The organism is Paeniglutamicibacter antarcticus (assembly GCF_039544305.1).
GTDB lineage: Bacteria > Actinomycetota > Actinomycetes > Actinomycetales > Micrococcaceae > Paeniglutamicibacter > Paeniglutamicibacter antarcticus_C.
Map to the genome: position 1 here is coordinate 1 of NZ_BAABLK010000092.1, position 57,671 is coordinate 57,671.

A 57,671-nucleotide genomic window follows, 5' to 3' on the forward strand; every position below is an offset into this window, starting at 1 on the left:
TGGCGCCGTTCTCGCAGAACTCAAAGACCTTGCGGTGGTCGGGGTCCGGCCACGCGCAACTCATGCAGTCGAACCCGTCCTTGTGGTTCATTTTTAGCATCGTCTTGCGGGTGCGCTCCACACCCATGTCCTTGAGGGCAGGTCCCATGGAGTGCATGACCCCGGGTATGCCCGCCGCCCAGGTCTTTGGCTCCCCGACCTCGATCTCGGATTCGCTGGGCTCATTGACCTCGGGGGTGTTCTTGCGTGCCATGATGCGTTTCCTTGTCTTCCGCCATTACCTGTAACCACAACGACGTGCCGTTTACGACTCCGCGCGTCTACCTTAGGACTAACAGCTATTTATCGGCACCGCAAGGAAAATGATTGTTCCCGCATATCCGGAGGCTCGTTGCAATACCGTCCCGGGGCTTCTGTTTATGGCCCCTACAAAGACGGGCATGGACAAAGAACGCCACGCTTTGATGCTCCTGGTGTTCCGCCGGGGCACATCAAGGCCTCGAAAGAAGCCTTCAGGCAGAAGTCCCCGCGGTGCCATCGACGTGGGGCAGCGCGGGCACCAGACGTCGGTTGACGACGCCTTTGCTGTGGGGAACTATTTGGAAATGCTCTTGGATGTGTTGGCCGCGGCCCATGTCGCGGTGGGAATCTGCAACCGGTAGCTCTTCCTCTTGGACTGCTTGACGTTGATCGACGCCGCACCCCTTTTTAAGTTGATCGTTTTGATGGTCTTCCACTTCTTGCCCGACTTCACCTGGAACTTCGCGCCGACGCTGTTGTACTGGGCATAGCGATACTTCTCCGGTGAGTAGACCTGGGCCTTGGCCGTGAGGGTCACTTTCGAACCCTTGCGCTTAGCGCTCAGCGTGCTCTTGGTCTTTCCCCGGATCTGGAATTTCTTGCTGGTGTCGTCGATGTAGGAGCGATAGTCGCTCCAATAGTCCTCTAAGAAGCTGTCGTAGTAATCGAACTCGGCGAAAATGTCGGCCGGACCCACCTTGTAGGTTCCGAGACCGCTGAAGGACGGACAGATGAAGGCGCGGTCCGTGATCTGGCGGCCGTCGAGCCACAGGGCATCGATAACACCGCCGCCGCGGGTCACATCCACGGTTCCGGAGGAATCCACATACTCGCCCTTGATCTTCGTCGATGCCGATACCTTGAGGTTGCGACAATTCGAGTCCCCAACAGTGATGTCCGAAACCTTGTAACCGGTAATGTCGATGGGACGCTCGCTGGCATGGGCAGGAGCACCCATCGCAAGAAGGCCGGCGGTCAAGGTGATTGCGGCCCCAAGACCGGCACCCCGATGGAATACTGGTTTGTTCATTTTTCCCCCTGGAAAGAGCGCGTGACATGCACAAGGCGGCATGACCGAACGTCGAATCCTACGGGGAACCTCAATGGTTTGACATGTGATGTCGGCCAACGGCAGAAATAAGTCGCGCCGGCCAACGGTGGGCGCTTCGGGATGGCAACTGAGGTCACCATCCGGTTCGATGGGTCTTCGCCGTGAGTAGGCGAACCGCCATCGAAGCCGCTTGGTCTGGCTCCAGGAACCGGAGCCAAGCGGCCCCTGGTAGCCGTCCATGCTAGCGTCGGTGGTGTTTCGAACACCGAGCGTAGCCACCGGCTACTGAGGAGCCGACATGGGCAAGACGTTCTTGAGCGCATTCATCGCAATGGTCATCGCAGGGGTAGTGCTGATCCTGTCGATTCCACCCTTGTTCGAGGCGCATCAGCCACAACAAGAGCTGGTCGTCGGGTTATCGGGCGGGCTCGTCGTGGTTCTTGCGGTAGTCGTGTTGACCTTGCGGGCTGCCGGTCGGCGGACACCCAAAGAGGTCGACGTCGAATAATTCGATGAAGGCATTGAACCGTTCGGGGTTCAATGCAGCTTCGGAGCCGCCTTGGGGGAGGTTGGGCAGTTCCAATAATGCGCGGTCACATTGTGGTCAGCGTGTGGAAGGCATGGACGCGCCAAGCGCGTGTACTTGTTTATTGACGCTCGACCGGAAACCCCCGTCTGCTCGATGTCGGGGGCATTACCTGCAGTGCATCGATCTTCACCAACGCCCTGTAGGTTGCGGCGATGAGCAAGATGCTCCCCACGAAGCTGAGCAACGCCCCCAAGGCCCCTATCATCAGGAACAGCACGCCGAGTTCGGTGGAGGGATTGATGAAGGCCGCCCTGAGGCCGAATGTCCAAGCGATGGAAACGATGAGCGGACCGGCGACAATAAAGGTGATACCGGCTACGAAAAGCCCGGCCGCATTCTTGTACTTCATGGTTTCCCCTTTGTCTGGCACTGATGGTTTTTCGATTGAGTGGAATCGGCCGGTCGCTGATTCTGCGGATGCGTTGCGTTCCAGCTCTGGTCTTCTTCCACCTCGAGCCATTGGACGCGATGGCCCGCGCCGGCCGGCCGGGAGATCCTGCAGTGGTTGAAGTTCAAATTCGCGGTGCCTGATCGGCAGCCGTCCGCACGCCCGTTTGGTCATCACGACCCCTGAAGCGAAGTCCAGCTGCTCGGTGCCGTTCACGTTGGCACGGAGATTGCCGTTATTCATTGCGGATAGCGCGGACGCGCTGTACTTCCCGCCTGTCACTGGTCTCCGATTTGCCGGCCGGGGGAAGCGTCGCGGTAACCGTTTTCACGTCCGGGTTTGCGTCCATGATGTCACCGAGGACGGCCGTCGCAATCTCGGTCAGTTCCGATACTTCGCCGTATATGTCTACTGACTTGACCCGGTCCGAGTCGTCTTCGGCCACGACCACCAGTTCACCCGGTGCACCGGGTCCAAAGGATTCGATGAAGTAGGACGGGAAGGTTATTTGGTCCGGGCATTTAGCGCCATTCGATTCCAGGAATTCGGAGTTCAGCTTGTTGGCCCAGGCCTGTTCGTCGGTTCCGGCGATTGGCGTCTTCCAGACCTGGCACTCGATGTCGAAAGCGACGATGGGGCGCCCGTTGGTAATTGCGCGTGATTTGACCGTCTCAGGGTCCAACACCTTCACGGGTTTAACCTGAGGCGCGTCGGATGCTGATGGGCCCGCGCTGGCCGTCGGCACCGCTTCCGCGGTTCGTTTAACGGATTCAGGCGCCGCTGTTCCACCGGTGCACCCGGCTAGGCCGAGGGCGGCAACGAGTAGCAGCGTGGCTCGGGCACGGCTCTTCACGATCTTCCTTTGTTTGGTTGCTCTCGAGTCTATGCAGGTGGGAAGACGATTTGCTAGCTGACATCGGTGGCGGGGCTTTTCGAAGTCGCACCATGGGCCATCTCTGCAAGCCCACTGAAGCCGGGTAGCAGGCATTGTTCGTTGGATGTTCAGGGAAAAGCGCCTGAAATCGTTGGCAACCGGCACGGCAATCGGGCCGGGTTCCTTCGTCCAAGGCGCCGGGATCCCTGAATGGGGCAACGACGCAACCCTGCCGGACAAGTGCGCATATGTCCACGCGTCCAGGTTCCTAGAGGGTTGCCCATCTTGGCCGGGGTGACTGGGGGCCCTGTTCCCGCGCGCAATTTCCTCTGGGTCCGCGTCGTGGCGAAACGTGGGCGCTCCTACCGTCATCCCAGGAATCGTAAAACGGCAGGGGCACCTGATTCGGGCAGGTCTTGGTGACGTAATTTCCTTTCGAAACGCAGTTTCCGTCCGCCGGGACGTCGAGTGAAATGTGATGGTGATCTCACTTTTTCCGTGTTACCGTGATGGGACTTCGAGGTTCTTGACCCGGGTCCACCGGGTTTCGCTGCGTGGTTTCCGGTATAGCTACTGATTCATTCTGGCCGTTGCTGCCAGGGGGAGAAGGACAGTCATGAGCACCAGTATGAACACCGGATTGACGGACGCGCTGATCAAGACCCGAAGATTCTTTACGAACAAGGAGGTCGTATCCCCTGACGGGCGCACCCTGCTTAAGGTCGGTGGCCGTTCCGGTGATTCCTTCTACCGTGACCGCTGGAGCCACGACAAGGTTGTCCGCTCGACCCACGGCGTAAACTGCACCGGCTCGTGCTCCTGGAACGTGTATGTGAAGGACGGCATCATCACGTGGGAGACACAAGCCACCGACTACCCCACCACCGGCCCGGACAAGCCCGAATACGAACCGCGCGGCTGCCCCCGTGGTGCTTCCTTCTCCTGGTACACCTACTCGCCGACCCGTACTCGCTATCCCTACATCCGCGGGGTCCTGCTGGAGATGTACCGCGAGGCAAAGTCCCGGCTCAAGGACCCGGTGCTGGCTTGGGCGGATGTGACAGAGGATCCGGAGCGTGCCACACGCTACAAGCGGGCCCGCGGCAAGGGCGGACTGGTCCGTGCGACATGGGACGAAGCAATCGAGATCGTCGCGGCGGCGCATGTGCACACCATCCGCAAGTGGGGACCGGACCGGGTCGCCGGGTTCTCCCCGATCCCGGCGATGTCGATGGTCTCCCACGCCTCCGGTGCACGCTTCGTGAACCTCATCGGCGGATCGATGCTCAGCTTCTACGACTGGTATGCGGACATGCCCGTCGCCTCCCCCCAGGTCTTCGGCGACCAGACCGACGTCCCGGAATCGGGGGACTGGTGGGATGCCGGCTACCTGATCATGTGGGGCTCAAACGTCCCGGTGACCCGCACACCCGATGCGCACTGGATGATCGAGGCACGCTACCGCGGGCAAAAGGTGGTGGTGGTATCGCCGGACTTCGCTGATAACACCAAGTTTGCCGATGAATGGCTGCCCGCCGAGCCTGGCACCGACGGCGCCCTGGCCATGGCCATGGGGCACGTGATCCTCAAGGAATTCCACGTCGATCGCCAAACCCCGTATTTCAACCAATACGTGAAGAAGTACACCGACCTTCCATTCCTGGTCACCCTCGATGAGGCACGCGACGCGGCGGGCGAGCGCACTTTCACCGCCGGCAAGTTCCTCACCGCAGAGGACCTGACCGACGAGATTGTCCCCGAAGAGGAAAACGCCGCCTTCAAGACGGTGCTGATCGATTCGGCCACCAACAACTTGGTGGTTCCCCCAGGTACCCTGGGCCACCGCTATGGAGAGACCGGCAACGGCAAGTGGAACCTGGATCTGGGGGACGTCGATCCCAAGCTCTCGCTGATCGACGGGGCGGACGAGAACGTCACGGTGGACATGCCTCGCTTCGACTCGGGGCAGGGCAACATCGGGGTCATCCGACGCGGTGTCCCGGCGCGCCGGGTAGCCGGCAGGTTGGTGACCACGGTCTTTGACCTGTTGCTGGCCCAGTACGGCGTGGGACGTCCCGGACTTCCCGGGCAGTGGCCCACCGGCTACGACGACGCAGATTCCCCGTACACCCCTGCCTGGCAGGAGCGCATCACCGGGGTCAAGGCGGCCTCGGCGGAGAAGATCGGCCGGGAGTTCGCGCAGAACGCCGAGGACTCCAAGGGCCGATCGATGATCCTGATGGGGGCGGGAACCAACCACTGGTTCCACTCGGACACCATCTACCGCACCTTTTTGACCCTGACCACCGTCACCGGCTGCCAGGGAGTCAACGGCGGCGGCTGGGCGCACTACGTGGGCCAGGAGAAGGTCCGCCCGCTCACCGGGTACACCCAACTGGCCAACGGGTTGGACTGGATGCGTCCACCAAGGAACATGGTGCAGACTGCCTATTGGTACCTGCACACCGACCAGTTCCGCTATGACCAGTTCGGCGCCGACGCGTTGACCGCCCAGACCGGCAAGGGCCAACTGGCGGGCAAGACGATGGCCGATGTCATCGCCCAGTCCGCACGGCTGGGTTGGATGCCCTCCTACCCGACCTTTGACCGCAACCCGCTGGTGATCGGAGCCCAGGCACGCCAGAAGGGACAGTCGGCCAAGGACTACGTGGTCGAAGAGCTCAAGGCGGGCACGCTGAACTTTGCCGCCGAGGATCCCGATGCACCGGAGAACTTCCCCCGGGTGCTCTCGCTGTGGCGCTCGAACCTGATTGGTTCATCGGCCAAGGGCAACGAATACTTCCTGAACCACCTGCTGGGGGCCTCGCACACCATCACCGCGAAGGAGACCGCGGAACGTTTCCGTCCCAAGGACGTGAAATGGCACGAAGAGGCACCGATCGGCAAGCTTGACCTGCTGACCACCCTGGATTTTCGGATGACCAGTTCGACCCTGCACTCGGACATCGTGCTGCCGGCGGCCACTTGGTATGAGAAATACGATCTTTCCACCACGGACATGCACCCGTTCGTGAACTCCTTCAACCCGGCGATCTCCCCGCCGTGGCTGGCCCGGACGGACTGGGACGCCTGGCAGCAGATCTCCCAGGTCTTCAGCAAGCTGGCCGAACGCCACCTGGGCACGCAGACCGATGTGGTCGCGGTGCCGCTGACCCACGACACCCCCGACGCGCTGGCCGCCCCGCACGGAAAGGTGCGGGACTGGAAGTATGGGCAATGCGAGCCCGAACCCGGTGTCACCATGCCCAAGATCGTCGAGATCGAGAGGGACTACACCCAGATCGGGGCGAAGATGCGCTCTATCGGGCCCCTGCTGGACACCCTCGGGGCCACCACCAAGGGCATCACCTTTGAACTCGGCCCGGAGATCGAGGAGCTGAAGAAGAAGAACGGTACCGTGCGCGGCGGGGTGGCAGATGGCCGCCCGGACATCCTCAAGGACTTCCAGGCCTGCGAGATGATATTGATGCTCTCGGGAACCACCAACGGGCGCCTGGCAACCCAGGGCTTCAAGACCCTGGAGAAACGCACCGGCAAGAGGCTGCATGACCTGTCCCTGGAACACGAGGGCAAGCGCATCACCTTCGCCGACACCCAGCGCGGGCCGGTCCCGGTGATCACCTCACCGGAATGGTCGGGCTCCGAATCCGGGGGGCGGCGGTACTCCCCGTTCACCATCAACGTGGAGCGGCTCAAGCCCTGGCACACGCTTACCGGCCGGATGCACTTCTACCTGGACCACGACTGGATGACCGAGCTCGGCGAGTCTTTGCCGACCTTTAGGCCGCCGCTGGACATGACGGCGCTGTTCGATGAACCGAACATCGGTGCCGCGTCCCAGTCCGGGATCACGGTGCGGTACCTGACCCCGCACAACAAGTGGTCGATCCACTCCGAGTACCAGGACAACTTATTGATGCTCTCGCTGTTCCGCGGCGGCCCGGGAATCTGGATGAGCCCGTTGGACGCGGAAAAGATCGGGGTGAAGGACAACGAATGGATCGAGGCGGTGAATCGCAACGGCACCGTCACCGCCCGAGCCGTCGTCTCGCACCGGATGCCCGAGGGAACGGTCTATATGTACCACTCCCAGGACCGGCTGATCGACATGCCGGTCTCCGAGACCAGTGGCCAGCGCGGTGGAAACCACAACTCGTTGACCCGCCTAATGATCAAGCCGACGCACATGATCGGTGGCTACGCACAACAGACCTACGCCTTCAACTACATGGGGCCCACGGGAAACCAGCGCGACGAAGTCACCGTGATTCGCCGCCGCAGCCAGGAAGTGGAGTACTAAATGCGTGTCATGGCCCAAATGGCGATGGTGATGAACCTGGATAAGTGCATTGGCTGCCACACGTGCTCGGTCACGTGCAAGCAGGTCTGGACCAACAGGTCCGGTGCCGAGCACGTCTGGTTCAACAACGTGGAGACCCGTCCCGGGCAGGGCTACCCACGTACCTACGAGGACCAGGAAAAGTGGAAGGGCGGCTGGACGCTGACCAAGCGCGGCCGCCTCAAGCTCAAGGCCGGGGGACGGCTGAAGAACCTGCTGACGATCTTCGCCGCACCCAACCTGCCGGGCATCAAGGACTACTACGAGCCGTGGACCTACGACTACGACAACCTGACCACCGCCCCGGCCCAGGAGCACATACCGGTGGCACGGCCCAAGTCGCTGCTCACCGGTCAGGACACCAAGATCACCTGGTCCTCGAACTGGGACGATGACTTGGCCGGCTCGACGGAGAACACGCACAACGACCCGATCCTCAAAAAAATCGGCGACAAGATCAAGTTCGAGTACGAGCAGACCTTCATGTTCTACCTTCCGCGCATCTGCGAGCACTGCCTGAACCCCTCGTGCGTCTCATCGTGCCCCACCGGGGCGATCTACAAGCGCGAGGAAGACGGGATCGTGCTGGTGGACCAGGACCGCTGCCGCGGCTGGCGCCAGTGCGTGGGTGGCTGCCCCTACAAGAAGATGTACTTCAACCACAAGACCGGAAAGGTCGAGAAGTGCACGTTCTGCTACCCGCGCATCGAGATCGGGCAGCCCACCATCTGCTCGGAGACCTGCGTGGGGCGCCTGCGCTACCTCGGGCTGATGCTCTACGACGCGGACCGCGTGCTGGCGGCCGCATCGGTCACCGACGAGCACGACCTCTACGAAGCCCAGCGCAACGTGTTCCTGGACCCGCGCGATCCGGAGGTCATGGCCGAGGCGGCCCTGGCAGGGATCCCGGATGAATGGATAGAGGCGGCCCAGCGCTCGCCGATCTGGGCCCTGATCAACGAGTACAAGGTGGCGCTGCCGCTGCACCCCGAATACCGCACCATGCCGATGGTCTGGTACATCCCGCCGCTCTCACCGGTGGTGGACGCGGTCACCGAGACCGGCGAGGACGCGGAGAAGAAGGACAACCTCTTCGCCGCCATCGACCAGCTGCGGATCCCGATCGAGTACCTGGCGGAGCTGTTCACCGCGGGGGACACCGTGCCGGTGGATAAGGTCTTGCACAAGCTTGCCGCCATGCGCTCCTACATGCGCGACATCAACATGGGATGGGAACCCAACGAGGAAATCGCCGCATCGGTCGGGATGACCGGGCAGCAGATCCAGGACATGTACCGGCTGCTGGCGATCGCCAAGTACGAGGAACGCTACGTCATCCCCGCCGCCCACTACGAGGATGCGCACAAGCTGGAAAACACCGCCACCGACTGCTCGCTGGATGTCGACGGCGGGCCGGGCATGGGCGGGATGGATGATTCCTTCAGCGAATCCTCCTCCATCGGCGGACCGGATGTCCCGGGACGCCCCGAAGGCGTGCGCATCAACCTGCTGAACTGGGACGGCCGGGGTACCCCCGAGGGCATGTTCCCCGATACACCGACCCACGGAGCAACGACGTGAGCCCCCGGGTTCCGGCGCTGAAATTCTCGGGGCAAGACATCACCAGCGCGTGGCAATGCGCCTCGATCCTGCTGGACTACCCCGATGAGCTTTTGCTCTCGCGCCTGGACCTGCTCGGCGACGTGGCCTCGACGCTGCCGCCCAAGATCGGTTCGGGCCTGTTGGAGACCATCGAGTACCTGCGCCGGCCCACGGTCAGCGAGACGCAAAGCGAATACGTCGACACCTTCGACACCCGCCGGCGAGGATGCCTGTTCCTGACCTACTTCTCCAACGGAGAAACCCGCAAGAGGGGACTGGCGTTGCTGCGCATCAAGCAGGTCTACGCCAAGGCCGGGCTGATCCTGGCCGATGAGCAGTTGCCGGACCACCTCTGCGTGGTCCTGGAGTTCGGTGCGCTGACCGATGCCAAGGCGGGGTTGAAGATGATCCTGGACAACAGGGCGGGCCTGGAGCTGCTGCGGATCCACCTGCGCGAGGTGGGCTCCCCGTGGTCCGGGGCGATCGAATCGGTTTGTGCCACCCTTCCGCCGCTGAAGGGCAAGGACCACGAGGCCGTAGCGCGGCTCATTGCCGAAGGCCCCGAAGAGGAAATGGTCGGACTGGACACCTATGGAATGCCGGATTTGGCACCGATTCAAGGAGGCCCGTGATGAGCGGGATGGATACTTTTCTCTGGCTGATATTCCCCTACATCTGCCTGACGATCTTTGTCTTGGGACATATCTGGCGCTATCGCTATGACAAGTTCGGTTGGACCTCACGCTCAAGCCAGATGTACGAGAGCAGCATCCTTCGCTGGGCCAACCCGATGTTCCACTTCGGGATCCTGGCGGTCTTCCTCGGACACGTGATGGGTCTTGGCATCCCCAAGTCGTGGACGGACGCCATAGGCGTCTCGGATGCGCTGTACCACTTCATGGCCATCTCTGTCGGTGCTATCGCAGGGGTCTTCACCATCGTCGGGCTTATCGGCCTGCTCTACCGGCGCCGCTTCACCAAGGCGGTCCTCGGGGCAACCACCGTGATGGACAAGGTCATGTATCTCATGCTCTCGATCGTGATCCTGGGTGGACTGGTGAACACCGTCACCGGTGTGGCAGGGGAGTACAACTATCGTGAAGGTGTCTCGGTCTGGTTCCGCAGCATCTTCTACTTCAACCCGCAGCCCGAGTTGATGGTCGGCGCACCCTTCAGCTTCCAGTTCCATGCAATCGCCGCCATCGCGCTGTTCGCGGTGTGGCCCTTCACCCGCTTGGTGCACGTCTTCACAGCCCCGGTGGGCTACATCTTCCGCCCGTACGTGCTCTACCGCAGCCGCGACGCCCACGAGGGATCGCGCGAACATCGCCGCGGCTGGGACAAGGTCGACACGATCCCTAAGCGTCCAAAGTAGCAACCGCAAGGACCGGATTTCGGCTCTCTATTTAGAAGGTGGACGCTGCGACCGGGGGATGCCCCCGGTCGCAGCGTTTTCCGTGGTGTTGCTGTAGCCGTGAACAGCGCCTAATACCTGAAGGCGTCGACCTTCATGGGTTTGCGGCAGGGCATGTGGTTTGGGTCTCCATGCGCGACGCGGCGCCTTGAGGTTTGCTAGACTGATCTGCGGTGCCCGCTGCAGTCCGCGGTTGCGAGTGCACCTGCCGGTGACGGTGATATCGAAACGCGGTACAACTCTAGGAGTTATTGTGGCATTAGACGCCGCTGTCAAGCAGGAAATCATGAAGGCCTACGCCACCAGCGAAGGCGACACTGGTTCACCGGAGGTCCAGATCGCCGTGATGTCACGTCGTATCCTCGACCTGACCGAGCACCTGAAGATGCACAAGCATGATCACCACACCCGCCGCGGCCTGATGGCCCTGGTTGGTCGTCGTCGTCGTATGCTTGCGTACCTCAAGGGTACCGACATCCAGCGCTACCGTACGCTCATCGAGCGCCTCGGCCTGCGTCGCTAGGTTTGATTGGAAATTCCCCGGTTCCCTGATGGGAGCCGGGGAATTTTTTATTGTCGGCAGGTTGGTGCTTGAAGGGTTTCGGTGTGCTTCCCAAAGTCTTTTCAGAACACGGAACCTGCCAAATCACGCTATCACTAGGGTGCCCTTCCAAGCGTAGAGCACCTAGGTCAGACCGAGTTGGGATCGTCTCCCAGCTCTGTCCGGGCGGGGGATGGCTCAGGCGGTTCTGGAGCGCCCGCACCGAGTTGGGTGTTCTGCCCCACACCGTCTAATATGGCTGAGGCGTGCGCTGCGCCACAAGCGCGTCTCGCCTTCCCGCGTACTGCAACTCAGTCGACCATGAGGACCCCCATGAAGCTGCTTAAATCCATCCCACTGCTCGGCTGGGTAATCTTAGCCATCGTCCTAGGTATCTTGACCGGACCCGTGATGCCCGTGTGGCTTGGCGGGGCGTTCCTGACCTATAACTCGATCTTCTCGGGGTTTCTGGGCTTTATTGTTCCTTTGATCATTTTGGGCCTGGTCATGCCGGCGATCGCCGAACTGGGAAAGGGTGCCGGAAAATGGCTCGGGATCACCGCGGCTATCGCCTACAGTTCCACGATCCTGGCCGGGCTTCTCGCTTACTTCGTGAGCCGCTGGCTGTTTACCTCCTCCCTGGCCGGAGGCGGCCTTGACGCCCTCGGCGAGGATTCCGGATCGGGCTTCAGCCCGTACCTCACCGTGGTTGCCAGCGCCGGGGACTCGGCCACAGAGATCGTCCTGCCGCCGGTTATCGGCGTCATGAGTGCGCTCGTGCTCGCGTTTATCATCGGCATTGGTTTGACGGCGTTCCACAGCAAGGTGCTCTTCCGCGGGGCCGTAGAGTTCCGTTCGATCGTCGAGATGGTTATCCGGCGCATCATCGTGCCAGCACTGCCGCTGTTCATCTTCGGCATTTTCATGGACCTTTCAGCCAGCGGCTCCGCCGTCACCGTCGTGACGAAGTTCCTGCTTGTTGCCGTCGTCTCCTTCGCCCTGACGTTCGTCGTATTGCTTGCGCAGTACACGATAGCGGGCTCGATGTCCGGCGTTAACCCGTTCAAGGCACTGTGGAACATGCGCGATGCGTACTTCACTGCCCTGGGCACCTCATCCTCGGCCGCGACGATCCCTGTCACGCTTGCCTCGACCAAGAAGAACCGTGTTTCGGACTCCGTTGCCGGTTTCGTCGTCCCGCTATGCGCGACGATCCATCTCTCGGGCTCGATGGTGAAAATCACCTGCTTCTCGATCGCGGTGCTGCTGCTCACCGGTGGCGAGGTCTCCTTGGGCGCCTACCTGCCGTTCATCCTGATGTTGGGCGTCATGATGATCGCCGCCCCGGGCGTTCCCGGCGGTGCCATCGCAGCGGCTGCCGGCCTGCTCACGCAGATGCTCGGCTTCGGCGAGGCCGAGGTGGGACTCATGTTCGCCGCGTACATTGCCTTGGATAGCTTCGGCACGGCCACGAACGTGACCGGTGATGGTGCGATCGCCATGATCATGAACAAGCTCACCAGCGGTCGTCTGGGCTCCCAGGCGCAGGATCCGGCGGACGAGATGGTTGAAGCTGGAGAAGGCAGCGAGACCACCTCGTACCTCCTGGCCCCGTAACGCTGCTCCGCAGCCAGCTTTTCTAGAAGCCGGCGCGGGTATGAATCGAGCAGAGCCCCAGGCATCGCCGAGACGGATCGGTGAGGTCTGGGGCTTCGTGTTTCCCATCGGCGCCACTTTGTGGGCAGGGCCGGGAATAGAAGCTAAATCCCAAGAATTTTAAGATATATGAGACGTCGCGTACTCCCAGCTATCGGTAGTATGACGCACAGTGAAATCTGTTGAGCGCGGAAACCTGCCGTTGCACCGGTGATAAATGGCGCTGCGATGTGCAGTCGGCGTTGATCGAGAATTGAATGATAGGTTCCAAAAGTTATCCCATAAGACTGAATCCTCGCAGCGTGTTCCCATGGCTCCTCATTTAGAGTGCCTACCATGGTTGATTTTTTCAGAATATTGAATGAAGGAATTATTCGAAGAGGATTTTTTCCTTGAAAGTATACGAAACTTATACCCGTCTCGTGTGATCGGCGGAATAACCAACCTGAAGTGAAAGTGAGCAGGGGTCTTATAAACGCTTCCGAAAGAGCGGGGCAGATCAAGCCTGGGCAGTCTGAACGCCAAAGGGAACTGAGCCCGGTATTCGTGGAGTCGCTCTGCCGGATAAGGCTCTCCGCGAGCAAATAACATACCTCAGCGAAATTGTTGGGGGTCTGTTCTGGAATCACACCGAATTAGGACTTACTCATCTAGGAGCTAGTGTGGCACCGGACGCCGCTGTGAAGCAGGAAATCGTGAAGGTCTACGCCACCAACAAAGGCGACACCGGTTCACAGGAGATCCAGATCGCCGTGATGTCACATCGTATTTCGACCTGTCCGACCACCCGAAGTTGCACAAGCATGATCACCATACCCGTCGCGGCCTGACGGACCTGGTTGGTCGTCGTTTGATTGCGTACCTCGAAGCACCGCCATCGAGCGCTACCGTACCCTTATCAAGAGATCCGGCCTCCGTCGCTAGGCTTCCTTCGGATTCCCCAATTTCCTGACTGGAACCGGGGTTTTCTTCGTCGAGAATGCGCCGTTCTGTTTGAGCAATGCAAGCGAGAAGTAATTATGCAGACCGACTAGTGTCCTTCTGCCGCTATCAACTGCTGTTAGGCTGCATGGTTCTTGAGTGGAGATAGGCCTTGGCTCCGGAAAGCCCGTTCTTTAGCGAAGGTGAGTGACCTAGAGCCGCAGTGCGTCCAGTCCAGCCACGGCATCGGCGGGGAGCAGCGCCCGATAGCGATTGTAGATCGCCTCGCGGGCGAGCCTGCCGGCTGACAAAGAGTCGCGGGCCGCGATAGCTTCGAAGATGCCCCGATCCAGGGTGGCGGAATCTGCCTCCGTGCGCTCTGAGTCGGAGGATTCCTTGAGCTGTTGAGTGATGAGCTCGAAGATCGCACCGGATACCGCCTGGCCGCACAAAGAAACCAGCGCATTTCCGCTCGCCTCCCAGACTGCTTCATGGAATTCCACGTCGGCCCGGGCGAAGGCTTGGGCGTCGGTGCCCACCGCAGCTTCCATGCGCTCGATACCTGACTGCATGCGCTGGAGTTGCTCCGGGGTATGAAGGGCGGCGGCCAGTCGGCAGGCGGCGGAATCAAGCACGAGCCGAAAGGGCACCAGATCGTGCATCGACAGTGAGTCCATCCGCGCCATGGTGGTAAAGGACCGGGCCAGCGTTGCCGGGGATGGTTCAAGTACCTTGGGGCCGCCCCGGCCGCCGGGCTTGGATTCGACCAGCCCCATGGCCTGAAGCACCCGCAGTGCTTCGCGGATTGTGGGCCTGGAGACCGAGAACTGGACCATCAGCTCACGTTCGGAGGGCAGATGGTCCCCGGGTACCAGCGAACCCGAGGTGATGGCCTTTTCGATCTGCTCGACAACGCGCTCGTACGTCAGTGTTGCTACGGCCGGAGTGAATGAGAAGGTGTTCATTGGGGACCTGACCTTTGGAATGGTGTGCAGGCCGGAGCCTGCCTCTTGCCGGAAAGGGGTGACCCGGAATAACGAGCACAGTGAGAGTTTCCCCTGAGCATGGAATTCTCGGGTCCGTGCAAGCCCAAATCAGCGAACTTTCCGTGAGGGACCTCCGAATAGCTGACAGCGGGGGATGACTGATCAGCGGGGAGGGGCTTGGACCAACATGATCCTGTTGCACGAACACGTATTGAGGTCATAATATGCTCTTTCTCGCGCGGCGGTCCGGATTTTTCTTGTGGTCGTAACTAGTAGGCCTAAAGTGGAAATCGTGTGAATTTTCGGGGTGGATATGGATATTCCACCAATGCTGTGTGGGGTTGTTGCCAAGGATAAGCGGCCTTAGCGTAGTACGCCACATCATCTCACTGGTAAGACCATGCGTCTAGGTTGAAATATACAAGACCATCCTGTTAGATGAGTCACATGTAAGGGTCGAACCGACTACCGTCTCCTACCATCGGAGAGCACGACATGTCCCGCTCCAAGAAAATCAGTCTTTCGCTGGCCGCAGTGCTGGCCACGACGTTAGCCCTAACCTCTTGTTCTGCTGGCGCTGGTGAAAGTAGCGGGGAAAGCACGGATTCGGAAAAGACGGCGGTGACCGTCGCGCTCACCGGTCCTCCGGTCAACCTCGACTTCACCACCACGGCAGGTTCAGCCATTCCTCAGGCGCTCATGGCCAATGTCTATGAGGGACTCGTGCAGATCAACCAAGACGGCGAGCTGGAACCGCTTTTGGCGGAATCCTGGACCGTCAGCGATGACCGCAAGACCTACGACTTCAAGCTCCACCCGGATGTGAAATACTCCAACGGAGCAGACTTCACCGCCGACGACGTGAAGTTCAGCATCGACCGCGTAAAGTCCGATGCCTGGACCTCAAGTGTGAAGGACAAGATGGAAGTCGTGGACTCCGTCAACGTCGTCAGCGACACCGAGGTCCAGGTTGTTCTTGCACAGCCAAGCAACGCCTGGCTCTACGACATGGCGACCCGCGTCGGGGCGATGTTTGATGAAAGCGGCATCGACGACCTGGCCACCAAGGCCGTCGGCACCGGTCCCTTCACCGTAGAATCGTGGAAGCCGAACGAATCCATGGACATGGCGGCACGCGATAACTACTGGGGCGAGGCACCGAAGGTGAAGACCGCGACGCTGAAGTACTTCGCCGACGTCACCGCGACCACCAACGCCCTGCAGTCCGGAGACGTGGACGTCGTTTACAACATGCAGGCCCCCGATCTGCTTTCGACCTTCGAAGGCAACGACGAATACCAAATTCTTGACGGCACCTCCACGGGCGAGATCGTCCTTTCGATGAACAACAAAGCCGCTCCGTTCAATGACGTAAAGATGCGCAAGGCAGTCATGTACGCCATCGATCGCGAAGCGGTCATGAACGCGGCATGGAACGGGAAGGGAACGCTGGTTGGCGGACCCGTCCCTCCGACCGATCCTTACTACGAGGATCTCAACGATGTCTACCCATTCGATCCGGCCAAAGCCAAAGAGCTGCTGAAGGAAGCCGGTTCGGAGAACCTGGATATCAAGTTCACCGTGCCGACGCGCCCCTACGCAACGGCCATTTCGGAGATCGTCGTGGCTCAGCTCAAGGACGTGGGCATCAATGCGACCATAGAATCCTCTGAGTTCCCTGCTGTGTGGTTGGACGAGGTCTTCACGAAGCACGACTATCAGATGTCCATCATCTTGGCCGTCGAACCGCGTGACGTGCTGACCATTTTCAATGACCCGGACTACTACATCGGATACGACAACTCGAAGATCAAGGCCGAAGCCGCAGCAGCTGATAAGGCCGATGAAGCCGGCTACGTCGAAGGCATGAAGAAGGTCGTGCGCACGATCGTGGACGATGCCGCAGCAGACACCCTATTCGTGTTCCCCAACACCGTATTGGCCAAGGCGGATGTCACCGGAATCCCGGCCAACGCGGTCTCCGAAGGACTGGACCTCAGCGACATCGGCTGGAAGTAGCGGTCCAAGGCTCCGCACCACAGGAATCGGTCCCGTCGCCGCGTTGCGCGGGACCGATTCCGACACTCGAACGAACACCCAGATAGCAAGGAGGGCGCGGCATGGTCGTACGCATCCTGACCAATATTGCCCGGTTCGTGGCCAGCATCATTGCCGCCAGCATCCTGGTTTTCGTGGTGCTGCGACTGGTTCCCGGTGATCCCGCCCAAATCGCCCTCGGCGTCAATGCCAGCCCGGCGCTTCTCGAAGCCAAGCGTGCCGAGTTCGGCACCGACCGGCCGGTTCTGGTGCAGTACTTCGACTGGGCTTCCGGACTGCCGTTTGGCGACTTCGGCACCTCCTACCTGACCCGCCAAGACATCAGCCCTATGGTGCTGGACAAGGTCCAGGTTTCCTTGATCCTGGTGAGCCTTGCCATGATCGTGGCCCTGATCATCGCCATCCCGTTTGGCACCTTCGCCGCGGTGCGGCACAACAAGGTCTCCGGCGCGGTGGTCAGCGCCATCAGCCAGCTCGGCATCGCCATCCCGGGCTTCCTGGCCGGCTTGCTGCTGGTGATGTTCTTCGCGCTCAAGCTTGGGTGGTTCCCTTCCAACGGATGGACGGCGCCAGGGGTTGACTTTGGCGAGTTCCTCTCCCGGGTGGCGCTGCCGGTGGTGGCGTTGGCTTCGGTGCAAGCTGCCATCCTCACCCGCTATGTCCGCTCGGCGGTGCTGGAAGTGATGAGCGAGGACTACCTGCGCACGGCGCGGGCCAAGGGGCTGTCCCCGATGAAGGCGCTGTTCAAGCACGGGCTGCGCAATGCAGCGATCCCGGTCATCACCGTCACCTCGGTCCAACTGGCGGCACTGATCATCGGTGCAGTGGTCATCGAGCGGGTATTTGTGATCCCGGGGTTGGGCTCGATGTTGCTTGATGCCGTGGGCAACCGCGACATGCTGACCGTCCAGTCCTTGGTGATGGTCTTGGTCGGAATTACCTTGGTCATCAACCTCATTGTTGATCTGTTGTACACCGTCGTTGATCCGCGCATCCGGAAATCGGCTTAGGGGAGTAGATCATGAGCACCTCATCCATTCCGGCCATGCGCACTAAGCGTGCCCGGCGCAGGAACACGTCCTTGACGATCGGCGCGGTGCTGGTTGCCCTCGTCGTTGTTGCGGCCGTCCTGTCCTTCTTCTGGACGCCGTACGATCCCTACGAGCAGCTCTTTGCCAACAAGCACCAGGGCTCCAGCCTTGAGCACCTGATGGGCACCGACCGCTTGGGCCGCGACGTCTTTTCCAATATCCTTTACGGAGCCCGGATCACCTTGCTGGTGGGACTCGTGGCGGTAGGCATCGCCCTGCTGGTCGGCACCCCGCTGGGGATCCTGGCGGGCATGAAACGCGGCGCCACCGAGGAAGTCACCATGCGTTTTGCCGACATCCTGTTGGCCTTCCCCGCATTGCTGATGGCGATCATGTTTGCTGCCGTCTACGGTCCGGGCACCGTCTCGGCCATGGTCGCCATCGGTATCGGCTCGGTCCCCGGCTTTGCGCGCATTGCCCGTTCCGGGACGTTGCAAGTGATGAGCACCGAATACGTCCAGGCGGCACGGGCCTCCTCCCAGCCGGCGTTGAGGGTGGCGCTGCGCCACGTAATGCCCAACATCGTCGGCATGGTCGTGGTGCAATGCTCCGTCACCTTCGCCTTGGCAGTGTTGGCCGAGGCCGCGCTGTCATTCCTGGGTCTGGGCACCCAACCGCCCACGGCTTCCTGGGGACGGATGCTGCAGGAATCCCAGCAGTACCTCGGCATCAACCCCATGCTTGCGGTCTGGCCCGGGGTGGCCATTGCCGTAGCCGTCATGGGCTTCAACCTGCTCGGCGACGGGCTGCGCGACCGCTTCGATCCGAAGCTGAACGGAGAACGTTCATGAACGAGGAAAACACCTTACTGAGAGTCGAAGGGCTTTCGGTTTCCACCGGGGAGTTCTCCTTGGTCCATGACGTGAACTTCGCAATGGCCCGGGGCGAGCGCATCGGGCTGATCGGGGAGTCCGGGTCCGGCAAGTCGGTGACCACCACCGCACTCATGGGATTGCTGCCCGATGGGCTTCAGGCCACGGGAACCGTGACACTGGCCGGGCATGAGGCAAACTTCGTTGACGCACCGGATTCTCTCATGCGCAAGATCCGCGGCCGCGACATGGCGATGGTGTTCCAGGAACCGTTGACCGCGCTGAACCCGCTGATGCGTGCCGGGGCACAGGTTGCTGAGATCATGCTGCAGCACAAGAAGGTATCCTCGCGCCGGGAAGCCAAGGCCAAGGCCATCGAGATGCTTGGAGCCGTGAAGCTGCCGGACCCTGCCGAAGCCGCACGAGCCTTTCCGCACCAGCTATCCGGCGGCCAGCGCCAGCGCGTGATGCTGGCGATGGCCCTGGCCAACGACCCCTCGTTGCTGTTGTGCGACGAGCCGACAACGGCATTGGACGTCACCGTGCAGCGGCAGGTCCTGGACCTGGTCCTGGAATCGGTCACCCAACGTGGAACCGGGTTGCTTTTCATCACCCACGACCTCGCGGTGGTGGCCAACATGTGCACCCGGGTGCTGGTGATGAACAACGGCAAGGTGGTGGAGGAAGGTGCCACCGAGGAGATCTTTACCCGCCCCCGGCATCCCTACACCCGAGGGTTGCTGGCGGCCAGTGACCTCGAAGCCACGGACAATGACGGGCGCTTGTTCACCGTCGCCTCCGCCGCCGCCTACGTCCCCTTGACCGCCAACGAGTCCGCAGCCCGGGCCCAGGCCGAAACTGCGCGCAAAGCGGAGCCCGAAGAGGCATCCGGGGCCGATGCCGTCGAGGTGGAACCGGTCATCAAGATCACCGATCTATCCCGCACGTACAAACGCGGACGCTCCTCGGTCTTTGGCAAGCCCACCGAGGTCCACGCCCTGCAGTCGGCCAATTTCACGGTGCTTCCGGGCGAACGCCTTGGTGTGGTGGGGGAGTCGGGGTCCGGCAAGTCCACGTTGCTGCGCATCCTTGCAGGCCTGGACCAACCCACCTCAGGCTCCGCGGTGGTTGCTGGCAACGAGGTCGCCGGAGCCCCGGAATCAAAGCTGGTGCAGCTGCGCCAGGAACTCCAGATCGTCTTCCAGGATCCCATGGGCTCGCTGAACCCGCGCATGAAGGTGCTGGACATCGTCACCGAACCACTCCTTGTCCCCGGACGCACCGAGAACGCCGCCAAACGCAAGAAGATGGCCGAAGAGATGCTTGCGGCCGTGGGCTTGGGTGCAGAAACTCTTCAGCGCTACCCGCACCAATTTTCCGGTGGCCAGCGCCAACGCATCTCGATTGCCCGCGCGCTGATCTGCCGGCCCCGGGTGCTCGTGGCCGACGAGCCGGTCTCCGCGCTGGATGTCTCGGTGCGTGCGCAGGTGTTGAACCTGCTCGCGGATCTGGTCGATGCCTACCAACTCACCCTCGTTTTTGTCTCCCACGACCTGGCAGTAATCCGCTATTTGTGCGACAAGGTCGTGGTGATGCAAAACGGCGTCATTGTCGAGGCAGGGGACACCGAATCCGTGTACACCAATCCCCAACATCCCTATACCGCCAAGCTAGTGGCCAGTTCGATGAACCTGCACACCGAGGTGCTGGCGAAGGAAACGGCCGTAACCACCAAGTAGAGCGCGCCGCAACCCGTGGTGCATGAAGGGATCCAGCATGACGCAGCAGACCCAAGAACCAACTACGGCTGAGCTGTCGGCCGGATACGCCGCGGGGTTGGACCCACGCGAGGTGGCCGAAACCATCCTCACCAGGATTGCAGCACGCGAACCGGTGCTCAACGCCTTCTACCTGCATGACCCGGCACAGGTCCGCACCGACGCCGCTGCATCGGCGGCACGCTGGGCGGCCGGGACCCAGCGCTCGGCGTACGACGGAGTGCCGGTCACCGTGAAGGAGAACATTCCACGTGCCGGGCACCCGGTGCCCTCGGGCACCGCCATTGCCAACCCGCCGGTTGCCGCGACTAATGCCCCGGTGACCGACAGGCTGCTCGAAGCGGGCATGGTGATCCTGGGCTCAACCACCATGCCCGATTGGGGAATGCTGTCCTCCGGGGTTTCTTCCTTGCACGGGGTGTCCCGGAACGCATGGGACCCCTCGCTGACCACCGGGGGATCCAGTGCCGGGGCAGGAGCCGCAGCAGCGGCGGGGTACGGACCATTGCACGTGGGCACGGACATCGGCGGATCCATCCGGTTGCCCGGGACATGGGCCGGACTGGCGACGCTGAAGCCCAGCGCCGGACTGGTGCCCTTGCACGCGCCCTATCTGGGACGCGTGGCAGGACCGTTGACGCGAACGATTGCCGATTCCGCGGCGTTGATGAGTATCATTTCCCGGCCCGATGCACGTGATTATTCGACCCGCCCCTACCCGCAAATGGATTGGAACAAGAGGCTTTCCTCTCCCCGCGGGCTACGCGTGGGGCTGCAGCTTGATGCCGGTTCCGGTGCGCCGGTCGACCCGGAGGTGGCTGCCGCGGTCCAACTCGCCGCGGAACTTTTCGCCGCTGCCGGTGCCACGGTCGTGCCTGTGGCCCCGTTCATGAGCGCGGCGATGCTCACCGGGATCGATGCGTTTTGGCGCACCCGCTCGTGGGCCGACTACCGTGCGCTGGACGAGGCTGCACAAGCGAGCGTCCTGCCCTACATTGCCCGCTGGTGCTCCGCGGGCAAGGACTCCGACGGTGCCGCAACGATCGAGAACTACCAGCGCTTCGCGCAACTGCAGCAGGTGACCCGCCAAGCCACCGAGTCCCTTGACCTGGTGCTCTCCCCGGTGGCCCCGATGGCGGCGTTCGGAGCAGAGCATCCCATGCCGTCCAATGACCCTGATGAGCCAATGTCGCATATTTCCTTCACCCTGCCCTACAACATGTCAGGCCAGCCGGCGGCTACCGTCAATTGCGGATTCACCACCGACGGGCGAACCATCGGGCTTCAGGTGGCAGGGCGTACGGGGGCCGATGAGGATGTTTTGGCGGCGTGTGCTTGGTTTGAGGGCGTGCGCGGGGACGCAGCACCGGACTGGTCCTTGGTTCCCTAGACAAGGCTCTTGCCGGTGTCGCGTGAAAGCAAAAGCGGGCCGCGTCCCTTCTCTGTCCGGGAGGCTGCGCGGCCCGTTTGCCATGTCATGGGGAACCGGATCAGGCCGGCGGGGTGAACCGGCCGTCGATGGCCGTCCATCCACCGTCCACGGTGAGTACCGATCCGGTGACAAAACTTGCTGCGTCCGAGGCCAGATAGACCACGGCTCCAGCCAGCTCCTCGGGACGCGACCAGCGGCCCAGCGCGCTCTTGTTCGCGTAAGCGTCGTACCACTGCTTGTTGGCCTTGATCTGGGCAGTCAGCGGGGTCTCCACCACACCCGGGGCGATGGCGTTCACGCGCACGCCCTGGGGTCCGAACTCGGCCGCAGCGGTCTTCAGCAGCTGCACCAGACCGGCCTTGGAGGCTGCATAAACGCCCTGGCCAGGTTCCACGACGGAGGCACGGATGGAAGCGAATCCGGTGATCGAGCCGCCCCCGCGGGCAGCCATATTCGGGGCAAAGGCGCGGAGCAGGGAAAAGCTCGCGCGCAGGTTCAGGTTCACCACGCGGTCGAACTCCTCCATGGAGTACTCGGCAATGCGCTTGCGCACGTTGGTGGCCGCGGTGAAGACTAACGAGTTAAGATCGGTGTGTTCGGCCGCAGCCGCCGTGACTGCAGCGACGTCGGTGACATCAAGTTCGCTGGCCGTGGCCAAGGACCCTGCCATGGTTGCGGTTTCGGCGGCGGCTTCAAGGTTCCTGTCGGCGCAAACCACAGCGGCACCCTGGGCCGCCAGGGCCAGCGCCGATTCGCGCCCGATGCCGCTGCCGGCGCCGATCACCATAATCTTGCGGCCGTCGAGGCGGAACAGCTTGCTGTAATCCATTGCTGCGTTCACTTTTGTTTCCTACTCTCAGTGCTGCGTGGTCTTAGGCCGGGCGGATCATGGCCATGCGGGTGATGGTGAATTCCTCGATGGCCCAACGGGGGCCTTCGCGTCCCACACCCGAATCCTTGACCCCGCCATAGGGCATGATGTCGGAGCGGAAGCCGGGGATCTCGTTGACCACCACGCCTCCGACGTCCAACCGGTTGATGGCCTCGAACGCATTGGCCAGGGAGCGGGTGTAGACGGCTGCCTGCAAGCCATAGCGGGATTCATTGACCAAGTCGATGGCCTCTTCCATGCTGGTGACCGTTTCCAGGCAGAGCACCGGACCGAAGATTTCCTGGCTCCACAGCGGGGAGCTCCGTGGCACACCCAGAAGCACCGTGGGACGCACCAGCGCTCCGGTGTCGGTGGCGTCTTCGGTGGGGGCCGCTGTTTCCAGGACACGTGCGCCCGCTGCTGTCGCCTCGGCGATCCACGAGTGAATGCGTTTTGCGGAAGCTGCATTGATGACCGGGGCGACCCTGGTGGCGGGGTCGCGGGGGTCTCCGATCACCACTTCAGGCATGCGGGAGGCAAGCTTTTGCGTGAACTCGGTGGCGATTGTCTGGTGCAGCACCACGCGCTGGATGGAGATGCAGGCCTGGCCGTTAGCGTAGAAGCCGCCGCGGATCACCGCGTCGACCGCTGCGTCAAGATCTGCATCGGCGTCAACGATCAACCCGGTGTTGGAACCCAGTTCCAGCACTGCCTTGCGCGGTGCGGCATCACGGGCGATTTGGTGACCCACGCCGGCCGAACCGGTAAAGGAGACCACCGCGGCGCGAGGGTCCTTCACCAGTATCTCCCCGACGTCGATGCCTCCGTTGACCAATTGCACGATCGAGCGTGGCAGCCCATGTGCTGCCAGGACCTCGCGGATCAACTCCACCATCCACAAGGTGGCCAGCGGGGTGTCGGGGGATGGCTTGAGGATGATGGGGCACCCGGCGGCCAACGCCGGAGCGATTTTGTGGCTGGCCAGCAAGACGGGGTAGTTGAATCCGGCGATGCCCACCACGATGCCGGCCGGACGGCGGGTGTAGTAGCCCAGCATGCCAGCACCCAGGGGCTGCAGGTCAAGAGGCACCGTTTCCCCTGTCATGCGGGTGACTTCCTCGGCGGCGGCCTGCCAAGTCGTCAGTGTGCGGGCCATCTCCACTGCACAGTCAACGGCAGGCTTGCCGGTTTCGAGCACCAACAGTTCCGTCAGTTCGGTGCCGCGGGAGGCCAAAGCGTCATGGATCCCCAAGAGCAAGGCCCTGCGGGTTCCGGTGGTTGCTGCGGCCATGACACCCAAGGTGCCGGCCGCCTGGTCCAAGGACAGTGCGGCGGTGGTTGCATCCCCGCACGGTGCTTGGCCGACCACTGATCCGTCAAAAGGGAAAACAACGGGTGAAGTGCTTGTTGCCCTCACTCCGTGCTCGCCCACGGGCAGCGTCTGGGCCAAGTGGGCGGGGAAGGGGGAGCGGGCGCTCATGAGGTTCATCCTGTCCGGGGCCCGTCATCGGGTCCTCTATTGAACGAGTGGTCTTACCAGTGATATAGGTAGACTACTGGTGAACGGCAGGCCGATGCAATGGAGATCACAATGACGACCAGTTCCACAACCCGCAAGCGCATGTATGCACTGGCCGTTGTCCCGGGTGACGGGATCGGTCCGGAGGTGACGGACTGCGCCCTGGGCGTGCTGGACAAGGCCCAGGAACTCTTTGGCTTCTCAACCGAACGCGAGCTTATCCAGGCAGGTGCACAGCACTATCTGGCCACCGGTGAACTTTTCGCCGGAGCCATCGAGGAAAGCCTGCGCGGCAAGGACGCCATCTTGTTCGGTTCGATGGGGGATCCTTCGGTGACCCCCGGAATCCTGGAGCGCGGTTTCATCCTGGCGATGCGCCAGGCCTTTGAACAAGCAGTGAACCTGCGTCCGGTGCGGCTGTACCCCGGGGTGAAGACACCGATCGCCGATCTGAGCCCGGAGCGGTGCGACATGGTGTTCGTACGCGAGAACACCGAAGGCGCCTACGTGGGACGCGGCTCGACAGTGCACGCCGGGACAAAGAATGCCGTTGCGGTCCAGGAATCGGTCAATACCCGGGCCGGTGTCGAGCGGGTGATTGACTACGCCTTTCGTCTTGCCGACTCGCGCCGCAAAAAATTGACGTTGTGCCACAAGACCAACATCCTCGTCGAGGCGGGGAAGCTGTGGACCGAAACGATGGCCGACATGGCCAAGCGCTACCCGGAGGTAGAGACCGACTATGTCCACGTCGATGCCATGTGCTTCCACTTGCCGGTTTCACCCGAGCGCTTCGACGTGGTGGTGACCGACAACCTCTTCGGTGACATCATCACCGATCTTGGTGCGGTGATCCAGGGTGGGATGGGCGTTGCAGCAAGCGCCAACCTGAACCTTGACGGTAGCGCCCCAAGCATGTTTGAGGCCATCCACGGCTCTGCCCCGGACATCGCCGGCAAGGGATTGGCCAATCCCGCGGGCGCCGTGCTCTCGCTGGCCATGTGTCTGGCACACTTGGGCGAAATCGAGGCCGCACACGCGGTCGAAACCGCCGTCGTGCACGTCTTGGGTTCCATGGAAGGGCTGGCCGGCCCCGAGATGGGTGGCACCACCAGCGAAGTTGGAGAACGTATCACGGCGGCCCTGAGCGGTGTCGCTGCCGGTAGCATGCCCTTGCTCGCCGGTCGATCGATCATGGAGGGCATGGCCGCATCCAGCAGCAACTAGCTGTCTGATGTCGTGGGTCCCCATGAAGGAGCAGTTCGTCCTCTCCGGGATGGGCCAGAGGCTCTGCTGCAGGGAACCAGCGAAGGCGAGGCCCGTTCGCCTGCGGCCCAGATTCGCGTCAGGTCATGTCATATCCTCGAACTGGCGGACCAGCTGACGATGCACAAGCGCCATCTCCACACCCGCAGCGTCCCCTTAGACCTAGCTGGTTATCGACGTGCTTGCGTCCCTCAAGCACGTCGATATAGTGGGCTACCGTACGCTCAAAGAGCGTCTCGGTCTGCATCGCCAGATTCGGTTTGAATTCCCCGCTTCGCTGACCGGCGCAGGAAGGCCTTTCGTATCGAATCAGCCGTGATGGCGAGGTCGTTGGCACAATCCCCGGAAACCCCGGCGACGATGATGAGAGGAGTGCTTAAAATCGGCTGTCATGGGTGCCCGCTTTGTCCTGGACCTATGGCACCACATGGATCGAAACCGAACCAGACGCCCAGCGCTGTCGTCCGTGCGTCGCACCAATCAGGTCGGGAGTCGAGGACGAGGGCATCTACCCAAGAGGGGACGAGCCGGTGAAGTTGGGGGAAGGATCCGCAATCGGATGTTGCTTTCCAAATTTTGGGCCCGCTCCTGTCCCTGAAGCTTGGCACTGTTGGACAGGACTCTGACGTGCCCATAGCTGCGTTAGTCGGTTGTCGATGCCAGCCGATATGCTCGAGACCAACCACTAAGGCATAGGGATCGGCGACGTGACGAGGAATCAAACCAGCGGAAACCATGCGACACGGGAGAAAGTTCTTGATGTTGCTGCAGTTCTCTTCTCGGAGAACGGCTATGCCAGCACGCCTTTGAGCCTGATCGCTTCCAAGCTGGAGTTCACGAAGGCCGCGCTCTACTACCACTTCAAAAGCAAAGCCGACATCCTTACCGGAATTCTCGATCCATTGCTGGACGCGATTGATGAGCTTTTGCACGATACACCGGAGCGATTCCCGGATGCCCAGAAACGCTGGGAATTTATGGTCGAATACTCCGAGCTGCTGTTGTCAAACACCCGAGCGGTCGAGGTCCTTGCTATTGGGGGCAGCCATGCTTGGATGCCTGCGGATATCTTGGGCCGTATTGAATGGCACCGGACCCGCACGATGGAGCTAGCAATGATTCCAGGCATGAGCGACGAGGAACAGGTGCGTGCTGAACTCCTCATGGATGTGATGCAACGCGAGATTGTTTTCGGGAAGAACCGCACGGTAGTCAACGGCATGACCCATAAGCGCCGCCGTGAGGTCGTTTACGATTTCATCCGAGACTCATTGGAACAGTGAAACCAGAGCTTCCATGGTGCTAGCCGGGCATCAACGTCATCGAAAGTAGCGCTGCGTTGCTCTCACTCTAGGGTGTTGCCGTCGCGAAGTCCTCGCTTGGATCGTGATAACCGAAAGGACTTTTCGGACGAGGGCCAAATGTTTGATCGAATTTTTTCTGGTTGCAGGTACCCGTTGTGCTCATCAATGCGCCGCCACTGACAGCAGAGGTGGGAAAGCGTTCTCGGCTGCCGATCAGCAGGTCTTCCCAGTACTCGATCTCCCCCGAGAACGTGCGGTTTTGGCGCTCATTGTGCTTCGTAGTCGCTCGACTTTCCCAAGCGAGGAAGACTATTTCGATTTACCTGTCACCAGGGTGGTTGCTGGAAAATTCCAGTCTTCGCCGTGGCACGCAGGGTCGATATGCGGGCCCCGGTGTTTGGCACCGTCCGTCTGTCGGTACTCCGAAGACACGCTGCTTGATTGCGCATGTGTGCCAAACGTGAATATACGCGTATTTCGAACGGGTTGGATTGCCCGCTAGGTTGCCGCAGGGATCAATCGAAATCTAGCGTGCGGTTGGCGAAACGGCATCGTACCGAGGTGTTTTCAGAGCTCGAACGCCCGATGCAAAGTTCCGCGGTAACTTGGTGATTCTGGTTTTGGCTCCCTGTGCACTTTCCTGCTGATCGTCGCCAAGTCTTCTCCGCTCTTCGAATGAGAGCTACCGGAATTCAACCCTCGGGGTTTTACAGTCCACCAATTCACAATGTTCCACGGATTCTTCGGCGTGATATTTCCAGGGGACCCCGAACAACAAACACACAGTGATCGGTCGCGTCACCACTTTGTGATCTCTGCCTGCGAGCCCTTTGCCCGCGCAGTCTTTCCCTGATCGGAGGTCCGGTCGTCAACACCAAGCACTGTCGGGAAACGCGTCGGAGTGCTGTTCGGGAACCGAATGATTGTACCTATGTTTTGACTCTAAAATAGCGACGGCCCGGGCCTTCCGCTGAGGGCTTCTGAGCCGCGCAAAGCGCGCCAATCTGTACCTGGAAACAAATCATCAATCCATTTAGTCGTATTAATTGGTAATTTATGAATAATAGATATCCGATCGATGCAAGTGTGCGAATTATATTCGAATTTTCGAGTTTTATTGAATACATTTACATATATATAACACTATTGTTTTTCCTGTAATAATCGATATTTTTTATCGCAAATAAACACTTTTTCTTGCGTTTTTCGGTCGTGCCGACATTGGTGGAATGTCCGCACGTGCACCCCTCTCGCATATGGGAAGAGATAAAACAAGATCTTGCTTACCTGCCGGCCGGCAAGTAATCTGAATCACACATTGCCGTCGCCGACGGTTAGCGCCTAGTCAACGACGAAAGGCAAATCAATGCATCTACGTTCTTCATCGGAGATCGAGAATCTCCGCCAGGAGATCCGCTCCTACTTTGCGAATATCCTCACTGACGACGTGCGGGCAGGGCTTCGCGAAGAGGGCGAAGCGGGTGGACCGGTCCTTGCCGCAACCCAGGCCCAGATGGGTCGAGACGGTTGGCTCGGTATCGGGTGGCCCACCGAATACGGCGGCCAGGGCCTCGGTCCGGACGCCCAGTTCGTGTTCTATGACGAGGCCTACCGCGCCGACGCCCCAATTCCCATGATCACCATGACCACCGTCGGACCAACAATCATGAGCCATGGGACCCAAGAACAGAAAGACTATTTTCTCCCAAAGATCCTTGCCGGCGAATGCATCTTCTCGATCGGCTATACCGAGGCGGAAGCCGGCACCGACCTTGCTTCCCTCGCTACCCGTGCCGTGCGTGATGGCGATGAATACGTCATCAACGGCAGCAAGGTCTTCACCTCCGGCGCGGACGGCGCCGACTGGATCTGGCTGGCTGCCCGCACTGACCCGGATGCTCCGAAGCACAAGGGCATCTCACTGATCTTGGTCCCGACCTCGGCCCCAGGCTTCTCCTCCACCCCGATACACACCGTCGGCGGGTTCAGCACGACGGCCACCTACTACGACGATGTTCGCGTCCCAGTCACCAACGTGGTTGGAAATGAGAACGAAGGCTGGCGCTTGATCACCACCCAGCTAAACCACGAACGAGTCGGTTTGGCCGCATTCAGCGGCATCTGCGAGGGATTGCTCGATGATGTTCGCCAGTGGGTCGGCGAACAGGAAACCGCCGCCGGCAAACCATTGGCAGCCGAACCTTGGGTACGCCACCTGATGGCAACATCCACCGCCCGGTTGCGTGCCATGCGCTTGATGAACTGGAAACTCGTGGAAACCACCACCCTGGGTGACCTGGATCCGGGATCCGCCTCCGCGGCAAAGATCTTCGCCACAGAGACGGTCGTCGATGTCTATCGGTCCCTGCTGGAAGTAGTGGGCTCCGGTGCCTCGCGCATCACGAACGCTCCCTGGCGCTTTGACACCGGGCGCCTGGCCCTGATGAACCTTGGCGCACAGATCAACACCTTCGGCGGCGGCGTCGCCGAAGTCCAGCGCGAAATTGTCGCCTGGACCACCCTCGGCATGGCAAGGAAGGCACGATGAGCACCGCAACCAGTCAACGCACGATGCAGGCCCCCAACATGGAATTCACCTTGGGTGAAGACGAACAGGCGGTCGCCGACCTCGCCGCCCAGATCTTCTCGCACTTGAGCGGCGACGAACAGCACGTAGCTTCGGAGAAGGCCGATGAAGCCTTCGACACCGTCCTCTGGGAGCAGATCGCCGAGTCCGGTCTGCTCGAAGCCCTGCTGCCCGTCGATGAGAACGAGCCGGGACTGGGCATAGTGGGTCTGGCACTGATTGCGCGTGAACAGGGACGCTTTCTGGGCCGCATTCCGTTCATCACCACCGCAGTCGCAGCACTGGCACTGGCGGAATTCGGCGGGGGACGCGATGTTCTTGAAAACATCAACGAAGGAACCGCCCGCGTGGGCGTCCTGCTGCCCGAGGTACGCCACCGCATCAATGCACAACAAGCAGCCGAAGGTTGGGTGCTGAACGGAGCCGTTGAGTTCGGCTACATCGTGCCAAGCGCGACGCACCTGATGGTTCAGTTCCACACCCAAGACGGCGAGCGGGTGGCCATCATCGAGACAGACCGGGCAGGAATTGTCCTGGATCAATTCCGGGGACTATCCAAGCAACAGCATGCCGCGTTGCTCTTTGAAAATGTGCCGGTATCCCTCGAGGACCTGGTCGGTGCAGAGAGCCCGGTCGGTGAAGTCGTCGATTGGATCCGTCCCCGCCTGCTCACCGCGGCAGCGGCCATCACGGCCGGCGCCTGCGAAGAAGCGGTACGCCGGACCGCGCTCTACACCTCCGAGCGCCAGCAATTCGGCCGGCCGATCTCAACCAACCAGGGTGTTGCATTGCGCGCTGCAGACGCGCACATCGATTCAATGGTCACGTGGCTGACCACCATCGACGCCGCTTGGCAACTGGATAACGACGGCGAAGGGGAACTGGCCGCGTTCACCGCCTCCTGGTGTGCACGAGAGGGCGGATTCCGGGCGGTCCATGCGACCCAGCATCTCCACGGCGGCATGGGGGCGGACCTGGACAACCACATCCACCGCTTCTTCGTCTGGGTGCGTGAACTCGACGTGCTCTGGGGCTCAGCCGGACAGGTCGCAGAGGACTTGGCCGACGTGATTCTTCCGCTGGAGGGGTCATGGGCATAACCACGGCGGTTGGCTCAACGCAGACTGCCCGGCGCGGTATCGGCTCGGTCCTAGCCATTCTCGTGTTCGCAGAGGTCATTGCTGCATTTGAAACCTCGATGGCGGTTCAGCTGCTCTATACGCCGGGGGATTTCTTCACCAGCGATTTGTCGCAGCTGGTATGGGTCATCACGTCGTACTCGCTGGTTGCCGCACTGGCCACCGGATTCGTTGGCCGATTGGGCGACCAATTTGGTCGGCGCAAGATCTTGGTTGCCATTCTGTTGCTCTCGGCAGTCGGCTCGGTGATCAGCGCCCTGGCCCCGACCTTTGGTGTGCTTGTTGCGGGCCGGGCGTTGCAGGGTGTCTCCGGAGCTGTGCTGCCACTGGCCATCGGCATGGTTCGTTCCACGTTCCCGGCGGCGAAGATCAGCATGGGCATCGCCGTGGTCAGCACCTCGGCGCTCATCGCCGGCGCTGCCGGCATGCTCGCCGGAGGCTTGTTCCTGGACTACTCCACCTGGCACTCCATTTTTTGGACCGCAGCCATAGCGGCGACCATCGCCGCAATCATGGTGCACTTCGGCATTGCCCGGGAACCACGTGAGTCCTTGGCAACGGCCGGCAGGATCGACTACGCCGGGGGACTGCTCTTCGGGGCGGCCATCGCTTCCACCCTCTATGGCCTGACACTGAGCAAGTCCCATGGATGGACCGACATCTTGGTGCTCACCTACGTGATCGGCGGCCTGGTCGTCTTGGCGCTGTGGATCAAGTGGGAGCTTCGCATTGAAGAGCCGATGATCAATGTCAGGATGTTCGGCGAGCGAAAGTTTGCCTTGGGCATGCTGGCCACCGCGCTGATCGCAATTGGCCCGATCGGCACCATGAATATCCTCAGCGTGACGATCTACCGTAATCCGAGCAGTGTCATGATGGCCGATGGCAGCGAGCTGGCCTTGCCGGTGGGCCTGGGACTGAGTGCCACGATGACCGGTGTGCTGGCATTTATCTCCGCCGCCGCGGCATTCGCCATTTCGCCGCTGATCGGAAAGATCTCCGCCCGCTACGGTGCCCGCATGGGGTTGATGATCGGTTCGTTATTGACCATTCTCGGCCTGGTCATCATCTGCCTGGCTCCAGGCCAAATCGCGACGGTGGTCACCGGTCTGGTGGTCGTGATCTTCGGTACCGGGTTCCTGTACTCCGGCATGCCAACGATCATCGTGGAATGCGTACTCCCGGAACAAACCAGCACCGCCACCGCAGTCAACGCAGTAACCCGTACTACCTTCCAAGCGGTCGCCGCCTCGGTCGTGGGCCTGATGCTCGCGTTCTCGCCTGTTGTCGCAGGCGAGAACACTTTCGTTTCGCTATCAGGGTTCTACCTAGTCGTAGGTGCGCTCATCGCCACATGCGTCTTGACCATTGTCATTGTGTTCTTCATTCCACGGACTAAGGCCCTGAACGCACAGGAATCCGAAACTCAGGTCACTAACCTCACCCTTAAGGACTGAATATGAACACCCATATTGAAACGACAAGAAACCAAACTACCAGAGATCTACTGGACCAGCGAGCCGACGACGACCGACCGGGGCTGCTCTTCGAGGGCCGCATCTGGACCTGGGCCGAAGTGGTTGCCGAATGCAAGGTCCGTGCGCACCTGATGCTCTCGATGCATGAGGAGGGACAGCTCTTCCACGTGGGGGTCATGCTGGAAAACGACCCCGAGTACATCTTCGCCATCGGTGGCGCCGCCTACGCCGGAGCCACCGTGGTGGGAATCAACCTGACGCGCCGAGGTGAGGAACTGGCCCGGGATATCGCCTACACCGATTGTGAAATCCTGATCACCAGCAGTGAACTGAAGTCCTATTTCAACGGTGTCGAACCTGGGGTGAAGCGAAGCAAGACCTTGCTCATCGAATCCCCGGAGTATGCCGCGGAACTGCAGAAATACCGCAATGCACCGCGCCCGGAGTCCGCGGCCGCCGGGGATCCCAACACGATCCTGCTGCTGCTGTTCACCTCCGGTTCCACCGGGGATCCCAAAGCGGTGATCTGCACCACCGGCCGGCTTTACCGCACCGCGGAATTCCGCCACATGGGTCTGGGCAGCAACGACGTCAGCTACAACTCGATGCCTTTGTTCCACGGCAACGGGATCTTCGCCTGCTGGGCCAACCCGCTGTACACCGGTGGCGCTTTCGCGTTGGCGCGCAAGTTCTCGGCCTCGCGCTTCGTCCCGGACTTGATGCGCTACAAGGTCACCTACTTCAACTACGTGGGTCGCTCACTGTCCTACATCTTGGCCCAGCCCGAGAAGGCCGGGGAAACCCAAACCAACCTGGAGGCTTGCTTCGGCACCGAGGCCTCTGACTTCGACATCAGTGAGTTCCACCGTCGCTTTGGTGTCTGGCCCACCGAAAACTATGGAGCCAGCGAGGGTGGGCTGAACCTACGGCGGACGCCGGAGACACCCAAGGGCTCCATGGGCCTGCCGCCGGAAGGCATGGACGCGGCCGTGGTCAACCCGGAAACGATGGTGCAATGCCCACCGGCGATCCTGAGCGATTCCGGACGCATCCTCAATGCCGAGGAAGCAATAGGTGAACTGGTGAACCTCACCGGTGCCTCACTGTTCGAGGGCTACTACAAGAACCCCGAGGCAGTCGCAGAGCGCATCCGTGGCACCGCCTTCCTGACCGGTGACCTTGGCTACCGCGACGAAGAAGGGTTCTTTTACTTCGCCGGCCGCACCTCGGATAAGTTGCGGGTCGATAGCGAGAACTTCTCCGCGGCCCCGGTCGAACGCGTACTCTCGCGCTACCCGGGGGTGACCTTGGCTGCGGTCTACCCGGTTCCCGATGCCCGCACCGGCGACCAAGTCATGGCCACCCTCCAAGTCCAGGACCCCGACGATTTCGATCCGGCGGCGTTCGCGGCCTTCCTCGAGACGCAGCCGGACCTGGGAACCAAGTGGGCACCTCGGTTCCTGAGCATCGTCACCGATGTCCCGGTGACCGCCACGCAAAAGATCAACAAGCCAAGCCTGCGCAAGGAAGCGTGGCTGGTCAACGAGACCGTTTACCACCGGCCCGGACGCGAAATCGTCTTCGAGCGGCTGGATGTACGCGCCATGGAGAACTTGGAGGAGCTGTTCGAAGAGAACGGCCGCTCCCATCTCCTGCCCCTGCAACCAGCCGGTACCACCGTCAAGGAGACAGTATGAGCAAGGATCCCACCACTAGGATCGGCGAGATCATCGCCGCCGGGCACGAGAGGGTGTCCGTGGCCCGCGACGAAGTCAACCGGCCGATGATCAACCACCTGTGCGATGCCATGGGGGAGAGAAACCCGATCTACCTTGATCCCGAGGCCGCTCGCGCGGCCGGCCACACCGATGTGGTGTCCCCGCCGTCGGCGCTGCAGGTCTGGAACATGATCAACCCCTCGGACCCGGAGATCGAAAGCGATGTGGATCATGCCTACGCGATCCTCGCCGAATGCGGATACCCGAGCGTTGTCGCGGTGAACTGCGACCAGGAGTACGACCGCTACCTTCTCCCGGGTGATGTTCTCACTGCCACCGAAAAGGTGGAGACCTTCGTGGGGCCCAAGCAGACGGGTCTGGGTGAGGGCTATTTCATCACCACATTGACCACCTACACGGACCAGGAGAGCAAACGCGTGGGCACCATGCGCTTCCGCACCCTCTGGTACAACCCAGCAAAGGGGAACTGAAAATGACTGAGACCATGACAGAGAACCAGGTGGAAACCCGGGATCAGGTCCTGCGCCCACGTCCGGCGATAAACCTTGATAATGCCTTCTTCTTCGAATCCCTCAACGAGCGCGGCGAATTGAGCATCCAGGCGTGCGACGGATGCGATCAGCTGCGCCACCCGCCGGTGCCGATGTGCCCCGAGTGCAACTCCGTGCACTGGTCACCCAGGGTCATGGGCGGAAAAGGAATTGTACACAGCTACGTGGTGCTATACCACCCCATCGTCCCGCCCTTCGAGCCCGGTTACATGGTCGCGGTCATTGAACTGGACGAAGGCCCGCGCGTTGTCATGAACCTGGAAGGCATCGCCCGCGAAGAGGTGCATATCGACATGCCGGTGGCCATCACCGCACAGCGCATGGATGCGGACCTGGTGCTGCCGGTGGCACGCCCGGCAGGAGGGAAGGCATGAGCCTGCAAGAGGGAACCCAGACGCTGGCTCGCCCAACGGAAATATCCGTGGGGCAGAGGCTTCCGGAACTGAAGATTCCGATCACAACCAGCCTCATCGTCACCGGGGCGATTGCCACACGGGACTTCCAGAAGGTGCACCACGACAAGGACGTGGCAGTTGCCGCCGGTACCAAGGACGTCTTCATGAACATCCTGACCACCAACGCACTGGTCAACCGCTATGTGGGGCAGTGGGCCGGACCCACTGCCCGCGTGGGCCGCATCAACATCCGCCTGGGCGCCACCAACTTCCCGGGCGACGAGATGCTCTTCACCGGGTCCGTGGAATCGGTCGAAGGCGACAACGTCACCGTCAAGGTGATCGGCACCAACTCATTGGGCCCGCACGTCACGGGCACCGTAGATCTTTGCATCCCTTCCCGAGAGGAAACTCCATGAGCAACCTGCTGAACAAGGCAGTCATCGTAGGCATTGGCGCCACCGAGTTCTCCAAGAACTCAGGACGCTCCGAACTGCAGCTGGCCCAGGAAGCCTCGCTGGCGGCCTGCCGCGATGCCGGGGTGAACCCGCATGACGTCGACGGAATGGTGACCTACTCGATGGACACCAACCCCGCCATCGAGGTCGCCCGTGGCCTGGGCTGCAAGGAGCTGAACTTCTTCAGCCACGTCGACTACGGCGGAGGCGCCGCCGCCGGCACCATCTTGCACGCAGCGATGGCCGTGGCCACCGGTGTGGCCAAGACCGTGGTCTGCTACCGGGCCTTCAATGAACGCTCCGGTGCCCGATTCGGCGCGGCCATGAACACCGAGGGAATGGCGCCGGATGCCCGGGCAGCCGCCTATGCCTGGACCCTTCCCTCCGGCCTGATGACACCGGCCTCGTGGGTGGGCATGTTCGCCCAGCGGTACATGCACCTGACCGGCGCCACTTCCGAGGACTTCGGCCGCGTGGCCGTCGCGGACCGCAAGCACGCGGCCACCAACCCGAAGGCCTGGTTCTACAACAAGCCGATCACCCTGGAGGACCACCAAGCGTCGCGCTGGATCGCCGATCCGCTGCACCTGCTGGACTGCTGCCAGGAATCCGATGGCGGCCAGGCCTTCGTCATCACCACCCCGGAGCGGGCCAAGGACCTGCCGGGGCAGGCCGTGAGCATCAAGGCAGCCGCACAGGGCGCCGCCTATGACCAGCACACCATGGTCAGCTACTACCGCAATGACGGAGACCGGGCACTGCCGGAAATGGGCAACGTGGCTCGCCAGCTGTGGAACGACACCGGGCTGAGCCCCGAGGACATCGACACCGCGGTGCTCTACGACCACTTCACCCCGTTCGTGCTGGCCCAGCTGGAGGAGTTCGGCTTCTGCGCACCCGGAGAGGCGAAGGACTTCATCAAGAACGGGGCCATTGAGCTCGGTGGGCGCCTGCCCATCAACCCCAATGGCGGACAACTGGGGGAAGCATACATCCACGGCATGAACGGCATCGCCGAGGGCGTGCGCCAAATCCGTGGCACAGCGGTCAACCAGGTGCCCAACGCCAACAACGTGCTGGTCACCGCCGGCACCGGTGTTCCTACCAGCGCGCTGATCTTGGGAAATGTCTAGGGCGGCGGCGTGGCCCGGGACAGGGATGAGCCACGCGGATCAGTCAGTGAACCGCCAGAGCCTGTTGGCGGCAGCGGACCATGCCAGGGCGCTGCTCGATGCGATGGTCAGGCTCGATGAAGACACCCCCGTGGCGCCGGAACTGGCCCAGCGACTGGAATCGGTGCTGGAACTGCTCGCGGACCATGTCCAGCCCGTCGAGGCGATGGTCGGCGGGCGGACGGCGGACCGAAGCGGGCCGCGGAAGGGAAGCTACCGGGATCGTTCGCCGATTTCCGGGGTGCTGAACCCCATCGCACCACCGGTGACGCTGCGGGTGATGGATGACCATACCGCCAACACCACCACGACGCTCGGGCTGGCCTACCAAGGCCCTCCCGGGCGGGTTCACGGCGGGTTCGTCGCTTCGCTGCTGGACCACATCATGGGATATGCAGCCGGAACCGTCGGAACATGGATCTTCACCCGCTCATTGACCGTTGACTACGACCATGCCGTACCTCTATTCGAGGAACTGGCAATCTCTGCCCGGGTTGACCATATCGATGGGCGCAAGATCTGGGTGGTCGGCGAGATTCGTGCCGAGGGATCCGTGGTGGCACGGGCCCGGGGGCTTTGGCTTCCACCGAGAGCGGTTCCAAAGGGCAACGAAGGCTAGCCTGTCCACGGCGGGCGGGTCACCGGTGCAGGCAGCGAACTGCGGCAAAACCCCGCGCCCGCACCGACAACACGGCCTACGCGGTTCAACACTGACCGGTTTAAGATACCTGGACAGGACGAATCGCTCGTATATGTGCAAGTTCAACAAGAAAGAAGGAGCCAGTCGTGAAGATTGCAGTGCTGATCAAGCAGGTGCCGGACACCTATACGGAACGTCACCTCAGTGCCAATGGATGGGCCGACAGGGATGCGAGCGAGAGGGTCACCGACGAAATCACCGAGCGTGCCTTGGAAGTGGCCTTGAAGCAGAAGGACGCCGACAAGGGCGTTGAAATCGTGGTGGTCACCATGGGCCCCGGCACCGCCACCGAGGCGTTGCGCAAGGCCTTGTCGATGGGCGCGGACAAAGCCATCCACGTGCAAGACGATTCCCTCTCCGGAGCTGATGCGCTGATGACCGCCCGGGTCTTGGCTGCCTCCCTGGCCGATGCCGGTGCCGACCTGGTCATCGCCGGCAATGAATCCACCGACGGGCGCGGCGGCGTGGTTCCCGCCATGATCGCGGAGGCACTCAACCTGCCGTTCCTGGGCCCGTTGGATTCGGTCGAGGTCGTCGCTGGCAGTGTGCATGGTGAGCGTTCGGACGCGGACGGAACCACCGTGCTGCGTGCCGCCACCCCGGCGGTGATCTCGGTTTCCGAGGCCGTCGGTGAGGCACGCTTCCCGAAGTTCAAGGGCATCCTGGGCGCCAAGCGCAAGCCGCTCGCCGTGCATAGCGCCAACGATCTGGGGTTCCCCGGGGTCGACCACGCCGCGGGAAATCTCGTGCTGAACGCCTCCCGGCGCCCCGCCCGCACCGCAGGAACCAAAATCGTTGATGACGGGCAGGCCGCCGGAGCGCTGGCCGCGTACCTCGTTGCCGAGAAACTGATCTAAGGAAGGCCTGACATGACCAACATCCTGGTAAACATCGAACTGACCGAGAACGGCGTGCCGCGCTCAACGAGTGCCCACCTTCTGGCGACCGCGGCACCCCTGGGTACTCCCGTGGCAGTGGTTGCATCAAATCCGGGCAACAGCGAGGTACTGCTCTCCCGGCTTTCGGCCCTTGGCGCCGCCGAGATCTTCATCGCCGAAACCACTGAAGCCGCCACGCACGTGGCAGCCTGTGCGGTGGCAGCACTTGCCGCGGCCATGGCGCACTACACACCGGGAGCCGTGCTCGCCTCAAACAGCGCGGTCTGCCGAGAAGTCATTGGCCGGCTGGCCATGCGCACCAACAGCCCCGTGATCCTCGAGGCGCTGGAACTTGAACAGCGTGCGGGTCAGCTCGTAGCGTCTCATTCGGTTTTCGGCGGAGACTACGTCACCGAGTCCTCCATCGGGGCAGGGGTCCCCTTGGTCACCGTTGGATCCACCGGCGCTGAGCCGCTGAATCCGGTGCTTGATGCGGTGACCCACGTAGTGGACCTGGAGGTTTCCACTGCAGCCTCGGCCGTTGTTGAATCAAGCAGTCCGCGGGTCACCAACTCCGCGCGGCCGGAACTGCGCGGCGCCAAGATTGTTGTCTCCGGCGGCCGTGGTGTGGCTTCGAAAGACAACTTCGTGCTGGTCGAGGAATTGGCCGACGCCCTGGGTGCGGGTCTGGGCGCCTCCCGTGCCGCGGTGGATTCGGGTTATATTGCGCAGAACCACCAAGTGGGACAGACCGGTGTCAGCGTCTCGCCCGATCTCTATATCGCCCTGGGCATTTCGGGCGCCATCCAGCACCTGGCCGGGATGCAGACCGCCAAGCGCATCGTGGCGATCAACAAGGATGCCGATGCCCCGATCTTCGACGTCGCGGACTTCGGCATCGTCGGTGACTTGTTCGCCATCCTGCCGGCGCTCAAGGAAGCCATCGCGGAACGCAACAGCGTCACCGCAGGCGTATAAGAAAGGTAAATGAGATGTCGGTGCCGACCAGATTAAAACAGGAAACCACGTCCACCCCCGCGAAGTGGACCCGTCTGGCCATCTGGATCGCTGTGATCGTGGTGGCCATGGCAGTGATGGTGTTTTTGGCCAAATGGGCCAGGGGCATGGAACCGGTGCAGCAGTTCCTGGTGGCATATCCCGGTCACAGCGAACTGCCCGAAGGGGCTCCGGTGGGATTGCCCGCATGGCTTGGTTGGCAGCATTTCCTGAACGCGTTCTTTATCGTCCTGATCATCCGCTCAGGCTGGCAAGTCCGGACTACTGCGCGCCCGCAGGCCTACTGGACCAGAAAGAACTCCGGACTGATCAAGACCAAGTCCAAGCCAACCAAAATCAGTATGGAACTCTGGTTCCACCTGAGTCTGGATGTGCTGTGGATGGCCAATGGCCTGATCTTCATGGCGTTGCTCTTCGTCACCGGAGGGTGGATGCGTATCGTGCCCACAAGCTGGGACATCTTTCCCAATGCCCTGAGCACGGCGGTGCAATATGCCTCACTCAACTGGCCAACCGAGAACGGCTGGATCAATTACAACGCGCTGCAAGTCCTGTCGTACTTCGCAATCGTATTCATCGCTGCACCGTTGGCGATCATTACCGGTGTGAGGATGAGTCCGATCTGGCCCAAGGGCAACGCGAAGCTGGACAAGGCCTATCCCATGGAGCTCGCCCGGAAGCTCCACTTCCCGGTGATGATCTTCTTCGTGGCTTTCGTGATCATGCACGTGGCCATGGTGCTCAGCACTGGGGTGCTACGGAACATGAACCACATGTTCGCGGCGCGTGATGATGCAGGGTGGCTTGGTTTCGGGGTCTTCGCACTGGCCGTAGCGGTCACGGTGATCATATGGTTCCTGGCCAAACCGATTTTCCTGCGACCGATTGCAAGCCTGATGGGCAAGGTGTCCAAATAGGGCCTAGTTTTAGCTGGGGCCGAGTCCGGGGAGGCATCCGATAAATGCCAGTTGCCCCTGGGCCGGCCCCTTTTGGAGTGAAGGCTCCCGCCGCGACTAGGCATGCCAAGCCGGCAGCAAGTTGTTTGCGTGTCTTCATCGAATCAGCCGCCTGCTGGTTTGCAAGGAGATGATCATGGTCCTGCCGATTGCTTCACGGGGTTAGGCATTTGCCTGCTCCCATTTCATCCTCGTCTGCCAGGGACTGTTTCTCTGGAGGGCCTGGGATTCCGATCGGGCAGCTGGAGGACGCCAGCAGGTGCGCGCGAGGTATGTACCGCTTTCTCCACATGACACAGTCGGACTCATCCGATGAACGAAATCGCATAACCATTGAGGTAGCCTATTACTTCACACCTAGTCGGGGACGCTTTGGGGCGGTGCTGACGCATATCGACAACACGGTATCCAACAGGGGGTGAATCATCCCTACGTCTGAAATGATCACCGTGCCCAAAATCAAGTTCCTCCATATGACGCTGGCGGTTGCCGTTCTGCTTTCGCCTCTGGGCGTCTCGGCTGCCACCGCTGCACCCCTGCAGGCGCCTGCCGCCGCATCCATCGCCCCCGAACAACCGGACGCAGCAACCTACGCCGTGGCCGAGAAGTCTTCCGCTGTCGCCTATGCTGCCTCGAGCGTGCTGCCTCTGGCCGATCATTGGGTGCTTCCGCTGGAAGCAAATACCTACCGGGCCACCTCGTCCAAGGGACCGCGCTGCATTCCCGTTCGCGGTGGATCAACCGAGCACCTGGGCCAGGATCTGGGCACGGACAACGGTGCGCCCATCTTTGCCGCGGCCGCCGGCAAGGTCATCAAAACCCGACAGGGCACCAACGCTGCATCCGGTTACATCCTTATCCAGCACAACGTCGACGGTGTGACGTACACCGGCGCGTATTACCACATGTGGAGCGCCACCACCCATGTGAAGCTGGGCTCCATGGTGAAGCCCGGACAACAGATCGCCAAGGTTGGCAACAGTGGTCCTTCCACGGCGCCGCACCTGCACTTTGAGCTGTGGCGCGGGGGCTGGTACCAGGGAACGGCGGTGGACCCGGTGCCGTTTGTGAAGGCTCGCGGAGTCGACCTGTATGCCAATGCCACCACCGTGTATCCCGATGTGCGTCCCCCAAGCTGCACCTACTGGTTGGCCGAAGGTACCGCCTTGCGTACCCGGGCCGCCGAAACCGGGCCGGTGCTCAAGCAATTGGGCAAGGGCACCAAGGTGGTTGCGCCGTTGGCAGCCGGAACCAATAAGCACCTGAAGGTGAGTGCCGATGGCTCGACCGGATGGATCAAGCAATCGGTGGTCACCCCGAACGTCGTTTCGGCGCCGCCCCCGGTAACGATCAAGAACGTGAATGCGTATAAAAACGCAAAGTACATGACGACGGCGTCGCTGAACATGCGCTCGTCAGCTCGTGACGGCGCCGTGCTCCGGACGCTGGCCAAGGGCACGGCAGTGACAGCAACAGGACTGACCGCGCTGAGTGAAGACTGGTTGCAGGTGAAAGCCGGCGGCAACGCCGGTTGGGTATCCAAGTCCTACCTGTCCAAGGTTGCCGCGCCAAAGCCGCAGAACAATGTCAAGCCGCAGGCCGTCCAGAAGCCTCCGGTTGCTCCTAAACCGGCGCCCACGAACAAACCGAAGCCGGTTCCTCCGACCAAGCCGAAACCGGTTCCTCCGATGAAGCCGGCGCCTACCGCGAAGCCGAAGCCGAAGGCCAAGGCCGCCGTGGTCAAGTACACGGTCAAAGCCAACCTGCATCTTCGCGCCAGTGCCAAGACCGGCAAGGTGCTGGTGACCATGAAAAAGGGGAGCACAGTCACCGCAACCGGCAAGAAGGCGGACGCGGGGAAATGGATCCAGGTTAAGTCGGGGTCCAAGACCGGCTGGGCCTCCGTCCAGTATCTGTCCAAGCAAAAGGCCAGTGGCACCTCGGCCAAACCCAAGCCGAAGCCGAAAGCCACGAAAGCCGTCACGCGCAAGACAACCAGCGGCCTGAACATGCGGGCAGGGGCCGGGGCCAAGCACAAAGTTGTCATGGTCCTCAAGACCAAGACCACGGTCCAGCTCGCGGGCAAGAAGTCAGGAAAGTGGGTCCAGGTGAAAGTCGGCAAGAAAACTGGATGGGTCTCGGGTGCCTACCTGAAGTAGGCCCAAAGTAGATCGGGGGTATCCTCGCGAGCTAGCAGAGAAGAAAAGAGTCCGTCGTAGGAAGTTTTCTCGGCATCGGCATCGCGCACGTCCAGGATTCGTGACCACTTAGACATGGGGCTGTAAGTCGACAACGACGTGGGCGATGGACGGTAGCATCATCGGCCGGCCACTGCCGGGCTACCCGACCGCACCAGCTAATACGAAAATAAGGCGAGTCAGGCTGCCTCCCGAGTACTCAGGGTGACGTCATAGCCCAGCTCGTGGAGGCGGCGGACCGCATTGTTCCTGGTGCGGGCGGGGTCTTTTTGGGTGAAGAAGTCGGAACCGGGGTCGTGGTAGCACTCGCCCTGGGCGAGCATGTGCCAGACGGCCGTGAGGATGGAATGCTCGGTGGCAACAATTGCCTTCATCTTGCCGCGACGCACGATGATTCGTTTGTAACGCACCCCGAGATACGTTCCCTGGGGGTGTCGGGAAATGGACAGGGCAGCGATGCCCAACGCCCCTTTGAGATAACGGTTCCCGGGGCGGGTCCTGCTGGATTTGACCCGTCCGGCCGATTCGTTTGAACCGGGGCTGAGCCCAGCCCAAGAGGCGAGTCGGCCCGGGGTCTCGAAGGTACTCATATCCGCACAGGTTTCGGCGACAATGACATCAGCAACGAGGGTGGAGACTCCGGGAATGGTGGCCAGGAATTCCCGGGCGACCAGAAAGGGTTCCATCGCCGTATCGATCCGCGCGGTGAGCTGATTCACCCACCCGGTGATCGAGTCGATTCGCTCCAGATGCATATTGCAAATGAACGCATGATGTTCCTCGAACCGCCCGGTAAGAGCCTCGACGAGCTCGGGAATCCGCGGACGCATACGCCCCCTTGGCGAGGTTCGCCAACACCTGCGGGTCGCGTTCCCCGTTGATGAGCGCGGTGAGCATGGCCCGGGAAGAGACACCCATCAGATCGGAAATATAGTCGGACGGTTTGATGCCGGTGGACTCCAGGAACTTCTCCAAACGCTGCACTTCCCGGGTTCGGCCCTCGGTGGCGATGGTGCGTGCCCGAGTCAGATCCCGCAGGATCCGGATCGGCGGGGGCGGAACAAAACAGGGACGCAATAAACCGTGGGCCCCCCAACTGGGCCAACCAAGAGGCGTCGGAAACGTCGGTCTTCCGGCCGGGAATATTGCGTGCGGCCTTCGCATTGACCAGCATCACCGGCAACACGTCCTCAAACAGGTAGTAAAACGGCTTCCAATAGTCACTGGTCGCCTCCATCACCACGGTGGTGACCTTAGCCGCAACCAGCATGTCGCGCAGTGCCAGGATCTGGTTGGTGGTCGAACCCCACGTGTTGACCACGGGAGCGGGAAAAGTGCCGGCACGCTTGCCCAGGGCACGAATGGCGACCTTCACGTCGCTTTTGGAAATATCAAGACCCGCGGCACGTTCATGAACCAGGTCCACGGGGCACCTCCTATGTAGTTTGTTCCTGAGGGTGATGGTGTCTACCGCGTGGAGGGCTGAATCAAATCAGGACTCTAATACTCGTGCTCACAGCAACAATCCACGGTTCCTGTGGAACCCTCCGCACCACGTTATGAGACGAGCCAAACAACGGCACCAAGGACGGACCGGCGTCAAACGCGGTAGTCACTACTATCATCGCGCCGCTGCACGTCAGATACCAGCATCCACGGTGACCTAAGCGTAATTTTCGACCTCCACGGCGCGCAGCGGCGCTGGAACGCTATTTGCCATATCTGTCTCTATTGCCTGCCCGTAGACAAGGGGAGCTGCAATGCGACGCCGCATCAGCGAGATGATGCGGAACTTGAAAATACGAGGGTGTGGTCTCTACTCTTCGTTATCTAAGGCTGTGGCTAATCGTCGTCGCCGGACGCGCGCGTTCCCCAAGATGCGGGTGTCCGCTCGCTCATACGCCTCGAACGACAGCGCCGGCGTCGTCTGGTTTACGCCTCGTTGTAGTAGGCAGTTGCGATGGCGCGGCGGACTGCTATTCGCCGCCTGACTCTGGCTGTTCAGTGGTGCGCTGCGGTGCGCAGGGACGGTCCCGCGCCGATGGTTAGTGGCAGGAAATTCGTGGGGCAGAAGTGAGCAAGCGCCAAGGCCTTCTTGGGAATCCGGGCGGTGCTTGAACCTAGGAGGGTACTCGGTCCACCGTTAAAGCAGAGATGAAGTGCGAGGCTTCAAGCACGATCGCACGGCAGCAGGAGGTTCACTTCTCTGCCGCCAAGGGACTGACACATCAGCGGGAATATGGATTCTGGTTGTCCGCGAGCAGAACCCGATTCTGAGGCTATTTTCCAGTAACTACGCTGAACCCTTCAAACCCGCGCCTTGCGTGGAGACCGGAACACTGAAACCTGGTAAGCCCAGCAAGCTCCAAGGGCTGGTAGGGACAAGCAACGCTTCGCGGGGTTTGGCGAGACCGAGACCGGAGCTAAGTGTGCGCTGGCTACCTTCTGCTGCCTCTATCGGCGTCAGACAGAACATTGCCCACTGTGGCCTTGAACGGCAATGCCTCCCGCAAGACTCGTCGCATCTCACAGGACGGATATACAGTCACTCGAGAACTTCTCCGGCCACTTGCAACCGTCCCGGGAGCACCGCGGCAAGCAGTTCAAGCGAGATCCAAAGGCTGACATGGGGAGAGTCCGTGTCTTCCGGTGGGCAAAGACGGACGTTTTCGGTGGGGGCTAAAAAATAAGTTTTAGAGATTCCAACGGCAAGTCGGATAGGGATGACGCCGGATACTTCAGATCGAGCTCGCGTACTCCAACTTTTCTGTCAGATGCAAGACTCTTCTCAATGCGGGGTTTCTGCTTTCGGTTTTCCATATTAGCGTCGAATTAATTGTGTGTTGTTCCAGCTCGGGAACACGGAAGAGTTGAGTGTTTGATCCGACCCAGCGGTAGGTCGAGGAAGGAACGAGAGCCATTCCAATACCAGAATCGACCAATTGCAGCATGGTGTAGACCTCGACGATTTCCTGCACTGATCGCGGCGTTATCTGCCAGAGCGTGAAGATGGAGCGGAGAAGTTCATAGAAGTAGGCAGGTCCGTTCGTGGCGTACATGACAAATTCCTCTCCGTCCAGGGCTGAGATCGGCAGGATCGGATACTGGTCGTCACCGGAAGAACGATAGGTTTCGTAAAGTTTAGAATTCTTGGACACCGCAGCAAGAAGCCTGTCTGACGGCAGCGGCCTACTTTGAAGTTCAGAAGAGTTTGGAACTGGTCGGCACATGCCGATGTCAATGGTTCCCTGGAAAAGTGCCGATGGTTGTTGCGCCGTTGTCATTTCATGAAGTACGAGCTTTACGTGTGGGAGCTCTTCCGCTGCAAGCTTCAAAAGCTGCGGAACGAAGATATTTCCCACAATGAGGGTGAACCCAACGTGGATAGAGCCATGAAGTCCATCTTTGGCTCTCCGTACGTTAGTCTCCGAGGCGTCCAAAAGTTCAAGGCATCTGCGAACATCGGAGAGGTACCCCTCTCCTGCCGAAGTGAGGCTAATCGCCCGTCGGGTACGGTCAAAAAGTTGCACATGGAGATGATGCTCAAGCAACTGGATCTGCCTACTCAGGGGCGGCTGGGATATATTCAGCCGTTCTGCCGCGCGTCCGAAATGAAGTTCCTCTGCAACAACGACAAACGAACGCAACTGATCGATCGTGTAACTCATACCTCTAACAGTATCGTTTTTAACAAATAATGTGTTGGACGAGCATGGGAAGCCGGAACTAGCATTTAGGGAGAGGTGAGTAAACACACGCTTTGTCGGCCCTCAAGTACACGATCAGCTAAGGATCCCCATGAGTCAGATCACTACACCCGGCCACTTCGGGGCGTTGGAAAGCAATGCCAACGTTAAGTCGGCGGTCAAAAAATTCTATTCCCGAATGCTCCCCTTAGTGGTGCTCATGTTGCTGATCAACCAAGTTGATCGGACCAATATAGGTTTCGTGCAAGATGCCTTTAGCAAGGACTTGGGTATTGGCGCGTCCGCCTTTGGGTTTGGCGCAGGTCTGTTCTTTATCGGGTACGCCATTTTTGAAGTACCCAGCAATGTCTTGCTGCAGAAGTTTGGTGCCCGCATTTGGCTGGCCAGAATTATGGTTTCGTGGGGGATCGTCACGGTGCTCATGGCTTTTACCCACAACGAAATGATTTTCTACCTGTTGCGATTTCTCCTAGGAGTAATGGAGGCAGGATTCTTCCCCGGTGTCATTTTCTATTTCTCGAAGTGGCTTCCTGACGCATATCGAGGCCGGGCCGTTGCCGTCTTTCTTAGTGCGTCTGCACTGGCATATATCGTCACCGGTCCAATCAGCGGTGCCCTACTGGAGATGCACGGTTTGTTTGATGTTGCCGGCTGGAGGTGGATGTTCATCATCGAGGGGGTGGTGTCTATTCTTGTTGGGTTAGTCGCGCTTGGTTTACTTGTCTCACATATTGCCGATGCCAAATGGCTGACCTTTGCAGAAAAGGCTGACCTACAGGCAGCAGTGGAGGCAGACGAGTCGATTCGTAGAGCAGACAATGACGGCGTTTCCACTTGGAAGCTACTGTTCCAGCCCCAGATCCTAAAACTGTGTGGCATCTACTTCGTTTCTGTGATGACTGGATATACCGTGACTTTCTGGCTGCCGGGGATACTGGCAAAGATTGAGGGTATTAGCTCAATTCAAATCGGGCTTCTTACGTCAATTCCATGGATTGCCGCAGTCATCGCTATGTACCTCCTTGCGAAGCTGACGGACAACCGTGGAGGTAGAAAACCATTGGTAGTCGGCTCCATGCTTCTCATGGGAGTGGGCATGTTCTTGGCCGTTACGCCCAACCCGTGGTTCGCGCTGTTTGCTTTGACGCTGGCCGCAGTGGGTTACAAGACATGTAACTCGGTTTTTTGGTCGATGACCTCTGTATCCTTGGACCCAAAAATCTTGGCGGCTGGCATTGCCTTGGTCAATTCATTGGGAAACCTGGGAGGGTTCGTCGCACCAACGGCATTTGGCATCATCAAGGAACGCACTGGATCCATTGAAGGCGGCCTCATGGGCTTGGCAGCTTGCTCCATCATTGGGATCGCCTTGACCTTGTCGCTGAAGTTGCGCAAGGGCGTTTAGCGCCATATTCGAACTCGAAAGGATTTTCTTCATATGAAGCACTTCAAAATGACCATAGGGTCCAGACAAACCGCGAGCTCAAGCGGGGAAACTCTCGTCGCAACGAATCCCTACACCGGTGAGGACTTCGCAACGATACCGAATGCTTCCGCAGAAGATGTCACGGAGGCTATTGGCGAAGCAAAGAAGGCTTTCGACACCGTCTGGAGCTTGACCAACGGATACGAGCGCTCACGTCTGATGAACAAGCTCGCGGACATACTTGATGCAAATGCCACCGAGCTTGGCGAACTTGAATCTGCCGACAACGGCAAGCTTGTTGCAGAGACCACGAATCAAGCGCGTTTCTCTGCCCGGATGTATCGTTTCTACGCTGGGCAAGCAGATAAAATATTCGGCTCGGTTATTCCTCTAGACCGCCCGGGTTTCTTCGATTACACCCGGCGCGTGCCCGTGGGTGTCGCCGTACTGATCACCGCGTGGAACTCGCCGATGCAGCTGCTTTCGAACAAATTGGCACCTGCTTTGGCAGCGGGTAATACCGTTGTGGTGAAGCCCAGCGAGCATGCGTCGACCTCGACCCTGAAGTTTGCCGAGTACGTACGCCAAGCTGGTTTTCCCGAAGGTGTGTTCAACGTGGTCACCGGTGGACCGCATGTTGGTGAGGCGCTGACCACAGATCGACGAGTAGGTCGGATTAGTTTCACTGGCAGTGTGCAAGTCGGACAAGCCATCCAGCGCGCGGCCGCGTCCACACTTATTCCGGTCACCTTGGAACTGGGCGGAAAAAGCCCCAACATCATTTTTGATGATGCTGACATAGATGCTGCTGTCAAGGGCGCTGCCGCCGGTATCTTTGGCGCCGGCGGTCAATCTTGTATCGCGGGCAGCCGACTATTGGTCCAACGTGGCGTCTACGAGCGTGTGGTGGCCGAGCTAGCCGAACTAGCGGACGGAATTCGCCTTGGTAACCCCGCGGAAGTCGGCGTTCAGATGGGCCCGGTGGCGAATAGACCTCAACACGAGCGGATCACCTCGATGGTAAAGGACGCTTCGCGGGACGCTGTGATGGCAACGAAGGGAGGGCGAGACTTGTCCGCGCTTGGAAACGGTCTATTCGTTGAGCCAGTGGTTTTCCGTGACGTGTCAAACGACTCTGACATAGCACGCCACGAAGTATTCGGACCTGTTCTCTCGGTCATTCCCTTCGAAACGGAGGAAGAAGCAATCGCCATGGCCAACGACAGCGACTTTGGTTTGGCATCAGGAGTGTGGACGCAGAATCTTGGCCGCGCGCACCGAGTCGCCGACCGCATTGAGGCCGGTACCGTATGGGTAAACACTTACAGAGTTAGCCAAGCCCAAGCACCGTTTGGTGGCGTGAAGCAATCAGGGTACGGCCGCGAACGCGGAGTCGAAGCAATAGACGACTACCTCACGACCAAAAACATCATGATCAATTTGACGAACGAACCCGACAAGTCTTTTTAGGAAATCATTGTGAGTGAAACCAATAATGTTGCCATCTACGGCCTTGGAAACATGGGCTATATCGTGGCACGGAGAATAGCTGCAAGATTCGACGTCAAAGTCTTTGACCTGAACACCGACAGGTTGGTTGAAGCCCAAGCGGAATTCGGGGCGAAAGTAATCTCGTCGCCTGCGGACGTTTCCGGCTGCTCCACTGTCGTGCTCTCACTGCCTAATCCCTCCGTTTCTAGAGCTGTGGTGACTGAACTTACTCAGGTTCTGAAGCCCGGCAGCACCGTTATCGAAACCAGCACCGTGAACCCAGAAGATGTTCGTCGGTGCGAGAAGATTTTGGCTCCGCACGGAATCAACATCATCGATGCTTCGCTCCTTGCAGGAGTTGAGCAAATGGCCAACGGAAGTGCAACACTACTTATCGGCGGCGATGCAGCAGTGATTGCGGCCAATAAGCCAATATTGGATGCCGTGGCCGAGGCACAGATCCATTTCGGTCCCACTGGATCCGGGGCATCGGCAAAAGTCATCAACAACGCAGTTGCACATGCAGTAATGGTGGTCGTCTCGGAGGCCGGGTCCATGGCGACGGCCGCTGGCATCAGCTGCACCAAGCTAGTGGAGCTACTCTCAGATGAGCGTATGGGCCTGCATCGCCCGCTGACGTACCGGTACGCACAGCGTGTCGCCGTTGGTGACTTCGGTGGAGGAATGCCTCTCGATGCCGCTCGCAAGGACTCTGTCCTGGCTCTGGAACTCGCCCAGACACTGGGTGTACCCCTGTTCGCCATTCAAGGTGCCCACACGGCTTACGATATTGCGGCAGCTTCCGGCTACGGCCGGGATGATTATGCTGCCGTATCGAAAATATGGGACGACTGGAACAAGCCGGTATACGCTGCGATCGACACCGAGGTACCGCTGATAGCTGCTGTCGACGTACAACCACCATTAGCTGAGGCCACTCGCTGAGGTTGGAGGAAATAGTTTGCCAGCATGAATTCTCATTCCGTGAACCTGGGGTTTCGAAGTAAAGCGTCCCAAGCCCAGATCCAGCTGGGATGGACGTTGTGCCTGGCGACGCGAATAACTCGCCCGTCTCAACCTGAACCCATCGATCCGTTTCTGTCTGCCGTTGATGACGGCGGTCGGGGGCGGTTTCGTTTTGGGCGCGAGAACCACGCGGGACTCGCTGTGGTCGGGTGTTCGGCCGTGGCTTATCGGTTCGCCGTTGAAGGCCGGGAGGCCCGCTCATGTGCAACGAAAAGCGTGCATGGCCGGCGGCAACGAATGTTCCCGGTCGCGTTGCCGCCATGCTGGGCTTGAAGTTGTGTTCCGTGCCGTAGAAACGATGAATTGACGACTGGTGACCGGGAATTACGACATGTCGTCGGTTGGTGCGGCATCATGATCGATCCCGGCCGTGAGCCCGTCGATCCGCTCGAGCGCGGCGTTGAGCTCGCCAACGCTCGACCATAGGACTGGATGCTGTTCGCGAACCTGCTCCAACGTGCTGCCACTGGAAGTGAGTGAACCCAGATCGAAACTGACGTTGGTGCGTGCACCCGCGACGGCTGCCCTCAAGGCGCCGAGCGCGACCACGACATCGGCAACGAGTGCCCGTTTACCGTTGGCCGCGAGCCACGCCAGATCATCTACGGCATCGATGGCTTTCTTGCCGAGCACGGCGGATGCCTGAGCGGCATCAACGGATGCCTCGGATATGGCTGCATCCCGCTCCGGGCCCTTGCCCAGTCGAAACGCAGCCCCGAAGGCCTTGGAAGCCGAAGAATCTTCATCCGCCAATCGCAGCGCCTCCTGCCGCAGTGATTGGGCTCGTTCTCGAATGGCGGTGACTTCCGCCCGCTGGCTGTCTGCGGCGTCGGTGTAGCCGGCAACCATCGATGTCAACGATGCGGCGATGGCGAGCATGATACCCGTGCCGGCACCACCTCCCGGCGTGCCGGTGGACTGCGCCAAGGCAAGCGTCCATTCTTCAACCGTCGAGTTTTGCGCAGTGATGGCAGTGTTTTCGTCCATGCGACTAAGTGTGCCCCAGAAATCGTGGAGTCGTACGCGGTGGCTTCCATCGATGATTGATTCACCCGCTCGGGTACCGATCTCCATTGTGCTTCTTGGGCCCCCAAAAGAATGTCCGTTGAAGGGCGTCGTTCAGCTCGACGGGACCGCGTGCGAGACCGGGAGTTCCGACTGCATCATGATCGACGAGACTCATATCGGAGAAAGCATTGGGTTGAAGGTCGAAGGAAGCGGTTTGCTTAGAAAACCCGGTGGTATGGTCCAGATAGGTCACCGGTGCATCTTTGAAAGGGAACTCCCATGAATGATAAGAACTTGGTCAGCCCACCCGTCGGGATCGACGTGACCAACTGGAAACTCCCCGAAAACATGCACTGGTCATTCCAGCACATGGCGGACTTCCTTCCCACCGCGGTTATTCCGCGTGGCTACGGGGCGGTTAGCGAACTGCCGCCCGCGCACCGCGACCTGGATTCTGTCATATTGGTTCCGCTCGTGCCCGGCGAAGTGCCCGTGACCGTCGGCGCGGTGATGGCAACCACCGATACCGACGGTTGGATGTTGTTGCACCACGGCCAAGTGCTCACCGAACAGTACTTCGGTGAGATGACGCAGGGTACACAGCACCTGTTGATGTCTGTCAGCAAATCGCTGATCGGGGCGGTGGCCGGTGCCTTGTGCGACTCCGGGGTGCTGGATCCCAAAGCGGAGGTGACCGACTATCTTCCGGAACTTGCCCAGAGCGGCTACGCCGGGGCTTTGGTGCGCCACCTGCTGGACATGCGTTCGGGCATCGATTTCTCGGAGAACTACCTTGACCCGCTCAGTGGGATCAGGATGCTTGAGCAAGCCTTGGGTTGGGCTCCGACCAAGGCGCCAGGCCCCACCGGTCTTTACCCGTATCTCTCCACGCTGCCGCGCAAGACAGCCCACGGCGGGGTCTTTGAGTACCGCTCGTGCGAGACGGACATGCTCGGCTGGGTCTGCGAGGCCGCGTCCGGCACCGCCATGCCTGAGCTGATGTCTCAATACTTGTGGAGCAAACTCGGCACCGAAGCCGACGCCTTAATCGGCACCGACCAATACGGCACCGGAACCTTCGATGGTGGGATCAACGCCACCCTGCGCGACATGGCCCGGTTCGGTGCGCTCTTCCTGAACGACGGTCTCTCGTTGAACGGGGAACGCGTGCTCTCCAGTGAATGGATCGAACAGACACTTTCCGGGGCCGCGGATTCCCGCGATGCCTTTGCCGGTACCCCTGGGGATTACCTCATGCCCGGGGGGATGTACCGCAATCAGATGTGGTTCCCGTATGCGGGCAATGACGTGGTGCTAGCCATGGGGATCCACGGGCAGATGGTCTATATCAATAGGCCTGCGAACGTGGTTGCCGTGAAGCTGTCCAGCTGGCCGCTGCCGCAGGATCCTGCCAAGCTCTTCCCGACCCTACGTGCCTTTGACGCCATCTCCGCTGCACTGTTGGTGGAGACCCGGAGCGCACCCGACCCGGCGGCGCCTGTCGGACGTATCGCGGATGTAGGTAAGTAGCGCACAGATCCATGGGTGTGACCAAGGACTGTTTTTCGCACGGGTTCGCAAATCTTTGTCAGTGTGGTGATTCAAGCCGGTCTCCGTGGCGATGACGTACCTCGCAGCCTGCCTGAATGGTATTCGAGTAGAGGAATACCTTACTGGTATGGATGCCTGATCGGTTCGGCCTGGATCTGCGCTACATGATGGGCAGCGTCCGTGACCTCGACAAGCGGGGCATCGGGCCGCAGATCAACACCGTGCACCGGTCTGCAGCAAGATCGCCACGGCTTGGAGTGCACGCTCATTCTTGAAACTCGAGCCGACGGGCCAGATAAGGGCCTGTGATGCTCGTGCCATTCGCGGCCACCTGCCTTGGGGTACCTGTCGAGATCACCTTTCCTCCGGTGTCGCCGCCCCCGGGACCCAGATCGATGACCCAGTCCGCGGTGGCAATCGCGTCCAGGTCGTGCTCCACCACCACGACGGTGTTGCCGGCATCGACCAAGGCATGGAGTTGGCGCATCAACAGGGCAACGTCGGCCGGGTGCAGGCCGGAGGTGGGCTCGTCGAGGAGGTAGAGCGAGTGGCCACGGCGTGCCCGTTGCAATTCGGTGGCGATCTTGATGCGCTGCGCCTCCCCGCCGCTGAGTTCCGTTGCGGGCTGCCCCAGCCTCAGATAGCCAAGTCCCACCTCGCGCAGCGCCTTGAGGCTGCGGGCTGCCCCGGGGACGTCGGCGAAGAAGATGGATGCCTCGTCCACCGACAGGCCGAGCACCTCGGCGATGTTTTTGCCCTTCCATGACACTTCCAGGGTCTGCGGGTTGTAACGTGCCCCGTGGCAGGTGGGGCAAGGGCCATAGGTGCCGGGCAGGAACAATAACTCCACCTCCATGAAGCCGTTTCCTTGGCAGGTGGGGCAGCGTCCCGCGGCGACGTTGAAAGAGAACCGTCCGGCAGACCATTCCCGGGCCTTGGCTTCATCGGTGGCGGCGAACAGCTTGCGGATAACGTCGAACATTCCGGTGTACGTGGCGAGTGTGGAGCGGGGCGTCCGGCCGATGGGACGTTGGTCCACCCGAACCAGGCGATTGATGACCTCATGGTCCCCGACGTTGGTCACCCCGACGCTGACCATCTCTACGTCGAATTGTGCGTCTTCGTCCTGCTCCGGTGTCACCTCGAGCCAGTGGCGCACCACCTCGGACAGGACTTGGCTGACGAGCGTCGACTTGCCGGAGCCGGAGACCCCGGTGACCGCCGTCAGGACGCTCATGGGAATTTGCACTGAAAGGTCGCGCAGATTGTGGCGGGTGACCCCGGAAAGCCGCAGCCAACCGGCGGGTTGGCGTGGATTGCGGTCCAGCGCTTTGGCCCGTCCGAACAAATACTCCCCGGTGAGTGACTCCTTGACTTGTTCCAGGCCGGCCACCGGGCCGCTGTAGAGCACGTGTCCGCCGCCTTCGCCGGCGGCTGGGCCAATGTCGATGATCCAGTCGGCGCGGCGCACCACGCCCATGTCATGTTCAACGACGAACAGCGAGTTGCCGGATGCCTTGAGTTGCTCCAGTACATCAAGCAGTGGTTCGGAGTCGGCGGGATGCAGCCCGGCGGAGGGCTCGTCCAAGACGTAAACCACGCCGAAGAGCCCGGAACGCAGCTGCGTGGCAATGCGAAGCCGCTGCGCCTCGCCCGGGGACAACGTCGTGGAACGCCGTCCCAGGTTCAGGTAGTCAAGACGCACGCCAAGCAGCACGTCGATGCGGGCGACGAGGTCCGCACAGATCCGGGCGGCCACCTCCGCTGTGCCGTCCAAGTAGCCCGAGGTGGTGTTGGCCGGTTCAGTCAGGGGACGCAGCAGGGCGGTGACCTCCCGCAGCGACAGGTCATTGATCTGCGCGATCGTGCAGCCGGCGACAGTGACTTCCATGGCATCGGCCCGCAACCCGCTGCCGTGGCACCAGCGGCACGACATGCTCTCGGTGAATCGCAGCGCCTTCTCGCGCATCTGCTGGCTCTGCGAATCGGACAGTACGTGCATGATGTGCTTGCGGGCGCTCCAGAACTTGCCCTTGTAGCTGTGGTCGATGCGGTCTGCCTGGGGTTCGATGAAAACCTTGGGCTGTTCGTCGGTGAACAGCAACCACTCGCGGTCCTTGGCCTTGAGCGTGTGCCACGGTGCATCGATGTCGATCCCCAAGCCGTTGACGATGCTGCGTTGGTTCGCCCCTTGCCAGGCGCCGGGCCAGGCGGCGATGGCCCCGGCGCGGATGCTCAACGTGGGATCCGGGACCATCAGCTCCGTGGTGACGTCATGGATCACGCCCAGTCCGCCGCAACGCCGGCAGGCGCCGGCGGCGGTGTTGGGGGAGAAGGACTCGGCCTCCAAGTGCGGTGCACCGGCGGGGTAGGTGCCCGCGCGCGAAAAGAGCATGCGCAGCAGGTTGGACAAGGTGGTGATGGTGCCGACGCTGGAGCGCGAACTGGCGACGCCCCGACGTTGTTGCAGCGCGACGGCCGGCGGCAGGCCGGTGATGGTGGCCACGTGCGGGGCGCCCACCTGTTGCAGCAAACGGCGCGCGTAGGGGGCGATCGATTCGAAGTAGCGTCGCTGCGCCTCGGCGTACAGCGTGCCGAATGCCAGTGATGACTTGCCGGAGCCGGAGACCCCGGTGAAGGCAACGAAGGAATCCCGCGGAATGTCCACGTCGACGTTTTGGAGATTGTTCTCCGCAGCGCCTCGCACCTGCACGAACCCACTTTTCCGTGTGTCAGCCATGCGCTTAACCTACCCGCAACGTGAACAGTTTTGCTGCACGTTGCTGCCTAACCGGCGCACATGGCATCCCCCGGCGTCATCACCGTGGTGGGGGAAGCCGAACGCGTGGCCGTCTTGCCGGCCTGGGCGGACTTTGACAACAACCATCGCCCGCAACGCGATGGCCCTCGGCCCGAGGGCCACGATTAAGCTGCTGTCATCGTTCACAATGCTCAACGATGCCCTGGGAATAGTGAATCAGCCCTCGTCGCCGGGGCTCCGCGTGGCCGGTGCAGACGCAGGATCCGATGATTCCTGTGACGATGCGGCGATGTGCCGACCCGAGGCCAGGTTTTCTGCTGCCATCATGCTGGCGCACGTCACCTCGGTGCCCACGGCATCGTAGATCTTGCCGTCCATGACGTAGTCGCCATCCTGCAGTGCCTCATAGACCTCCGGGGGGACTTCCCTGCCGGTACCGGCGGCAAATACAGACTGCCGGTCTGAGTTGCCGGCTGTGAGGTGGTTGAAGACCAGGTTCAGCACGATAGCGGTCAGGGCGCCGGAACTGATGCCCGAATCGAAGATGGTGGCGAACCAGCTGGGGAATTTATCGTAGAAGGTCGGCGCAGCGATCGGGATGATGCCCATGCCGATGGACGTCGCCACGATGATCAGGTTCATGTTGTTGTGGTATTCGACCTTGGCAAGGGTCCGGATGCCGCTGGCTGCGACCGTGCCGAACAAGACGATACCGGCACCACCGAGTACGGCTGTCGGAACCGTGGCGACGACCCGGCCCATTACCGGGAGCAGTCCAAGAACGACGAGGATCAGTCCACCGCCTGCAACCACGAATCGGCTTTTGATCCCGGTCACCGCGACCAGTCCCACGTTTTGGGCGAAGGCGCTCTGGGTGAAGGATCCGAAGATCGGTGCCACCGCGCTGGAAATCATGTCGGCGCGCAACCCGTCGCCAAGCCGGCGGGAGTCGACCTTGGTCTCGACGATATCGGCTACGGCGATGATGTCCGAGGACGTCTCGACCAGGGTGACGAGAATGACGATCACCATCGAGACGATGGCGGCGATCTGGAAGGTCGGCATTCCCAGCTCGAAGGGTTTGGGGAATGAAAAGATGGGGCCATTGCCCACACCGCCGAAGTCGGCCATGCCGATGATGACCGCGACGAGGGTACCAATGACGATGGCGAGCAGGATGGACAGCCGGGAAATGGTGGCGATGCCGACCTTGCTCAGCACCAGCACCAGCAACAGGGTCAGGGCGGCCAAGCCGATATTGGCCACGCTGCCGTAATCAGGTGCCTTGCTGTTGCCTCCCATCGCCCAGTTAGCGGCCACCGGCATCAGCGACAAGCCGATGATAGTGATCACCGAGCCAGTGACTACCGGCGGGAAGAACCGGATGACCCTGGAAAATATCGGGCTGATCAGCAAACCGATCAGTGAGGCGACAATGACGGCGCCGAACACGGAGGGCAGGCCCCCGCCGCCGTCGATGATCGCCACCATGGTGGCCACTCCCGCGAACGAGACCCCTTGGACAAGGGGGAGCTGCGAGCCAAAGAAAGGGACACCGATGGTCTGCAGGATGGTCGCCAACCCGCCCATGAACAGCGATGCAGCAACCAGGATACCGATGTTTGCGCCGTCCAGGCCTGCTGCTTGGCCGACAATCAAGGGAACGGCGATGATGCCCCCGTACATGGTCAGCACGTGCTGGAAGCCGTAGGCGAAGGTAGCGCCGATGCCCATCCGCTCGTCTTCGGGGCGGGTTCCCTTGGATTGGTTCTTGCGCTTTGGCGAAGACGTTGCTTTGCGGCTGACAGTGGCCTTGCGGCTGGTGGGGCGGGGACTCATCTGGGACCTCCGTGAGGGGATGCAGGGTTGGCCACAGGTGGTCTGCCCCGCCAGGGCTTGTGGAGTTGAGGATACGGCGAACTCAGGGCCGAGGCTAGAGGCTTGTTCAAAGATGCCTGGTCATGCGTAAAAAATACGCCCTATTTCAGTGTCGAACCATCAAGATGCCACCCTCGTGAAGCCGTTTCCACCATGACCGAGAACGATGAAACATCGACTGGTCTTGGGTCGGCGCGACCTGAACGAAAGAGTATTTTTTGCCTAAGCGCAGCCTTTCGAAGGGAATCACGTTCGCCTGGTCGTTGCCGGGCGTGGTCAAGAAGAACCGGTCGGACTCGGCGCAACCCCAAAGGACGGCTGGGGATACTGAAGGACTGGTAGCCACTTAACCGGAGACAAGTCTGGCTGCGGCGGCGCTGTGATCAGCGATGAGTGCCTCCAAATCCAAGCCGGGGATCTGCCCGTCGATCACCCGCCACTGCCCGCCGACCATGACCCGGTCGGCTCTGTCGGCCCCGCACAGCAGCATGGCTGCGAGCGGATCGTGACTGCCGGAGAAGCGCAGTCCATCGAGGCGGAAAAGTGCCAGGTCCGCCTGCTTGCCCGGGGCAAGGGTGCCGATGTCCTCTCGTCCCAGCGCGCTAGCCGAGCCGGCTGTGGCCCAGCCCAAGGCGCGTTCAATGGTGACGGTTTCGGCCCCGTATCGCAACCGCTGGAGGTAGAGTGCTTGGCGGACTTCCTGGATCATGTTCGAGGCATCGTTGGACGCGGATCCGTCGAC

At 60.9% G+C, this 57,671-nt stretch carries 43 protein-coding genes and 3 pseudogenes (1 of these 46 running past the window's edge); 33 read left to right on the top strand and 13 right to left on the bottom strand.

Going from position 1 to position 57,671, the window contains the following annotated elements; translation table 11 throughout:
- Positions 1-253, bottom strand: a pseudogene (locus ABEA12_RS17305) (hypothetical protein); the annotation flags it as partial.
- Between the two features lie 342 nt (positions 254-595).
- Positions 596-1,279, bottom strand: coding sequence for a hypothetical protein (locus ABEA12_RS17310; protein ID WP_345469085.1), 684 nt, complete (start codon positions 1,277-1,279; stop codon positions 596-598).
- A gap of 370 nt (positions 1,280-1,649) precedes the next feature.
- Here ABEA12_RS17310 and ABEA12_RS17315 point away from each other — a divergent pair, with 370 nt between their 5' ends.
- Positions 1,650-1,859, top strand: coding sequence for a hypothetical protein (locus tag ABEA12_RS17315; RefSeq protein WP_210101476.1), 210 nt, complete (start codon positions 1,650-1,652; stop codon positions 1,857-1,859).
- Positions 1,860-1,998: 139 nt separating this feature from the next.
- On the opposite strand, the gene ABEA12_RS17320 is transcribed toward ABEA12_RS17315, so the two are convergent.
- Both ABEA12_RS17320 and ABEA12_RS17325 read right to left on the bottom strand, forming a co-directional pair.
- Positions 1,999-2,289 (bottom strand): hypothetical protein, encoded by a 291-nt coding sequence (locus tag ABEA12_RS17320; RefSeq protein WP_210101475.1) that lies wholly within the window; start codon positions 2,287-2,289, stop codon positions 1,999-2,001.
- 274 nt (positions 2,290-2,563) lie between these two features.
- Positions 2,564-3,019, bottom strand: a complete 456-nt coding sequence (locus ABEA12_RS17325; protein WP_210101474.1) for a hypothetical protein — start codon at positions 3,017-3,019, stop codon at positions 2,564-2,566.
- A gap of 799 nt (positions 3,020-3,818) precedes the next feature.
- On the opposite strand from ABEA12_RS17325, the gene ABEA12_RS17330 reads away from it, so the two are divergent.
- The 7 genes and pseudogenes from ABEA12_RS17330 to rpsO (ABEA12_RS17360) all read left to right on the top strand — a co-directional run bounded on the left by ABEA12_RS17330 (position 3,819) and on the right by rpsO (ABEA12_RS17360) (position 13,699).
- Entirely contained in the window at positions 3,819-7,523 is a 3,705-nt protein-coding gene (locus tag ABEA12_RS17330) for a nitrate reductase subunit alpha (RefSeq protein ID WP_210101473.1), read from the top strand.
- Entirely contained in the window at positions 7,524-9,143 is a 1,620-nt protein-coding gene (gene narH, locus ABEA12_RS17335) for a nitrate reductase subunit beta (RefSeq protein ID WP_210101472.1), read from the top strand.
- Entirely contained in the window at positions 9,140-9,796 is a 657-nt protein-coding gene (narJ, locus tag ABEA12_RS17340) for a nitrate reductase molybdenum cofactor assembly chaperone (protein ID WP_210101471.1), read from the top strand. Before narH ends, narJ begins: the two co-directional genes overlap by 4 nt.
- Before the next feature lie 8 nt (positions 9,797-9,804).
- Positions 9,805-10,539, top strand: a complete 735-nt coding sequence (gene narI, locus ABEA12_RS17345) for a respiratory nitrate reductase subunit gamma (protein ID WP_210102616.1) — start codon at positions 9,805-9,807, stop codon at positions 10,537-10,539.
- A 292-nt stretch (positions 10,540-10,831) separates the two neighbouring features.
- On the top strand, positions 10,832-11,101 hold the full coding sequence (gene rpsO / locus ABEA12_RS17350; protein ID WP_210101470.1) for a 30S ribosomal protein S15: 270 nt from the start codon (positions 10,832-10,834) through the stop codon (positions 11,099-11,101).
- 351 nt (positions 11,102-11,452) lie between these two features.
- On the top strand, positions 11,453-12,736 hold the full coding sequence (locus ABEA12_RS17355; RefSeq protein ID WP_210101469.1) for a dicarboxylate/amino acid:cation symporter: 1,284 nt from the start codon (positions 11,453-11,455) through the stop codon (positions 12,734-12,736).
- Positions 12,737-13,437: 701 nt separating this feature from the next.
- Positions 13,438-13,699 (top strand): annotated as a pseudogene (gene rpsO, locus ABEA12_RS17360) (30S ribosomal protein S15).
- Positions 13,700-13,908: 209 nt separating this feature from the next.
- On the opposite strand, the gene ABEA12_RS17365 reads toward rpsO (ABEA12_RS17360), so the two are convergent.
- Positions 13,909-14,661, bottom strand: a complete 753-nt coding sequence (locus ABEA12_RS17365) for a FadR/GntR family transcriptional regulator (protein ID WP_210101468.1) — start codon at positions 14,659-14,661, stop codon at positions 13,909-13,911.
- Between the two features lie 516 nt (positions 14,662-15,177).
- Here ABEA12_RS17365 and ABEA12_RS17370 point away from each other — a divergent pair.
- From ABEA12_RS17370 to ABEA12_RS17390, 5 genes are all read left to right on the top strand, one after another.
- Positions 15,178-16,701, top strand: coding sequence for an ABC transporter substrate-binding protein (locus tag ABEA12_RS17370; protein ID WP_210101467.1), 1,524 nt, complete (start codon positions 15,178-15,180; stop codon positions 16,699-16,701).
- A gap of 101 nt (positions 16,702-16,802) precedes the next feature.
- The gene (locus tag ABEA12_RS17375; protein ID WP_210101466.1) at positions 16,803-17,750 is read left to right on the top strand and encodes an ABC transporter permease; all 948 of its coding nucleotides are present in this window, start codon (positions 16,803-16,805) and stop codon (positions 17,748-17,750) included.
- Between the two features lie 11 nt (positions 17,751-17,761).
- The gene (locus ABEA12_RS17380; RefSeq protein ID WP_210101465.1) at positions 17,762-18,622 is read left to right on the top strand and encodes an ABC transporter permease; all 861 of its coding nucleotides are present in this window, start codon (positions 17,762-17,764) and stop codon (positions 18,620-18,622) included.
- Entirely contained in the window at positions 18,619-20,382 is a 1,764-nt protein-coding gene (locus ABEA12_RS17385) for a dipeptide ABC transporter ATP-binding protein (protein ID WP_210101464.1), read from the top strand. Before ABEA12_RS17380 ends, ABEA12_RS17385 begins: the two co-directional genes overlap by 4 nt.
- Before the next feature lie 37 nt (positions 20,383-20,419).
- Entirely contained in the window at positions 20,420-21,811 is a 1,392-nt protein-coding gene (locus tag ABEA12_RS17390; RefSeq protein WP_210101463.1) for an amidase, read from the top strand.
- Between the two features lie 100 nt (positions 21,812-21,911).
- Here the strand turns inward: ABEA12_RS17390 and ABEA12_RS17395 are convergent, their stop codons facing one another.
- Both ABEA12_RS17395 and ABEA12_RS17400 read right to left on the bottom strand, forming a co-directional pair.
- Positions 21,912-22,682 (bottom strand): SDR family NAD(P)-dependent oxidoreductase, encoded by a 771-nt coding sequence (locus ABEA12_RS17395; RefSeq protein ID WP_210102615.1) that lies wholly within the window; start codon positions 22,680-22,682, stop codon positions 21,912-21,914.
- 43 nt (positions 22,683-22,725) lie between these two features.
- Positions 22,726-24,204 (bottom strand): aldehyde dehydrogenase family protein, encoded by a 1,479-nt coding sequence (locus tag ABEA12_RS17400; RefSeq protein ID WP_210101462.1) that lies wholly within the window; start codon positions 24,202-24,204, stop codon positions 22,726-22,728.
- 111 nt (positions 24,205-24,315) lie between these two features.
- Here ABEA12_RS17400 and ABEA12_RS17405 point away from each other — a divergent pair, with 111 nt between their 5' ends.
- The 15 genes from ABEA12_RS17405 (at position 24,316) to ABEA12_RS17475 (ending at position 42,042) form a co-directional block, all read left to right on the top strand.
- The gene (locus tag ABEA12_RS17405; protein WP_345469095.1) at positions 24,316-25,470 is read left to right on the top strand and encodes a 3-isopropylmalate dehydrogenase; all 1,155 of its coding nucleotides are present in this window, start codon (positions 24,316-24,318) and stop codon (positions 25,468-25,470) included.
- A gap of 746 nt (positions 25,471-26,216) precedes the next feature.
- Complete coding sequence (locus ABEA12_RS17410; RefSeq protein WP_210101460.1) at positions 26,217-26,792, top strand: TetR/AcrR family transcriptional regulator; 576 nt, start codon at positions 26,217-26,219, stop codon at positions 26,790-26,792.
- Positions 26,793-28,179: 1,387 nt separating this feature from the next.
- Positions 28,180-29,361, top strand: a complete 1,182-nt coding sequence (locus ABEA12_RS17415; protein WP_210101459.1) for an acyl-CoA dehydrogenase family protein — start codon at positions 28,180-28,182, stop codon at positions 29,359-29,361.
- Positions 29,358-30,500 carry an acyl-CoA dehydrogenase family protein gene (locus tag ABEA12_RS17420; protein ID WP_210101458.1) on the top strand — a complete coding sequence of 381 codons (1,143 nt, stop codon included), beginning with the start codon at positions 29,358-29,360 and terminating at the stop codon, positions 30,498-30,500. Before ABEA12_RS17415 ends, ABEA12_RS17420 begins: the two co-directional genes overlap by 4 nt.
- The gene (locus tag ABEA12_RS17425) at positions 30,491-31,996 is read left to right on the top strand and encodes an MFS transporter (RefSeq protein ID WP_210101457.1); all 1,506 of its coding nucleotides are present in this window, start codon (positions 30,491-30,493) and stop codon (positions 31,994-31,996) included. Before ABEA12_RS17420 ends, ABEA12_RS17425 begins: the two co-directional genes overlap by 10 nt.
- A 2-nt stretch (positions 31,997-31,998) precedes the next feature.
- Positions 31,999-33,714: an AMP-binding protein gene (locus ABEA12_RS17430; RefSeq protein WP_210101456.1), complete on the top strand. Its 1,716-nt coding sequence runs from the start codon at positions 31,999-32,001 to the stop codon at positions 33,712-33,714.
- Entirely contained in the window at positions 33,711-34,226 is a 516-nt protein-coding gene (locus ABEA12_RS17435; protein ID WP_210101455.1) for an FAS1-like dehydratase domain-containing protein, read from the top strand. Before ABEA12_RS17430 ends, ABEA12_RS17435 begins: the two co-directional genes overlap by 4 nt.
- Before the next feature lie 2 nt (positions 34,227-34,228).
- Entirely contained in the window at positions 34,229-34,681 is a 453-nt protein-coding gene (locus tag ABEA12_RS17440; RefSeq protein ID WP_210101454.1) for a Zn-ribbon domain-containing OB-fold protein, read from the top strand.
- A complete protein-coding gene (locus tag ABEA12_RS17445; protein ID WP_210101453.1) occupies positions 34,678-35,121 on the top strand; it encodes a MaoC/PaaZ C-terminal domain-containing protein in 444 nt (147 codons plus the stop codon). Before ABEA12_RS17440 ends, ABEA12_RS17445 begins: the two co-directional genes overlap by 4 nt.
- Positions 35,118-36,293, top strand: a complete 1,176-nt coding sequence (locus ABEA12_RS17450; RefSeq protein ID WP_210101452.1) for a lipid-transfer protein — start codon at positions 35,118-35,120, stop codon at positions 36,291-36,293. The genes ABEA12_RS17445 and ABEA12_RS17450 overlap by 4 nt, the downstream gene beginning before the upstream one ends.
- Before the next feature lie 25 nt (positions 36,294-36,318).
- Positions 36,319-36,951, top strand: a complete 633-nt coding sequence (locus ABEA12_RS17455) for a PaaI family thioesterase (protein ID WP_210101451.1) — start codon at positions 36,319-36,321, stop codon at positions 36,949-36,951.
- 167 nt (positions 36,952-37,118) lie between these two features.
- On the top strand, positions 37,119-37,889 hold the full coding sequence (locus ABEA12_RS17460; RefSeq protein ID WP_210101450.1) for an electron transfer flavoprotein subunit beta/FixA family protein: 771 nt from the start codon (positions 37,119-37,121) through the stop codon (positions 37,887-37,889).
- A gap of 12 nt (positions 37,890-37,901) precedes the next feature.
- Positions 37,902-38,888 (top strand): electron transfer flavoprotein subunit alpha/FixB family protein, encoded by a 987-nt coding sequence (locus ABEA12_RS17465; RefSeq protein ID WP_210101449.1) that lies wholly within the window; start codon positions 37,902-37,904, stop codon positions 38,886-38,888.
- Between the two features lie 14 nt (positions 38,889-38,902).
- Positions 38,903-39,844, top strand: coding sequence for a cytochrome b/b6 domain-containing protein (locus ABEA12_RS17470; protein ID WP_210101448.1), 942 nt, complete (start codon positions 38,903-38,905; stop codon positions 39,842-39,844).
- Positions 39,845-40,332: 488 nt separating this feature from the next.
- Positions 40,333-42,042 (top strand): SH3 domain-containing protein, encoded by a 1,710-nt coding sequence (locus ABEA12_RS17475; protein WP_210101447.1) that lies wholly within the window; start codon positions 40,333-40,335, stop codon positions 42,040-42,042.
- A gap of 218 nt (positions 42,043-42,260) precedes the next feature.
- Here ABEA12_RS17475 and ABEA12_RS17480 read toward each other — a convergent pair.
- Positions 42,261-43,507: pseudogene (locus ABEA12_RS17480) on the bottom strand (IS110 family RNA-guided transposase).
- Positions 43,508-44,819: 1,312 nt separating this feature from the next.
- Positions 44,820-45,749, bottom strand: coding sequence for a LysR family transcriptional regulator (locus ABEA12_RS17485; protein WP_210101446.1), 930 nt, complete (start codon positions 45,747-45,749; stop codon positions 44,820-44,822).
- A 130-nt stretch (positions 45,750-45,879) separates the two neighbouring features.
- Between ABEA12_RS17485 and ABEA12_RS17490 the strand changes: the two genes are divergently transcribed.
- Genes ABEA12_RS17490 through ABEA12_RS17500 form a run of 3 tightly spaced genes read left to right on the top strand, consistent with a single transcriptional unit; the run spans position 45,880 to position 49,650 of the window.
- Positions 45,880-47,193 (top strand): MFS transporter, encoded by a 1,314-nt coding sequence (locus ABEA12_RS17490; protein WP_210101445.1) that lies wholly within the window; start codon positions 45,880-45,882, stop codon positions 47,191-47,193.
- Between the two features lie 33 nt (positions 47,194-47,226).
- A complete protein-coding gene (locus ABEA12_RS17495) occupies positions 47,227-48,684 on the top strand; it encodes an aldehyde dehydrogenase (protein ID WP_210101444.1) in 1,458 nt (485 codons plus the stop codon).
- Positions 48,685-48,693: 9 nt separating this feature from the next.
- Complete coding sequence (locus ABEA12_RS17500; protein ID WP_210101443.1) at positions 48,694-49,650, top strand: NAD(P)-dependent oxidoreductase; 957 nt, start codon at positions 48,694-48,696, stop codon at positions 49,648-49,650.
- A gap of 405 nt (positions 49,651-50,055) precedes the next feature.
- Here the strand turns inward: ABEA12_RS17500 and ABEA12_RS17505 are convergent, their stop codons facing one another.
- Positions 50,056-50,718: a cyclodeaminase/cyclohydrolase family protein gene (locus ABEA12_RS17505; protein ID WP_210101442.1), complete on the bottom strand. Its 663-nt coding sequence runs from the start codon at positions 50,716-50,718 to the stop codon at positions 50,056-50,058.
- A 300-nt stretch (positions 50,719-51,018) separates the two neighbouring features.
- Between ABEA12_RS17505 and ABEA12_RS17510 the strand changes: the two genes are divergently transcribed.
- On the top strand, positions 51,019-52,269 hold the full coding sequence (locus ABEA12_RS17510) for a serine hydrolase domain-containing protein (RefSeq protein ID WP_210101441.1): 1,251 nt from the start codon (positions 51,019-51,021) through the stop codon (positions 52,267-52,269).
- Positions 52,270-52,555: 286 nt separating this feature from the next.
- On the opposite strand, the gene ABEA12_RS17515 is transcribed toward ABEA12_RS17510, so the two are convergent.
- Positions 52,556-55,030: an excinuclease ABC subunit UvrA gene (locus ABEA12_RS17515; RefSeq protein WP_210101440.1), complete on the bottom strand. Its 2,475-nt coding sequence runs from the start codon at positions 55,028-55,030 to the stop codon at positions 52,556-52,558.
- Between the two features lie 60 nt (positions 55,031-55,090).
- Between ABEA12_RS17515 and ABEA12_RS17520 the strand changes: the two genes are divergently transcribed.
- Positions 55,091-55,219 (top strand): hypothetical protein, encoded by a 129-nt coding sequence (locus tag ABEA12_RS17520; RefSeq protein ID WP_345469104.1) that lies wholly within the window; start codon positions 55,091-55,093, stop codon positions 55,217-55,219.
- A gap of 48 nt (positions 55,220-55,267) precedes the next feature.
- Here the strand turns inward: ABEA12_RS17520 and ABEA12_RS17525 are convergent, their stop codons facing one another.
- The gene (locus ABEA12_RS17525) at positions 55,268-56,890 is read right to left on the bottom strand and encodes a nucleobase:cation symporter-2 family protein (protein ID WP_210101439.1); all 1,623 of its coding nucleotides are present in this window, start codon (positions 56,888-56,890) and stop codon (positions 55,268-55,270) included.
- Positions 56,891-57,275: 385 nt separating this feature from the next.
- On the bottom strand, positions 57,276-57,671 hold the final stretch of the coding sequence (locus ABEA12_RS17530) for an 8-oxoguanine deaminase (protein WP_210101438.1). It continues 963 nt past the right edge of the window; 396 of the gene's 1,359 nt are visible here — the last part of the coding sequence; the start codon falls outside the window, past its right edge; the stop codon is at positions 57,276-57,278.

What these genes read in the sequence shown, in the direction of transcription:
- ABEA12_RS17425 (WP_210101457.1), top strand. Translation starts at nt 30,491, where the DNA reads ATGGGCATAACCACGGCGGTTGGCTCAACGCAGACTGCCCGGCGCGGT.
- ABEA12_RS17405 (WP_345469095.1), top strand. Translation starts at nt 24,316, where the DNA reads ATGACGACCAGTTCCACAACCCGCAAGCGCATGTATGCACTGGCCGTT.
- ABEA12_RS17455 (WP_210101451.1), top strand. Translation starts at nt 36,319, where the DNA reads ATGAGCCACGCGGATCAGTCAGTGAACCGCCAGAGCCTGTTGGCGGCA.
- ABEA12_RS17420 (WP_210101458.1), top strand. Translation starts at nt 29,358, where the DNA reads ATGAGCACCGCAACCAGTCAACGCACGATGCAGGCCCCCAACATGGAA.
- ABEA12_RS17515 (WP_210101440.1), bottom strand. Translation starts at nt 55,030, where the DNA reads ATGGCTGACACACGGAAAAGTGGGTTCGTGCAGGTGCGAGGCGCTGCG.
- ABEA12_RS17525 (WP_210101439.1), bottom strand. Translation starts at nt 56,890, where the DNA reads ATGAGTCCCCGCCCCACCAGCCGCAAGGCCACTGTCAGCCGCAAAGCA.
- ABEA12_RS17315 (WP_210101476.1), top strand. Translation starts at nt 1,650, where the DNA reads ATGGGCAAGACGTTCTTGAGCGCATTCATCGCAATGGTCATCGCAGGG.
- ABEA12_RS17395 (WP_210102615.1), bottom strand. Translation starts at nt 22,682, where the DNA reads ATGGATTACAGCAAGCTGTTCCGCCTCGACGGCCGCAAGATTATGGTG.
- ABEA12_RS17370 (WP_210101467.1), top strand. Translation starts at nt 15,178, where the DNA reads ATGTCCCGCTCCAAGAAAATCAGTCTTTCGCTGGCCGCAGTGCTGGCC.
- ABEA12_RS17390 (WP_210101463.1), top strand. Translation starts at nt 20,420, where the DNA reads ATGACGCAGCAGACCCAAGAACCAACTACGGCTGAGCTGTCGGCCGGA.
- ABEA12_RS17330 (WP_210101473.1), top strand. Translation starts at nt 3,819, where the DNA reads ATGAGCACCAGTATGAACACCGGATTGACGGACGCGCTGATCAAGACC.
- ABEA12_RS17400 (WP_210101462.1), bottom strand. Translation starts at nt 24,204, where the DNA reads ATGAGCGCCCGCTCCCCCTTCCCCGCCCACTTGGCCCAGACGCTGCCC.
- ABEA12_RS17430 (WP_210101456.1), top strand. Translation starts at nt 31,999, where the DNA reads ATGAACACCCATATTGAAACGACAAGAAACCAAACTACCAGAGATCTA.
- ABEA12_RS17415 (WP_210101459.1), top strand. Translation starts at nt 28,180, where the DNA reads ATGCATCTACGTTCTTCATCGGAGATCGAGAATCTCCGCCAGGAGATC.
- ABEA12_RS17490 (WP_210101445.1), top strand. Translation starts at nt 45,880, where the DNA reads ATGAGTCAGATCACTACACCCGGCCACTTCGGGGCGTTGGAAAGCAAT.
- ABEA12_RS17320 (WP_210101475.1), bottom strand. Translation starts at nt 2,289, where the DNA reads ATGAAGTACAAGAATGCGGCCGGGCTTTTCGTAGCCGGTATCACCTTT.
- ABEA12_RS17470 (WP_210101448.1), top strand. Translation starts at nt 38,903, where the DNA reads ATGTCGGTGCCGACCAGATTAAAACAGGAAACCACGTCCACCCCCGCG.
- ABEA12_RS17365 (WP_210101468.1), bottom strand. Translation starts at nt 14,661, where the DNA reads ATGAACACCTTCTCATTCACTCCGGCCGTAGCAACACTGACGTACGAG.
- ABEA12_RS17380 (WP_210101465.1), top strand. Translation starts at nt 17,762, where the DNA reads ATGAGCACCTCATCCATTCCGGCCATGCGCACTAAGCGTGCCCGGCGC.
- ABEA12_RS17445 (WP_210101453.1), top strand. Translation starts at nt 34,678, where the DNA reads ATGAGCCTGCAAGAGGGAACCCAGACGCTGGCTCGCCCAACGGAAATA.
- narI (WP_210102616.1), top strand. Translation starts at nt 9,805, where the DNA reads ATGGATACTTTTCTCTGGCTGATATTCCCCTACATCTGCCTGACGATC.
- ABEA12_RS17485 (WP_210101446.1), bottom strand. Translation starts at nt 45,749, where the DNA reads ATGAGTTACACGATCGATCAGTTGCGTTCGTTTGTCGTTGTTGCAGAG.
- ABEA12_RS17440 (WP_210101454.1), top strand. Translation starts at nt 34,229, where the DNA reads ATGACTGAGACCATGACAGAGAACCAGGTGGAAACCCGGGATCAGGTC.
- ABEA12_RS17495 (WP_210101444.1), top strand. Translation starts at nt 47,227, where the DNA reads ATGAAGCACTTCAAAATGACCATAGGGTCCAGACAAACCGCGAGCTCA.
- ABEA12_RS17385 (WP_210101464.1), top strand. Translation starts at nt 18,619, where the DNA reads ATGAACGAGGAAAACACCTTACTGAGAGTCGAAGGGCTTTCGGTTTCC.
- ABEA12_RS17520 (WP_345469104.1), top strand. Translation starts at nt 55,091, where the DNA reads ATGGCATCCCCCGGCGTCATCACCGTGGTGGGGGAAGCCGAACGCGTG.
- ABEA12_RS17375 (WP_210101466.1), top strand. Translation starts at nt 16,803, where the DNA reads ATGGTCGTACGCATCCTGACCAATATTGCCCGGTTCGTGGCCAGCATC.
- narH (WP_210101472.1), top strand. Translation starts at nt 7,524, where the DNA reads ATGCGTGTCATGGCCCAAATGGCGATGGTGATGAACCTGGATAAGTGC.
- ABEA12_RS17355 (WP_210101469.1), top strand. Translation starts at nt 11,453, where the DNA reads ATGAAGCTGCTTAAATCCATCCCACTGCTCGGCTGGGTAATCTTAGCC.
- ABEA12_RS17450 (WP_210101452.1), top strand. Translation starts at nt 35,118, where the DNA reads ATGAGCAACCTGCTGAACAAGGCAGTCATCGTAGGCATTGGCGCCACC.
- ABEA12_RS17465 (WP_210101449.1), top strand. Translation starts at nt 37,902, where the DNA reads ATGACCAACATCCTGGTAAACATCGAACTGACCGAGAACGGCGTGCCG.
- ABEA12_RS17435 (WP_210101455.1), top strand. Translation starts at nt 33,711, where the DNA reads ATGAGCAAGGATCCCACCACTAGGATCGGCGAGATCATCGCCGCCGGG.
- ABEA12_RS17510 (WP_210101441.1), top strand. Translation starts at nt 51,019, where the DNA reads ATGAATGATAAGAACTTGGTCAGCCCACCCGTCGGGATCGACGTGACC.
- ABEA12_RS17505 (WP_210101442.1), bottom strand. Translation starts at nt 50,718, where the DNA reads ATGGACGAAAACACTGCCATCACTGCGCAAAACTCGACGGTTGAAGAA.